A 53797-nucleotide genomic window follows, 5' to 3' on the forward strand; every position below is an offset into this window, starting at 1 on the left:
CAGCCCGGCCCCGCCGAGGTGGCCAGCGCCGCCATGCCGCAGCCCGAGGCGCCGGCCGCCGAGCTGGCGCCCCTCCTGGCGCAGGACCGCGGCCAGGTGCTGGAGATGGTCCGCTACCGCATCGACCCCGCCGACCGGGCCGCCTTCCTCGCCGCCATGGCCGATCTGCGCCGCGCCCGGCTGCGCAGCGGGGCGCTCTCCTGGCGGCTCTACGAGGATGTCGCGCACCCCGAGTTGTGGGTGGAGGTGTGGTCGGTGGGCAGCTGGACGGAACATCTGCGCGAGAATGACCGCCTGCAGCCGGCCGACCATGCCGCCATCGCTCGCGCCGCGGTTCTGCACCGGGGTGAAACCGGCCCCGAGAGCGCGCGCTATATCCACCAGTCCCTCTAGAATTGGCGGGAGGCGGGGCTGACAGCCGCCCCCGGCAACCCCACACAAGCTTCAGCGTTACCCGCGCCGAACAGGAGAACCAAACCATGAGCCTGCGCGCCACCCGCAATGATCTGGGCGAGAACGCCAAGAAGGTGTCCGTGAACGTGCTGAACGGCACGCTGGTCGACACCATCGACCTGACCAACTGCGTGCGCATGGCGCACTGGACCCTGCGCGGCTCCAACTTTATTGGCCTGCACACCATGCTGGAGGGCTTCTACAACGAGCTCTTCGCCACCGCCGACGAGGTGGCCGAGCGCCTGGTGCAGATCGGCGGCACGCCGGACGGCACCAGCCAGCTGGTGGGCGAGAAGACCCGCCTGCCGGCCTACCCGCAGCACACCACGGCCAGCATGGAGCATGTGAAGGAGCTGGCCGACCGCTTCGCCAACCTCGCCAAGTCCGTGCGCGAGGGGATCGACGCCACCGATGAGGCGGGCGATGCCGACACGGCCGACCTGCTGACCGGCCTGTCCCGCGACCTGGACAAGAAGCTGTGGATGCTGGAAGCGCATCTCGACAAGTAAGCACCTGAAACGCCAGGGGGCCGCCGCGCCCCCTGGCTGCCTCCCTGGCTGCCCCGCCCAGCCTGCCCGGCGCGGGGCCAGCCGGCCGCCCCGGCCCGGCAAAACGGAACAGAGGGTTGCGGCCGACCCCCTCCCTTGGCTAGTTTGCCGGCTGAGGGTGTGAACAAGACATGAACGATCTCTTCGGCGGCCGTGGCCCCAAGGCAGCGGCAGGGGCTTCCTATTCGGCCAAGGACATCGAGGTGCTGGAGGGGCTGGAGCCCGTCCGCCGGCGCCCCGGCATGTATATCGGCGGCACCGACGAGAACGCGCTGCACCATCTGGCAGCCGAGGTGCTCGACAACGCCATGGACGAGGCAGTGGCCGGCCATGCCGACCGCATCGAGGTGACGCTGGAGCGGGACAACTGGCTCACCATCCGTGACAACGGGCGCGGCATCCCGACCGACCCGCACCCGAAATTCCCCAAGCTCTCGGCGCTGGAGGTGATCCTCACCACCCTGCATTCGGGCGGCAAGTTCTCCGGCAAGGCCTATGACACCTCGGGCGGCCTGCACGGCGTCGGCTCCTCGGTGGTCAATGCCCTGGCGGAGCGGCTGGAGGTGGAGGTGGCGCGCGACCGCACGCTGTTCACCCAGGCCTATGCGCGTGGCAAGCCGCTCACCAAGCTGAAGAACGCCGGCGCCGTGCACAACCGGCGCGGCACCACCATCCGCTTCAAGCCGGACCCGGAGATCTTCGGACAGCAGCTCTTCCAGGCGTCGCGGCTGTTCCGGCTCTGCCGCTCCAAGGCCTACCTGTTCCGCGGTGTCGAGATCCGCTGGGCCTGCGACCCGTCCCTGGTGAAGGACGACACGCCGTCCCAGGCCACGCTGCACTTCCCCGGCGGCCTGTCGGACTTCCTGGCCGCGGCGCTGGAGGGGCGCAGCCCGGTCATCCCCGCCCCCTGGGCCGGCGAGGCCACCTTCCCCCAGGGCGCCGGCCGCGCCGAATGGGCGGTGAGCTGGCTGGAGCAGGGCGAAGGCTTCCTGCACACCTATGCCAACACCATCCCGACGCCGCTGGGCGGCACGCACGAGGCCGGGCTGCGCAACGCGCTGGTGAAGGGCCTGCGCGCCTATGGCGAGCTGAAGAAGGAGAAGCGCGCCGCCAGCATCACCGCCGAGGATCTGTTCGGCGGGCTGGCGGGCATGCTCTCGGTCTTCGTGCGCGAGCCGCAGTTCCAGGGCCAGACCAAGGACAGGCTGACCAGCCCCGAGGCCGCCCGCCTCGTCGAGCAGGGGCTGCGGGACCATTTCGACCACTGGCTGGCGGGCGACCCCGCCACCGCCGGCAACCTCCTCACCTGGGCGATCGAGCGCGCCGAGGACCGCATCCGCCGGCGCGAGCAGAAGGACACGCCGCGCAAGAGCGCCACGCGCCGCCTGCGCCTGCCCGGCAAGCTGGCCGACTGCGCGCGCGAGGCCGCCGAGGGCACCGAGCTGTTCCTGGTGGAGGGCGATTCCGCCGGCGGCTCCGCCAAGCAGGCGCGCGACCGCGAGACCCAGGCCGTGCTGCCGCTGCGCGGCAAGATCCTGAACGTGGCCTCCGCCAGCGCCGACAAGCTGCGGCAGAACCAGGAGCTGAAGGACCTCATCGAGGCACTCGGCTGCGGCGCAGGCGAGAAGTTCGACATCGCCCGGCTGCGCTACGGCCGCGTCGTCATCATGACCGATGCCGATGTGGACGGCGCGCACATCGCGGCCCTGCTGATGACCTTCTTCTACAAGGAGCTGCCGGAGCTGGTGCGGCAGGGCCGCGTCTACCTGGCGCAGCCGCCGCTCTACCGCCTCGCCACCGCCGGCAAGACCGTCTACGCGATGGACGATGCCGAGCGCGAGAAGCTGCTGAAGAAGGCCTTCAAGCCCAACCAGAAGGTGGAGGTCAGCCGCTTCAAGGGCCTGGGCGAGATGCCGCCCGCCTCGCTGAAGGAGACCACCATGGACCCGCGCAAGCGCACCCTGCTGCGCGTGGTGCTGCCGCCCGAGGAACGCGCCGCCACCTCCGAGCTGATCGAGGCGCTGATGGGCCGCAAGCCGGAATTGCGCTTCCGCTTCATCCAGGAGAACGCGGCCCGGCTGGAACTGGAGGCGGTGGACGCCTGATATAAGCGCGCACCAAACGGGAGACTCCGGCGCCATTCAGTAGACTGGCGCTCTCCTAACCCGTTGCTTTCATTGACAAAGGGCGCGGAATCCTCGCGCCCTTTTTGCTTGCCGAAACGCGGCGAGACCCTGCGCAAGCAGAGTCACCCGGCGCTGGCCTTCCGCCCAAGGAAAACGACAGGTTTCACCCTGCGCGTGCTGCAACCGGCGCCAGAGTCTCCCGTTTACCTTGCGTTATGGGAAGCAGCTCTGAACCCGGCGCCGTGATCGCCAATGAACTCGACGCCCTGCTCGCCAGCGTCCCCCCGCTGTTCGCCGAGGGCATCTCGACGTTTGCTTATGAAGTGGTCGAGCTCGAGATGGAGCAACTGGCTGCAGCGCGGGCGAAGGCGACGGCGTGGCTTGAGAAGGCACGTATCCGCAACGACGGTAACGATGTGGCATGCATTGCGGCGATTGCGGTCCTGGATGCCCGACAGGCACGAGTTATGGAGGGGCTCCGCACCCTATTGCGGCTGCAAGCGTACCTCGAGCGCAGGCGCGACCACATTGTGCCGCCATCGTCGGTGTCGCCCAAGAGCAAGCCTGACAGCAAGAACAGCCGCGTGCGAGATCGGGTCGCCGCCATCCTTGCAGAAGGCGGCCCGACACACCGGACGGAGCTCCTCAAGGTCGTACTGGCGGACGGTCTCCTGGGTGCGGAGCAACGCCCCATGAATCGACTGGCATCAATTCTGGCCAGCAATGGCCACCTATTCGGCTCCGACTCCAGGGGGACATACTTCCTGTTGAGCCCCGAGCCCGAGGAACAGACCCGGTCGCCTAGTCGTACCGGTCTGTCAGCGGGACGCCGCCCGGCGTTTCCCACGTCGCAACCGGAGCAAGGAGATGATGGCCATGCGAGCGCGTGCGCCGTTTATAATACCTAAGGCGGGCCTTCCCGCCTGAAATCCAGACTGTAGCCGCAGACTGAACGCAAGAAGGCACCCCTACCTGGATCTGACCATCCAGGTAGGGGCACCTCTTGTCTTAGCGCCTAGTCGCACCGTCATCAGAACGTGGCCAGGATCCCTTGGGTTGCACAGATGGCACCGGCAACCCGGTTCCTGAGGTTCTCCGGACAACCTGACGCGCCACCTCAATCATGTGGTGACTGCACCTCGTCCCATCTTCGCTGCCGCAGCCCGGCCCGCTACTCGCGCCAGTACGCCCAGGCGAGCCACAACAGCCCGGCTATTCCGCCCGCCGTCGCCGCCGACCCGGCCACCGTGAACACCACCACGGTCGCGGCCTGCCCCACGGTGGCGCCCGGATCCACGATGCCGTCCAGCCAGCCAGCAGGCATTGGCTCACCGCCGAAGACCAGAATCGCAGCGGCTAGCGCTGACACAGCCGCCATCTTCAGTGTGTAGGTTGCCAGCCCCATCGGTCGCTCCCTTGCCCCTGGCATCGAAACGTCCGGGCAGCATAGGAGGTTCATTGCCGCTTGCCAGGGCTCATGGCACCGGGGCTAGGCTCGGTCCGCAGGAGGACCGCCCATGCCGCCCTACCCAAGTGACCCAGCCATCCAAGCCGAGGCCCGGCGCCTCGCCTCCGAAGACCTGGACCGTGACCTTGGCGCCGTCGCCGAGATGCTGGCCGAGCGTGGCCATCATGGTCCCGATGGCAGGCCATACGCCGCACGCACCGTGGCCAACTTGCTCGACGAGGAACTCGTCCATAGGCGCGAGGACCGACAGCGGGCGCTCAGGGCCGAGGCAGGTGCCGACTTCAACCGCTGGCTTGCCCAGCATGGCCAGGGGTTCGTCGCGGGTGGTGCGGATGCCTTCCTTCAGAAGGCAGCCTCGCCCGAGCGCTGATTTCCTGACCTCCGACGAGGCCCTTGTCTGGCGGCGTGACCATCCCGTCCTGCACGATCTCGTCGCCGGTCGACTGGTCCGCCTGCCAGGTACGAAGCAGGCCGAGCTCCGGGAGGTCCCGGCCACCCTCGCCGCCGCGGTGTGGATGGTGGCGAGCCACCTCACGGCGAGCCGTCGGTGGGTGGCGAGGCCAAAGGACGAGTTTGGCGCCGTGCCACTCGGCGTGGCGGCGAAGGACTGTAGCGGTCTCACGCAGTTGCTGCGGTTGCCGGAGGCGATCTGGCCCGGCTGCACCGCTCCAACCCCGTTATGGCGCCGTTCGAGGTAGGCTTCCCGGGCGCCAGCTTGCTACGGGACAGCGGACGCTTTGCCGCTGTGGAAGTTCACCGCCGCTAACGAGTCGAGACGCTTGCGCCTTCGGCTCCGATGACGAGGGTCACACCCTCAATCAAGCGAGTACATCGTCATCGTATCCCTAGCGGACGCCTTCACCTCCAAGCTTAACCTCGAGCTCGCCACGAAGGAACGAATGACCCGCTTGGCAAACTCCTCATCCTCGAAGCCGTCCCGATAGAGCGCGCCAATCGCGGTCACGGCCATGATGGACTTCGCAGAGGGGCGGGAGACGCCGACGTCTGACATGCGCCATTCAAAGCTTGTCTGCGAGCCGTCTATCGCCGCCTGCAAAGTGGCGTCGTCACCATCCCGCTGCACCACGAAGATCTCGCTCCAAAACTCGTTCGCAGCGGCGAAGGCCCGAGGATACTTGTCCTCGCCCTTCATGAGGGACCCAATCACGTCCAGCATCTACACCTTCCAACGGCTCAGCCCAAGCAATGGAGATGGGGGGCAGCTTTGGCGCTTTCAATGAACACGTGCGCGACGGGCAAGTCTTCACATGGTCCAGTCTGGGCCACCTTCTGCTTCCGGAGGGTACGACCTCGTACTCGGCTCGTGCTCCTCGCTCGCGCCTCTTCAACAGCGTGGGGCAGTGAACCCAGGCATCGGTGACCGATGCGTGCGGTGCGGCCTATCCGGGCGCCGGATCCGCCCGGTTCCCCCTCGACACAATGAGCATGTCGGCATCCGGCAGTGGCCTCTGGAGTTGCTGGGCGACATCCCAGGGCGCCATCCACCTCAAGGCGATGCCGGTGATGCTGACGACACCGGACGAGATAGACACTTGGCTGCAGGCGCCGTGGGGGATCGCCCGCGAGCTGCAGCGACCATTGCCGGACAACGACATGCTCATCGTGAGCAAGGGTAACCGCAAGGATCCGGCCTAGCCTGGCGCGACCTGATTGGCGGGTCGTCTGGCTGGCAAGCGGCGACTGCACCTCCACACCACCCCTCGGTCATCCACGGATTCCGATTCGGCCCGGCTCTCAGGCGAACGCACCTTGAAGGTAGCAGTCAACGCGGCAGGAACAGGCCCTTGATGCAGGCGGAATTGCAGACGGCAATCTGGGTATGGGTCTTCAAGTAAAAGCCTCCGTCCGGGTAGACGGGCTCGCCTTCGGTGAGGAGACCGCGGACGGTGTCGAACGGGCCCGGCTTCTCGCTTCCGGCAGGCAGATCGTAATCCTCCTCCAAGATGGCATGGAGGCGGCGGATCACGGCGCAGTCCAGGTTGCGGAGCAGCTTGTCGTTGGTCGTGCTGCCCCTGACATCCCTATTACGAGGCAGCGCCTGCCCGCTCTTCTCCCGCGTGGCCACCAGACTGTCATAGGCGTTTCTCAGGAGATTGAGGTTCTCGCGGACCAGAAGGTCCAAGCAGTTGCCCAGGTCGATGACGGCACCCAGAACAAAGGGCTTCTTGTAATCGCCACGGGCGACCTTGTCCTCGGCCCACTCCAGTGCGCGTCCGGGATCGCCCTCCCAGAAGTAAACACCGGGGCCGAGCCAATCATAATCTTTCTCACTCCGCAGCAGGTTCACCTCACCTGCAAGGGCCTTCCTGCCCACCTTCTCATCGCAGTCGTGGTAGCCCAATACGAAGGAAGTGGCGTAGCGACTCAACTACGAGCTGCGGTTGGCTTCTTCGACGGCTTCTTCGGCGCCGGGCCACCGTATTCGGGGGCAAGACGACCATCGGCCGTCCGGATGCCCTCGCGGACCAGCGCTTCACGGGCAACGGCACGGGTGGTCGTGTTCACCTCGGTGTACCGCCTCGCCATGATCTCGAAGGTCTTGCGCTGGGCTTCCGTCATCTACCGCTCCTGTTGCCGGATAACCTAGTGCGCCCCAAGGCTTGAAACGACATCCGCGAGGCTTCCCCCGCAGCCCCACTCCGGGCGCAGGCGGTAACGGGCGTGCAAGGTATAGGACTGATTCAGCGGTGTCTCGCGCCATCCCAGGCGCCAGAGTCGCCCATCACTGTCCAATGTAGCCTTGATACCTCGCCCTCCAAGGCATAGGGTTCCGACATGTCGAAGGAACCCACCCTCCGCGCCGTCGCCCGACCTTCCCCGGACTTCACGGACCGGGCCTACTGGGCCGGGACCATCAAGATGGCGCTCAGCCGTTTCTTCGTCCTCCAGGTGCTGCACGACGGCCCGGCGCACGGCTACGACATCGCCCGTGCCGTCGAGCGGACCACCAACGGCTGCTGCTCGCCCTCCGAGGGTGCCCTCTACCCGACGCTGCGCGAGTTCGAGCAGGGCGGCTACCTGACATCCGCTTCGGAAATCGTCTCCGGTCGCGAGCGCAAGGTCTACACGCTGACCGACAGGGGCCGCGACGCCTTCAAGGTCGGCCTGGAGGCATGGATGGACGCCACGGCGGCCCTGACCGAGACCGACCGCGCCGCTGCTGCCCGCGACCAGGCCAAGGGTGCCTGCCGATGCTGACCGTTGGCTTGCCCACATACATCGCCCACCGAGGCATACCCAAGGGGAACGTCAAATGACGTCTTGCTGCTCCGCCACGCCGCGCCCTCAGAACAGGGCCTCTGAGGGCCACGCCGCCCTCGGATCGCTACCTGTCGCCATCATCGGCGGCGGTCCGGTCGGCCTCGCCGCCGCAGCGCATCTGCTGGAGCGTGGCCTCGAGCCGGTCATCCTGGAAGCCGGTCCCTCGGTCGGCACGGCGCCGCTTGCCTGGGGCCACGTCCCCATGTTCTCCCCCTGGCGCTACAACATCGACCGGGCGGCCCAAGCCCTGCTGGAGCGGCACTGCTGGATGGCGCCTGACGCCGATGGCTTCCCGACCGGACGCGAACTCGCCGACGACTACCTGGCGCCGCTCGCCGCGCTGCCGGAGATCGCTGGCCGCCTGCGCCTGAACACGCGGGTGACCGGCGTCGTCCGGCAACGCGTGGGCAAGGTCCGCGACGCCGGGCGCGAGGACCAGCCCTTCGAGGTCAGGTTCCAGGCCGACGGACGCGAGGGCCGCCTCCTCGCTCGCGCCGTCATAGTGGCCACCGGCACCTGGGGCAGTCCCAGCCCGGCCGGTGCCTCCGGTATGCCCGCCGTGGGCGAACGCGAGGCCGCCGAGCGAATCCGCCACGGCATGCCGGACGTGCTGGGCGCCGACCACGGCCGCTACGCGGGCAAGCGCGTCCTCGTCGTCGGGTCGGGCCACTCGGCCGTTGGCACCCTCATCGACCTCGCCCGCCTGGCCGAACAGGCGCCGGGCACGGCTGTCCTGTGGGCGGCCCGCGGCGCCGACCTGACGCGGGCCTACGGCGGTGGCGCCGCCGACCAGCTGCCGGAGCGCGGCGCCCTCGGCCAACGGCTGCGGCGCCTCGTGGAGGCCGGTGCCGTCGAGCTGCTCGCGCCCTTCGCGGTGGATGAGGTTCGCCGGGGCACCGGTGGTTCCCTGCAGGTCAAGGGTCTCGAAGGCAGGACGGTGGCGGCGGACGAGATGGTGGTCGCCACCGGCCTACGGCCCGACCTCGGAATCCTTGGCGAGGTCCGCCTGGACCTGGACCCGGCGCTGGAGTGCCCGCGCGTGCTGGCGCCGCTGATCGATCCCAACCTGCACTCCTGCGGCACCGTCCGGCCGCACGGCGCCTTCGAGCTCCAGCAGCCGGACAGCGGGCTTTTCCTTGCCGGGATGGCCAGCTACGGGCGGGCGCCCACCTTCCTGCTGGCCACCGGCCACGAGCAGGTGCGCTCCATCGCCGCCTTCCTCGCGGGCGACCTCGAGGCCGCGCGCCGTGTCGAGCTCGATCTGCCGGAGACCGGCGTCTGCAGCTCGAGCCGCGTGCTGCCCGGCGCCGCCGACGTGGTGTCCTCTTGCTGCGCTCCCGCGGCACCCCCGGTCGCCTGCTGCTCCTCGCGGCCGGAGCAGGAGCTGGTCAAGGAAACGACGTGCTGCGGGACCAACACCGCGCGGGCGACCGTACCGTCCGAGCCCGCCGAATGAGCCAGGCCACGACACCGGGAAGCGCCCTTGCCGGTGCGGCAGCAGGCCGCAACCGGCTGACGGTCGTCTCGGCCATCGGCGTCGGCCAAATCCTTGCCTGGGGTTCCTCCTACTACCTGCTAGCCGTCCTGGCCGGACCGATTGCCGCGGACACCGGCTGGCCGCTCACCTGGATCATGGGCGCCCTGTCTATTGGCATGCTGGTGTCCGGCTTGGCTTCGCCGCGCATCGGCCACCTGATTCACCGGCACGGCGGCCGCCCCGTGCTCGCCGCCAGCGCCGTCCTGCTCTCCGCGGGCCTGCTGCTGCTCGGGCTGGCGCCGAGCCTGCCGGTGTTCGTAGTCGCCTGGGTGGTGCTCGGGCTGGCCATGGGGGCCGGGCTCTACGACCCGGCATTCTCGACGCTGGGGCGTCTCTGTGGCGAGCAGGCGCGCTCGGCCATCACCCACGTCACCCTGTTCGGCGGCTTCGCCAGCACGGTCTGCTGGCCGCTCAGTGCCTTCCTGGTTGACCACCTGGGCTGGCGCGGCGCCTGCCTGACCTACGCCGCCATCCACCTCGCCGTGGTGCTGCCGCTCTACCTGTTCGGCGTGCCGCGCGAGTTGGCCAAGCCCGCTGCGGCACCCACGGCCGCCAAGGCTGCCGTGGCGCCAGGCCATGTGCAGGCGGGCCAGCGCTACGCCTTCGTCGTGCTGGCAGCGGGGTTCACCCTGGCGGCGGTCATCATGACCGTCATCTCCGTCCACCTGCTGACACTGCTGCAGTCGCAAGGGCTGGCGCTGGCGGCGGCCGTCGCCTTGGGCACGCTGATCGGCCCGGCGCAGGTCGGCGCCCGCGTGCTGGAGATGCTGTTCGGCAAGAAGGCGCATCCCATCTGGAGCCTGGTCGCGTCCGCGGTGCTGGTGGCGGTCGGCCTGGGCATGCTGGTGGGCGCCCCGGGTGTCATGGCGGTGGGCATCGTCATGTACGGCATGGGCAGCGGCATCCGCTCCATCGCCCGCGACACGGTGCCCTTGGCCCTGTTCGGCAAGGAGGGCTACGCCGTGCTGATGGGCCGCATCGCCATGCCGACCCTCATCGCGCAGGCAGCCTCGCCCTTTCTCGGCGCCTGGCTGCTGGACAGCTTCGGCACGCAGGCGACGCTGGCTATCCTGTGCGGGGCAGCGATGCTGAACATCCTGATGGTGCTGGCACTCGTGCCCAATGCGCTCCGGCGTTCCTGACAGTCATCCTCCATCCAAGAAAACGAGGTTCCCGTGCCTGAACTGATCACAACCGCCCTCACCAATCAGCCCGCCGAGGTGACCATCCGGCCTGCCAGAGAGGCCGACATGGACGCTGTTGCCACCATCTATCGGCACCACGTGCTCCATGGCACCGCCACCTTCGAGACAGAGGCACCGACGGCCGAAGATATGCGGCAGCGACGCATCGCCATCACCGAACGCGGGCTGCCCTACCTGGTGGCCGAGGACACCGATTGTCGCGTGCTCGGCTACGCCTACGCGGGCGCTTATCGGCCCAGGCCTGCCTACCGGAATACACTCGAGAACTCGGTCTACATCAGCGAGGAGGCCCGAGGGCGCGGCATCGGCCGCCGCCTGCTCGAGGCCCTCATCCAGGAGTGCGCCGCACTCGGCTACCGGCAGATGGTGGCCGTCATCGGCGACAGCGCGAACGAGGCGTCCATCCGCCTGCACAAGGCGTTCGGATTTCAGCCGATCGGCACCTTGCGCTCGGTTGGCCGCAAGCACGGGCGATGGCTGGATACTGTGCTGATGCAGTTGGCTTTGGGGGACGGTGACGAGACGGCACCCGAGGTGGAGTAAGGGCCTTCCCCCTGACATCCTTCGCCAGCAAACTGGCGAAGGCGGTACTCGGCATGGTGGGAACCAGCCTCCGCATCAGCAAATGCAGATCAGCTTGGCGACGCTGCCGATTTGGCCGCTATGCCCGACGCAATGGCCGCCACGACCACTCACAGCAATCGACTGCTAGCCCATGGCCCTCCTTGCGCTGCGCCTAGGTAGTGGCCGCTGTTCCCGACAAGGTCTCAATCAGTGGGCATGTGGCCTGCTCCCCGGATTGACATTGCTGCACGGCACCATCCAGTACACGCTCCATCGCCTGGAGGTCGGCAATTCGGGAGCGGACATCCGCGAGGTGTGCTGCGGCGATGCCATGGACCTCGGTGCAGGCGCCTGCACCAAGTTCGAGGAGCGCGCCCACCTCGTTCAGGGTGAAGCCAAGCTCCCGCGCGCGCCGCACGAACCTCAGCCGCCTGATGTCCTCCTCACCGAAGAGGCGGTAGCGCCCCCGGCGGGCCGGTATTGGAAGCAAGCCAATCCGCTCGTAATAGCGGATCGTCTCGATGTTGCAGCCCGTCCGCCGCGAGAGTTCACCGATGGCAACGCCGCTCTGCCCCATCCCATGCGCCTCCTCAGAAAGGACTTGAGTCTGTAGTCGCTACAGACGGTAGGTAGGCTGCATAGCTGAGACAAGGAGGCCGACCGTGTCCGACACCCAAGTGAATGCTACCCCGGCACATGGGGCGGTCCAGGAAGCCGGTGCGATGGTGCTGACGACGACGGGCATCGCCGCAGCCTTCGGTGCGGCCTCCTGCTGTGCGCTGCCGATGCTTCTTGGCTCCCTCGGGCTGGGAAGCGCTTGGCTCTTCGGGCTGGCGGTCCTTCTGGGGCCGTACCGCACGATCCTGCTCGCCGCCGCAGCCGCGTGCCTGGCTGGCGGAGCGGTCCTGCTCTGGCGCCAGCGGGCAGCGGTTGCCTGCGAGCCGGGCTCCGCCTGCTCCCCCAACCCAGCCCTCCGGCTTGTCGTTCCGGCAGGTTTGGCGGTCGGGATCATCCTGTTGGTGCTCGGTTATGCGTACGTGTGAGGACCCGATGATCCTGGAGTCGACAATCACCTGCCCGCACTGCGGCACGGCGAGAACCGAGACAATGCCGACCGATGCCTGCCAGTACTTCTATGACTGCACCGGCTGCGGAACGCTGCTCCGGCCCAAGCAGGGCGACTGCTGTGTGTTCTGCTCCTACGGCACGGTGCCGTGCCCGCCTGTCCAGGTGGACGGGAAGGGTTGTTGCCACGCGGAAGATCCGCCGCCAGCGGCTGGCTGACCCTTTCCCCGCGTGGTCGGCAACGGCGGGATGACCGTCACTCCGCAGCAAGGCCGGGGTTGGCGGGCACCAGCCTCGGCACCCAGCGGATGTAGACCAGCATGGCGACGAGTTCGACGAGCGTCTGCGTCACCACCGCGGCAGGCAGCAGCGCACCGGCTTCCGGGATAGCGAAGGCCAGCGGCAGGACGACCAGGGAGTTCCGGGTGCCGCCGCTGAAGGTGACCGCCCTCGCCGCGCCCGCCTCCAGGCCCGCATACCTGGAGATGACGCTACCTACGACCGGCATCAGCGCGGCGAAAGCGACGTAGACCGGCACCAGCATGGCGACGGAGCCTGCCTGGGCCGCCACGTTCGGGGCAACGGCCGCGATGACCACCAACAGCACCACGGCCATCAGGGGAACGGGCAGCCATCCCATGGCGTCCGCGACCGCCTTCCCGGCGCCGAAGCGCGCCGCCCACGCCTGAGTGGCCGCGGCGAGAGCCAGGGGCACGGCGATCAGCCAGACGAAGGCTTCGATGAAGGGACCGGGCTGCATCATCGCCATGGCCCGCTCGCCGATGAACAGGCCGAGGTAGACGGGGAGCAGCAGCATCTGCGCCACCAGCAGCACCGGCGTCGCCGCCAGGATGAGGCGGGCGTCCCCGCGGCCGAGGTGGGTGAACACGACCACGTAGTCGATGCAGGGCGCCAGCAGCACCATCAGGACACCCAGGCGCAGCACCCATTGCTCGCCGGGCAGCATGGAAGCCAGGGCGAACGCCACCAGGGGCGCGGCAACGAAGTTCACCGCCAGCAGCGTCAGCAGGAAGCGCCCGTTGGCCAGGCTCCTTCGCAGGTCCGCCAGCGGCACCTGGAGGAAGGTCACGTACAGCAGGGCCGCGAGGGCGGGGTTGATGACCGCCCCCCACGCCGCGCCGGGCGCGGCGACGGCCGCGATCGCGCCCGCCACGACGGCGGCGAAGTAGATGGCGACTTGGTTCTCTTCCAGGCCGGTGCGGGTGATGGCCAAGTTGTCGGCTCCTCCGTGGTGAGCGGGCAACCGATGTCACGCCGCGGGTGTGGTGACGTGGTTAGGCTCGCCAGCCGCAGCAGGCAGCCCGCTTTGCAAGGACCGGAACGGAAAGGTCTTCCAGGAAGGTGCACCGGCTGGCCGGGCCCCGGCGCAAGCCGCCGTGCCATACCCCAGGAAGCCGCGCCCTCGCTGTGGCGCCTGCCCACCTGCTGCTCCTGCCAAGGGCAGCAACGATGGGCAGCGCCGTTATCATCATGCCTGTTGCATGCACCACCAAGCAGGCAAGCTGATAAGTTGATGGCGGCTATCGGTCGGACTGCTGTTCTCCCTGGCCTGCCTTATCAAGGTCGCTACGAGCATCACGGATGATTGCCCAGGCGGATTGCAGGAACAGCCCGGCGATGACGAACGCCACGGCGAGGTCTGGCCACGCAGTTTCGGTCCACCAGACCAGGCCCGCCGCGACCACCACGGCCAGGTTGCCGATGGCATCGTTGCGACTGAACAGCCAGACGGCCCGGACGTTGGCGTCGCCCTCGCGGTGCGGCATGAGGACCGCTGCGGAGGCCACGTTCACCACCAGCGCGACGGCGCCGAAGAGGCCCATGAGCTCGGCCTCGGGCTGGTTCAGCACCAGCACCCGATAGCCGGTGGTGGCGAGCACGCCCACGCCAAGCACGGCAAGAAACAGGCCCTGAATGAGGGCGGAGCGGGCACGCCAGGCGAGGCTCCAGCCGATCGCCAGCAGGCCAAGGAAGCTGATTAGGCCATCGCCGAGGAAGTCGAGGGCGTCCGCCTTGAGCGCCTGGCTGCCGGAGATGAAGCCGCCGACCATCTCCACCAGGCCATAACCGACATTGAGGCCGACCACGATCCAGAGCGCCCGGCGGTAGGCGGGCGTGATGTGGGCGAGGTCCTTGGGCAGGTCGTCGTCGTCGCTCATCCGATGCTCCCGAGCCAAGACCGTACCGATACGTTCAGGGGGTGCCGGATCTGAAATAGCGGACCGGCGCGGCGCCCATGGCCATCAAGATGTCGCGTGCTACGAGGTGACGGGCGCCTTTCGTACATTGGAAAGACCTCAGCACCGCCACCCAGATGCACGGCCCAAGATGACCGTGAGCTCAATGCTGGGATCGCTGGCCGCTTCGGAGAGGCCGTCCAAAACCGGCCGATCATTCTGCGTCCATCGCCCTGGCAGCGCTCGTTCGAAAGCGGTCAATCGGCAGCTTCAGGTATGAGGTGCCATTCGCTTCCGGCTTCGGCAGACGTCCGCCGCGGAGGTTCACTTGCAATGCAAAGAGCATCATCGCTGGCAGAGGAAGCGTTCGATCACGTTCCTCCCGCAGCCGAACGAACCCGTCCTCTCCGCCGCTGTCCCGTAGGTGAATGTTGGTTGCCCGCTGCTCCGCTACGGTGGACTCCCAACGCGGTTCGCGCCCGCCCGGACGGTAATCGTGGCCGGTGAAGAGGCGTGTCGTCGGTGGCAACGCGAGGATGCTCTGGATGCTGCGGTACAAGGCCCGCGCGTTACCACCAGGGAAGTCGGCTCGTGCCGTGCCCGCATCCGGCATGAAGAGGGTGTCATGCACGAACGCGGCGTCGCCAACGACGTAGGTGACCGAGGCCGCGGTGTGGCCTGGGGAAAAAATCACCCTCACTTCCGAGGCGCCAAGATTGAAGCAGTGACCATCTGCAAACATGTGGTCCCAATAGTCGCGGCCACCGACCTCGAGATCGGGGATGTTATAGATGTCCGACCAGATCGCCTGAACTGCGAGGGTCTGTTCGCCAATGCCTGTTGGCACGCCAAGGCGCTCGCCCAGGTAGGCGACGGCAGAAAGGTGGTCAGCATGCGGGTGGGTGTCGAGCACCCATTCCGGGATCAGTCCGCGCTCCCGGATATGGGTGGCAATCTCGTCGGCTGGCTGGGTCGCAAGGCTGCATGAATTGCGGTCGAAGCTTAACAAGGGATCGATAACCGCGCATTTCTTTGTTTGCGGATCCGCCACGACGTAGGAGACGCTTCCGGTCTGATCATCGTAAAAGCCCCGTACGATCGGCTGAGACGGCATTCTGTTCTCCCTGTTTTTGCGCGGTGTCGCGGAAGCCGCGATGGTGGCCACCTTGGGACACCGAGCACGATGTCTTTCGGCAAGGGCGCACCCGGCGAGGGCCGAGGAGCGCTAAACCCAGCCGGGCGGAGTTGCATGCTTCGCGGTGTGGCTGACGGCGTATTAGGCGCGCTTCTTAGAATCCGCGGCGCCGCTCATCCGATGCTCCCGAGCCAGGGGAAGAGTTGGAGCATCAGGATGGCGAAGTCAGTCAGGTGGCCGGTAATCATTGCCACCCCCATCGCCACCATGATGCCACCCGCCACGATCTGAAGAACGCGCCCGACGCGTCGCAGGCTGCGGAACGGGCCGCGTAGAAAGGCGTCGGCGAAGGCGGCCACCAGCAGGAAGGGCACGCCCAGCCCGGCCGCATAGGCGGCCAGGAGCATGATGCCGAGGTGGCTGATTTCGCTGGTGGCGGTCAGCGCCAGGATGGCGCCCAGCACCGGACCGATGCAGGGCGTCCAGCCGAAGGCAAAGGCCAGCCCGAGCACGTAGGCGGAGAGCGGCGTGCCGCCGCTGAGAGTCGGCATGAAGCGGAGGTCGCGTTGTAACGGCATCAATCGCAGAACACCCGCAGTCATCAGGCCGAACAGGATAACGACCACCCCGCCCACGATCCCAGCCTCGTAGCGGTAGCGCAGCAGGGCTTGGCTCAGCGCCGAGGCGCCCGCGCCCATCGCCACGAAGACGGTCGCGAAGCCCAGGACGAAGCAGAGGCCGAGGCCGACCGTGGCGAGGCGATCCGGCGCGGTGCGCTCGGCGGCGACCGAGCGCCCGGCGACATAAGAGACGTAGCCGGGCACCAGCGGCAGCACGCAGGGCGAGAGGAAGGAAACCATCCCCGCCAGGAAAGCGGTCAGGAGGCCGGACATCTGGAGGAGCGGGTTCACGCCGGTCCCGCCCTCAGGGTCGCGCCACGGAGGTCGGCGCGCCCGCCGGTTCGCGCCGCCCGCTGACGAGGAGCAGGAGCGCAACGCCGACGAAGATCGCGCTGTCGGCGAGGTTGAAGGCGGGCCAGTGGTAGCCAGCCACGTGGAAGTCCAGGAAGTCCGTCACGGCGCCGTGCCGCAGCCGGTCGACGACGTTTCCCAGGGCGCCACCGACGATGAACCCGATCGAAGCCGCCATCCCGGGGCGCCGGTCGCGCGTCGTCCAGACGACGAGGCCTGCGATGACGGCGAGCGCGAGGAAGGACAGGAGCCAGGGCGTCGCGGGGTGGTCCGCCGACAGCAGGCCGAAGCTGACGCCCCGGTTCCATGCCAGCACCAGGTTGAAGAACGGGGTGACGGGGATGACGCGGGGCGGATCCATGAGATGGGCCAGCACCCACCACTTCGTCGCCTGGTCCAGCGCGAAGGCCAGCGCGGCCGTCCCCGCGCCCCAGGTCCAGGCGAGCCGCGCCCTAAGCAGGCCCTCAGCCATGCGCCATGCCCTTGAAGCGGTACCCGAGCAGGCGCATGGCGTTGAGGGTCACCAGCACCGTGGCGCCGGTGTCGGCCAGCACGGCGGGCCAGAGGCCGGTGATGCCGACCACCGTCGTCACCAGGAAGACCGCCTTGAGGCCGAGGGCGATGGCCACGTTCTGGTGGATGTTGGCCAGAGTCGCGCGCGACAGCCCGACCAGGGCGGCCACGTCCACGACACGGCTGTTCAGCAGCGCCGCGTCGGCGGTCTCCAAGGCCACGTCGGTCCCGCCACCCATGGCGATGCCGACCGAGGCGGCGGCGAGCGCGGGCGCGTCGTTGATGCCGTCGCCGACCATGGCCACGGGCGCCTTTGCCTTGAGGGCGCCGATCTCGCGCAGCTTGTCCTCCGGCAGCAGCCCCGCCTTCACCTTGAGGCCGAGCGCTCCGGCGATGGCCTGACCCGTGCGGACGTTGTCGCCGGTCAGCATGACGGCCTCGACGCCGAGGGCGTCGAGCGCCCGGATGCCCGCGGCCGCGTCCGGCCGGGGCTCGTCGCGCACCGCGACCAGGCCAGTGGGCGCGCCGTCCACAGAGACGACGACCACGGTCTTTCCTTGATTCTCCCACTCGGCGACCGTCCGCGTTGCGTCAGCCGTGAGCGGCGCCTGAGCGGCAGCGTAGGTGGGTGAGCCGACCGTCACGCGCTTGCCGGTCACGACGGCTTCGACGGCCTTGCCGGGGATGGCGCGGGACTCCTTGGCCGGGCGGAGCGGGATGCCGTCCGCGTCCGCCCGCTCCAGGATGGCGCGGCCGAGCGGATGGCTGGAGCCGTTCTCCACCGCGGCGGCGAGGCCAAGCATCGTGCGTTCCGAGCCAGACAGGGCGAGGAGGTCGGTCACGCGCGGGCGTCCCTCGGTCAGGGTGCCGGTCTTGTCGAAGGCGACGGCGCGGATCCGGCCGATGGTCTCCAGGGCGCCGCCGCCTTTCACCAGCAGGCCCCGCCGGGTGCCGACGGCGAGGCCGGAGGCGATGGCCGCGGGCGTCGAGAGGACGAGGGCGCAGGGGCAGGCGACCAGCAGCAGCGCCAGGCCGCGGTAGATCCAGGTGTCCCAGTCCGCGCCGACGATAAGCGGCGGCGCGACGACAACCAGGGCCGCCACGGCAACTGCGATCGGCGTGTAGATGGCCGAGAACCGCTCGATGAAGCGGGCGGTCGGCGCCTTGGCGTCCTGCGCCTCCTCCACCAGGCGGATGATGCGGGCGATTGTGTTGTCGGAGGCAGGCTTCGTCACCCGGACCTGGAGCGCACCGGAGGCATTGATGCTGCCCGCGAAGACAGGGGCGCCCTCCGCCTTGGGAACGGGGATAGACTCACCGGTCACCGGGCTCTCGTCGACCTCGGATTCGCCCTCGGCCACATCGCCGTCGGCGGAGACGCGGTCACCCGGGCGGACCAGGACGAGGTCGCCGACCTTGAGGCTGGCGGCGGGCACCTCCCGTGCCGTGCCGTCTTCGATGCGCAGCGCGGTCCTCGGCACCAGGGCGCCGAGCGCCTCGATCCCCGCGCGGGCGCGCCCGGCCGCGATGCCCTCCAGGAGTTCGCCGACAGTGAACAGGAACACCACCACGGCCGCCTCGGAGGTTGCTCCGATGGCGATGGCGCCGACAGTGGCGATCGACATCAGCATCTCGATGCTGAAGGGCGAACCGGCGCGCGCCGCGGCGATGGCCTTCCTGCCGAAAAAGACGAGCCCGATCAGGGCGGCGGGTACGTAGGCCCAGTGGTCCAGCGACGGGACGGCGAGCGAAGCGGCGAACCCGGCCACCATGAGGGCGCCGATCGCCGCGGCAAGCCGCGCCTTCTTCCCCTTCCACCAGGGCTGGCGTGGGCGAACGAGCGGTACGTCGGCGGCGACCGCGCCAGGCTCGCCCGCGACCACCCGCGGCGCCTCGACCGGGGCGACGCCGTAGCCGAGCTTGCGGATCCCCTCCTCGACGGACGAACGCGGGGTCGCCGCCTCGTCCAGCCGGAAGGCCAGGACCTGGCTGTGGTAGTTGACCCGGATGTCCTCGGCCCCGCCGAAGCGGCCAACGGCAGTTTCGATCTTCGAGGCGCAGGACGGGCAGTCCATGCCCTCCACGTGGTATCGCAGGGCCGCCCTGGACTTGGGGGCTAGTTGAGCCGTTCCGCCGTCAGCCATGGCTGTCATCCTGTTCCTGTTGGTTACGCCAGGGCCGCGACACCGTAGCCCAGACCGCGGATCTTCTCCTCGACGGCCGAGCGTGGCGTGGTCGCCTCATTCAGGCGGAACTCCAGGGTCTGCGTCTTGTAGTTGACCTGGATGTCCTCGGCGCCGCCGATCTGCTCGACCGCACCCTCGATCTTCAGGGCGCAGCCGGAGCAATCCATGCCCTCCACCCGGTAACGCAGGTCGACCGATGTTCCTGCTGCCGTGTCACCATTCGCCATCGCTTGCCTCCTTCGCAGGTGGGTCCCCGCTGGTTGCGGGGAACTGATGACGTCTTATATAGACCCTGTAGTCGCTACAGGGTCAAGGTGATGTCTTTGGAGAACTTGCTGAACATCGGCGCTCTCGCCAGGGCGACCGGGACGAAGGTGGAAACCATTCGCTGGTATGAGCGTGTGGGGCTGCTCCCGGCCCCGGCCCGCAGCGCCGGGAACTACCGGACCTACGGCGAGGCCCACCTTGGCCGCCTGAGCTTCATCCGGCGTGCGCGGGACCTCGGCTTCTCGCTGGATCAGATCCGCACACTGCTCGACTTGGCCGAGGACCGCGAGCGCTCCTGCGACGCGGTGGACGTCATCGCCAGCGAGCACCTGGAGGATGTGGACCGGAAGATTGCCGACCTCCAGGCACTGCGCCGCGAACTGGATTCCCTCATCGGACAGTGCCGCCACGGCAAGGTGGCGGAGTGCCGCATCATCGAAGCCCTCGGTCCCAGCACTGGCGCCTGACCGTTCACACGGCTCTTCCCAGCCGTGTCCACTCCGGGCCGTTTCAGCGGTTGCCCGCCGGAACGGCCATGATCTTAGGCGCGGATCAGGCTCACCGTGTCACCGTTCGGGTCCTCGGGCGCCGGGGCCGGAGGCTGGCCCTGGGCAGGACGCGGCGCCGAGCGGGCTTTGTTGCTGACATAGGCGAGCCCCGTGCGCCGATCCACGGCCACGGTGTTCGGGTGCGTGCCGGTCTGCAGGCTCGCCAGCACGGTCAGCGCGCGCGTGTCCACCAGGCTGACCGTGCCAGCCCCACGGTTGGTGACATAGGCCAGCGCACCGTCGGTCGAGAAGGTGACGGCCAGCGCGCCCGCACCTGTCTCCAGCACCTTGACCGGCTGGCCGGACGCGGCATCCAGCACGGCCAGTTGGCCGCTCTTCTGGTTGGTGCAGAACAGGCGCCCGCTGGCGGCGTGGAAGGCCAAGTTGATTGGCCCGTCCCCGCCGGAGGCGAAGCGGCGCACCCCGGCGCGGCGGGCAAGGCTCACTTCCACCACCTCGTTCGTCTGCAAGGCGGCCACGAAGACCCGGTCTCCCGCAGGGTCATGGGTAAGGCCCGAGATACCCCCTTCCAGCCCTTCCGTGATGACGCTGGCGAGGGTGTTGGCAGCCGTGTCCACCACCCACACGGCGCTCGGCTTCTCCCGGAAGCCGAAGTTGGAGACGAAGGCGCGGTTGCGCGCCTCGTCCACGACGACCTGCCGCGGATGGTTGTTCTCGCCCTCGCCGATCTCCGTCTTGACCTTGCCGGTGCGGAGGTCAATGGCGAGCACCCTGCCTTTGCGCGTGCCGGTGCCGAACAGCATGCCGGTGCTGTCGTTCACGCCGAGGCCGAAAGCTGTGTTCGCGCCGAGCTCGATGGTGGAGCGGACCTCCAGGGTACGCGGATCCAGGCCAAGGATCTTGGCGTCGTCGGCGCCGCGCGGGCCGGTGCTCGCCACATGCACAAGGCCTGTGGTGGTGCTGACAACCAGTTCGCAGAGGCCGGGCGCCAGCTTCACGCTCTTCTCCACCGCGGCGGCACGCGCCGGTGCAGTCCGCAGGGCAAAGCCAGCCGCGCCGAGCAGCGCGAGCGCGTGGCGGCGGCGAAGCGTGGGCATGGCGGGATAGGTGACGGAGTTCGTGTTTGTCATGGCGGGCCTTTCCCGGTGGACGGGTAGCTGAGATTAACTCTCGTTAACAATAACGCGCCGCACCAACAATCCTGTCAGCTACCTGAGCCCGGCCTTCTCGTGGGCTTGGTGTCAGTGGAAACGTCTTTATCCGTTCACGAGCAGAGGTTGTCCTCTCTTGCCTACTGTCCGCACGAGAGCTCCAGCGCCTATCCGACGGCGCCCGAGAGCTTAGCCAAGTCCGCCTTGGCCTGCTTCTCCGCCCGCTCCTTGCGCTCGCTGTAGCGGTCGGTCAGGTGGCTCGAAATGTCACGAGTCAGCAGGGTGAACTTCACCAGTTCCTCCATGACGTCGACGACGCGGTCATAGAGCGGCCCCGGCAGCATGCGTCCCGCCTCGTCGAACTGCTCATGCGCTTTGGGCACGGAGGATTGGTTGGGGATGGTGATCATCCGCATCCAGCGCCCGAGCAGGCGCAGGGTGTTGACGCTGTTGAAGCTCTGGCTGCCGCCGGAGACCTGCATCACCGCCAGCATGCGCCCCTGGGTCGGACGGACGCCGCGGCTCTCCAGCGGCAGCCAGTCGATCTGGTTCTTCAGGATGCCGGTGACGGCGCCGTGCCGCTCCGGGCTGCACCAAACCTGGCCCTCGGACCACAGGGACAACTCTCGGAGTTCCGCCACCTTGGGGTGGTCGGCGGGTACGCTGTCGACCACCGGCAGGTCGCGGGGGTCGAAGACCCGCGTCTCGGCGCCGAGGCGGCGGAGGATGCGCACGGCCTCCAGCGTCAGGAACCGGCTGTAGGACCGCTCCCGCAGCGAGCCGTAGAGCAGCAGGATGCGCGGTGGGTGCGTGCTGGCGCCGGGAATGCCGAGCCGGGTGAGATTCGGCATCTGCAGATGGTCGTCGGCAACGTTGGGCAGCGTGAGGTCGAGGTCGGATGGCATTAGGGTCTCCCCGTCGTCAGGAACGGACGGATGGCGCGCTTGGTCGTGTTGCTCACGGCGTACCCACCACGGGCAGCCAAAGCGCCAGGGCGGCCAGCACGGCCAGAAGCACCGGAGGCGTGATGACGAGGCCGACCTTCATGTATTGCCCCCAGGTGATGGTAGTGCCCTTGCGCGACAGCACATGCAGCCAGAGCAACGTCGCCAGGCTGCCGATGGGGGTGAATTTGGGCCCCAGGTCGCAGCCGATGACGTTGGCGTAGACCATCGCCTCGCGGATGGCGAGCGGGATGCCCCGCGCCTGCTCGATAGCCAGGGCGCCCACCAGCACGCTCGGCATGTTGTTCATCACGGAGGAGATCAGCGCGGCGCCGACGCCCGTGCCGATGGTGGCGGCCCAGAGGCCATGCCCGGCCAGCCATTCCAGTGCGCCAGCCAGATGGTCCGTCAGCCCGGCGTTCCGCAGGCCATAGACCACCAGGTACATGCCGAGCGAAAACACGACGATCTGCCAGGGAGCCTCGCCTAGTACCTTGCGGATGGAGACAAGGGCGCCCTGCCCTCCCCGGTGCCAGCGCCCGGCCAGCACCAGCAGGAGGAGCGCTGCGGCGCCGGTCACGGCCGCCACCGGCACGCCGAGCGGTGCCAGGACGAAATAGGCCAGCAGCAGCACCGCAAGCAGCGGAAAGGCCGCCCGGAAGACGAGGTGGTCGCGGATGGCGGCGCCGGGCCGCTCCAGTCGGTCCAACGCATAGCTCGCGGGCACCTGGCGGCCATAGTAGGCCCAGAGCACGCCGAGTGTTGCCACCAGCGCCACCAGGTTCACCGGCACCATCACCGCCGCATAGCGGTCGAAGCCGATGCCGAAATAGTTGGCCGAGACGATGTTGACGAGGTTGGAGATCACCAGCGGCAGGCTGGTGGTGTCGGCCACGAAGCCGCAGGCGACGATAAAGGCGAGCGTGGCGCCTGCGGAGAAGTTCAGCCGCAGCAGGATGGCCATGACGATGGGCGTCAGCAGCAGGGCGGCGCCGTCATTGGCGAAGAAGGCAGCGATGAGCGCGCCCAGCACCACGACAAGCGGAAACAGCCGCCGCCCGTTTCCGCCGCCCCAGCGCGCCACGTGCAGCGCGGCCCACTGGAAGAACCCGGCCTCGTCCAGCAGAAGCGAGATGATGATCAGCGCCACGAAGGTGAAGGTGGCGTCCCAGACGATGTCCCAGACCACAGGGACATCGGCCCAGCCGATGACGCCCGTCAGGAGCGCCAGCACGGCGCCGCCCATGGCGCTCCAGCCGATGCCGATACCGCGTGGCTGCCAGATGACCAGGACGAGAGTGAGGACGAAGATGGCCAGGGCCAGCATGAAGGGCGTGTTCTCTCGGGCGTCAGGGCGCGCCGGACCATCCGCTGTCAGCGATGGTCAGCGGCTTGGCTCGTCGGTCCCCGGAATGGGAGGGCGCGGGCGCCCGACTCAGATCAGGCGGTGGCCCGGTTCACCGACGACCTTCTCGCCGTCCTCCTTGGTGAAGGCGCCCTGCTGCGGGTTCGGCAGGATGTCGAGCACCGCCTCGGACGGCCTGCACAGCTTCGCGCCGAGCGGTGTCACCACGATGGGACGGTTGATGAGGATGGGGTGCGCCACCATGGCGTCGAGCAACTGGTCATCGGTCAGGGACGGATCACCGAGGCCAAGCTCTTCGTAGGGTGTGCCCTTCTGGCGCAGGACGTCGCGCACCGGGACGCCCATGCGCCGGATGAGGTCGGCCAGCACCTCCCGCGTCGGCGGCGTCTTCAGGTACTCGATAACCTTCGGCTCCTCGCCGCTGTTGCGGATGAGGGCCAGCGTATTGCGGGACGTCCCGCAAGCCGGGTTGTGGTAGATGGTGACGTCGCTCATGGGGTGGCCTTCTCGGGCGGGCAGCAGGGAAGCAGGTCGGCGACCAGGGGCTGGCACAGGTCGGCGCGTCCGCCGCAGCAGTCCTTGACGAGGAACAGCATCATCTCCCGCAGGCGCTCGGCATCGGCCCGGTAGACGATGGACCGGCTGTGGCGCTCGGAACGAAGCAGGCCAGCGCGCGTCAGCACCGCCAGGTGCGTGGACATCGTGTTTTGGGGAACCTCGAGCTGTCGGGCGACCTCGCCCGCAGGCAGGCCCTCGGGCTCATGGCGCACCAGCAACCGGAAGGTCTCCAGCCGGGTCGACTGTGACAGGGCGCCAAGGCACGCGAGGGCGTCTTCCGATTCCATATATCGAGTATCGCCGATATGTTGGCGCAGTCAAGCTCATGCGGAGTGCTTCGCCGCATGAAGCAGGTGTCTGCTTCCCAGGCGAGCCTACCCCGGAAGCGGCCTGTCCGTGCCCGGCCAGACCCGGCCATGACGGCTGTGCGCCCACAGCAGCCGGACCTTCAGTGCAAGCCACTTCCCAGAAACCGACATGGCTCACCCTGACCGGCACGAACGCCTTCGGGGCGGAGGGACGGCGCTCCAGGACGATGAGCGGGAAGTGCCGCCACTCAAGCATGTCGCCACGCCGGAGCCACCGAGCGCCACGCCCCAGGCCCAACGGAGCCATGGTGCTCGCGTGGTTCTCCTGGGGAGGCAGACGCAGTTCAAGCAAGGACCACAGGTACCCGCGTTCATACGGGTTTAAGGGGGATTACTTGCGCTTGGGGGCCTCACCTCTTGACGCTGAGGCTAACTGAACATACCTTCAGACTGCACTTGGAACGCTGGTTTGAGCCACTTGGTTCAATCCTAACGGGTGCCCCAGCCTGTGGAAGCAGGTATCTGCGGCACTATCGCGGATCAAATTGGGTATCTATTTACACGGAAGTGTTGCGGAGGGGTCAGGCCGACGGGTCTGGCCCCAAAGCTTTTTCGGGCTATCTGACGCCGTAGAGCTGTCCCGTCTGACGCGTCCTATGAGCAATGTACGCGAAGTTCTCCTCTCTCCCGCCCTTTATCGGGTCGCCGGTGAGGTAAGACGTTTCCACGCTAGCGATAGCGCAGCCGTTGGGCGGGCCAGGCATGAACTTCAGGAAAACGATCCAAGTGTGCGAAATGCCAGGCAGCTTTGTGTGGAGTACCCACTGATAGTTGTTGATGGGCGCCAAGCGCCCGCTCATGGCGCTTCTCAACGTTTCCTTCAGGTTCCGGCTGGCAAACCAGCGAACTGGACACAGGCGCCGCCTCTCTTCCGGCCGCTCGCTTTCAACCACAAGGTCTCCCAAGCCAAGCCTTGTCGAATCCTTGTCCGTGCAGCAGTGATAGCTGAACTTGAAGCAAATGGGCATCCGAACCTTCTCACTGCCCGCCGAACCTTCAGGGCCGGGTGAGCCGGGCGCCAAGATGGTGGTGTTCCATGGCTGGAGATGGGTCAGGTCGTAGACCCCTCCATCGTATCTCGGCTGGCTCTGCCAATAAGGCATAGGCTGCGACAAGGTGCGCTCCGTCGACGACGTTTCCCTAAACCCTCGGGCAAACGGCGCCTGACAGCAGGGACTCAGCCGTTATCAGCAAAGCCAGCGGCCTTGCACCTTGGTCGGAAGACGAACTTGGCCGCGGAAAATACACGACGGAATCGTCACTACAAGTTGATATCTGAGCCTCCTCCACTTTCAGGGGGGGTGCCTGAACAGAGCCTACCGCCAGGCTGGCTGCACCCAGATTGTCGAGGTTCAGGGATTGGGTGGGCAGGTCGCTTCCTGGATCAACCCCGCCTTAGCCCGGTCACCTGTAGCGCGATCTGTCCCCCTCACGGTGAAGGTTTGAGTGGCAGGCTGGACACCGTGCCGCTGTGGGCAGGCCCATGTCACGAACCGCGCTGCGCTCCCTCACCTGAAATATCTTGTCACACTTGGGCAATCTCGGGCTCGCACTCGGAGGCCATCTTGGCCGCATCGAGTTCACGCGGCAGGCCACCGACCTGCCCCTGCTTGCACAGACCGGGGAAGCTCACCGATGCGCCTTGCCACCTCCATCGCGGCCGCCATCCTGGCCGCCATCGCTGCGGCCCAGATTCAGCCTGCCTCTGCGGACTCGGCCTACCAGGCATTCGGCACCCGTGGCCGTGCCCAGGACGTCAGGCGGACGATCGACATCGTCATGCGGGACAACAGCTACCAGCCGCAGCGCATCCAGGTCCGGGCCGGGGAGACCGTCCGCTTCCGGGTGCGCAACGCTGGCGAGCTCCTGCACGAGTTCAACATCGGCACCGCCGTCATGCACCAGCAGCACCAGCGCGAGATGCGGGCCATGTTCGACAGCGGCATGATGTCGGCGACCAGCAAGGATGCCATGGCTGGCATGGACCACTCCAGGATGCCGGGCATGAACCATGGCGCCATGGGACACGGCGGCATGGATCACGGCGCGATGCGCCACGATGACCCGAACGCCGTTCTGGTCGACCCCGGCAAGACGGGGGAGATGGTCTTCAAGTTCACCAGGGCCACCAGCCTGGAGTTCGCCTGCAACATCCCGGGCCACTACGAGTCCGGAATGGTGGGCAACGTCACCTTCTCGCGCTGACCGGCAAGACCAGCCCGCAGTGGACGTGGCCAAGGGGACCGAACGATGACCAATGACAAGCTGAGCAGGCGGCGGGCCCTGGGCCTCGGGGTCGCCGCCCTGGCGTTCCCGGCCGCGTCCGGCGCCTCGGCGCAGCCCGCCGTCGGCCGGGCGATGCCGCGCGAGTTCAACCTGACCCTGTCGCACGTGACGGCCAACATCACCGGGCGCCGCCGCCCGGCCATGGCCATCAACGGGCAGATCCCGGGTCCCGTCCTGCGCTTCCGCGAGGGCGAGGAGGTGGTGATCAACGTCACCAACCGGCTGCGCGAGCACACCTCGATCCACTGGCACGGCCTGATCCTGCCGAGCAGCCAGGACGGCGTACCGGGCATCAGCGACGGCTTCCAGGGCATCGACGCGGGCGGGACGCACCAATACCGCTTCCCGCTCGTCCAGGCTGGCACCTACTGGTACCACAGCCATTCGGGCGTGCAGGAGCAGTCCGGCATCTACGGCTCCATCGTCATCGACCCCGCGACGCCGGAACCCTTCGGCTACGACCGCGACTACATCGTCCAGTTGTCGGACTGGACGGACGAGACGCCGAGCCACGTCATCGCCAACCTCAAGCGCGATCCCGGCTACTACAACTACAACAAGCGCACCCTGGCCAGCCTGGTCGGCGAACTCCGCCGGGCGCCGGACGGCGCCGCGCGGTCAGCCATCGTCTCCGACCGCGTCATGTGGGGCGACATGCGGATGGACCCGACCGACATCGAGGATGTCGGCGGCTACACCTACCTGGTCAACGGCCACACTCCGGCACAGAACTTCACGGCGCTCTTCCGGCCCGGCGAGACGGTGCGCCTGCGCTTCATCAACAGCGGCGCCATGACCCACTTCGACGTGCGCGTCCCCGGCCTCGAGATGACCGTGGTGCAGGCGCATGGCAACAACGTCCGCCCCGTCACCGTGGATGAGTTCCGCATCGCACCGGCAGAGACCTTCGACGTCCTGGTCCGCCCGCGCGACGGGCGCCAGTACCAGGTGCTGGCGGAATCCATGGGCCGCCAGGGCTTCGCGCAGTTCAGCCTGGCCACGCGGGAAGGCCTGCCCGCCCTGCCTCTGCCGCCGCACCGTCCGCGCCCGGTTCTGACCATGGCCGACATGGGCATGAACTACGGGCCCAGCGGACTGGACCGCGGCACACCGATGCCGGAGGTTGACGCCCCGGGCCACGTCGCGCCGATGGACATGGGGGGCATGGATCACTCCGCCATGCAGATGCCCGCCGGGGGTTCCCAGGGCATGCAGGGCCAGTCCATGGGCGGCATGAACCATGGAAACATGGCTGGCATGGGCCACTCCTCCATGTCGGGGATGAACCAACCGGCGATGCCCGGGATGGATCACTCCAGCATGCGGGGCATGGCCCCCTCGTCCATGGCCGGGATGAACCACGGCAACATGCCCGGCATGAATCATGGCTCGACGGGCGCCGGTGCCATGGGCGGCATGGACCACGGCGCCATGGCGATGCCAGACCCCCTGGTGAACGATGTCGGCGCGCCGCCGGGTGCTCGCGTTCTGTCCTACCGCAACCTCCGGGCCGCCAAGCCGCTCTACCCGGTCCGGGAGCCAACCCGCATCATCGAGATCCGGCTGACCGGCAACATGGAGCGGTACTTCTGGTCCATCAACGGCAACAGCTTCAGCCAAGCGCAGCCCATCCAGCTCCACCTCGGCGAGCGTGCGCGCTTCCGCTTCGTCAACGAGACGATGATGAGCCACCCGATGCACCTGCACGGCATGTGGATGATTCCGCAGGTCGGCAACGGGGCCGAGAATCCGCTGCTGCACACCGTCAACATCAAGCCGGGCTCGACGCTCGACGTCGACATCGAGGCGGACGCGCCCGGCGGCTGGGCCTTCCACTGCCACATGCTCTACCACATGGAGACTGGGATGATGCGCAAGGTATCTGTGGTCTCGGCACGCCAGGCGGCTTCGGCGCGGTGACGGTCATGAAGACCAAGAGCATCCTGACCGCCGCCGCCTCGGCCGTCCTGGCCATCGGCGCGCTCCAGGCCGCACCGGCGCACGCGCAGGCGATGCCGCACAGCACCGAGCCCCCGTTCAGCCACGAGGTGTTCACCGGCGCCGTGCTGTTCGAGAAGCTGGAGTACGGCTGGGGGTTGGACGGCCCCAACATCGGCCGCTGGGACGGGCAGGCCTGGTATGGCGGCGACGTCAACCGGGTTTGGCTGAAGACCGAGGGCGAGACGGCGCGGAACGGCCGGGTCGAGAGCGCCGAGATCCAACTGCTCTACTCGCGCCTGATCGGCTATTACTGGGACCTCCAGGCCGGTGTCCGCTACGACATCCGCCCCAGGCCGGACCGCTTCTACGGCGTCATCGGCCTGCAAGGGCTGGCGCCCGGCATGTTCGAGGTCGACCTCCAGGGTTTTGTCAGCGAGCGCGGCGACCTGTCGGCGCGCGCGGAGGTGTCCTACGACGCCTACATCACGCAGCGCCTGGTGCTCCAGCCCAACATCGAGGCCAATTTCGCGCTCCAGAAGGTGCCCGAACTTCACGTCGGCAGCGGCATCAACGACATCGAGGCCGGGCTGCGCCTGCGCTACGAGTTCACGCGCGAGGTCTCACCCTACATCGGCGTCAGCTACGAGCGGAAGCTTGGTGACACGGCCCGCTACGCCCGCAACGACGGTGAGGATGTGGGCGGATGGACCTTCATGACCGGCATCCGGCTGTTCTTCTAAGACGAGACAAAACCATGATGATCCGCACGACCCTTGTCGCGTTGCTGATGATGACGGGGCTGGCCAGCGCCGCTGAGCCAGCCGCCACGGTCCGCCAGTTGAACCGCGGTCCCGTGGCAGGCGACACCTTCGCCTACGATCCCGCTCTGGTGCGGGTCCCGGTGGGCGGCTCCGTCCGCTTCGAGCCCACCGACAAGGGTCACAACGTCGCCCCCATTCAGTCGCTTTGGCCTGCGGGCGCGCCGCCGCTCACCGTGCCGTTCAACAGCGAGGCAACGGTGACCTTCGACCGGCCCGGCGTTTACCCCGTGCAGTGCACGCCCCACACTGGTCTGGGCATGGTGGCCCTGATTGTGGTGGGAGACGCTGACATGACCGAATTCGCAGCGAAGGCTGCATCCGCCCCCGGCCTGGCTCCGAAGGCACGGGCGAAGCTGGGTGTCCTCGCCGGTGCCGCCGGTCAGTCCTGACACGGAGCGGGAGGGGCGGGGCAGCCCGCTCCCCCTCGAGGCTCACATTCTCGTCGTCGAGGACGACGGGGAGATGCGCACGCTCATCGCCAAGTTCCTGCGCCAGAACGGCTTCCGGGTCACGGGGGCGCGGAACGGCGCGGAGATGTGGGACACTATCTCGCTGTCCCCGGTGGACCTGGTGCTGCTGGACGTGATGCTGCCAGGCCAGTCGGGGCTCGACCTGTGTCGGATGCTCCGAGCGAGGTCCGAGGTCCCGATCATCATGGTGACGGCCCGCGGCGAGGAGGCCGACCGGGTGGTGGGCCTCGAACTCGGCGCCGACGACTACCTCCCCAAGCCGTTCAGCCGTCCAGAACTCCTGGCCCGGATCCGGGCCGTCCTGCGGCGCGCCCAGGCCGGGGCAGCCCGGACGGGGCTCGTCACCGGCGACAGGATGGTCTTCGCCGACTGGCTCCTCGACACCCGGCGCCGCGAACTGGCGGCACCCGACGGCTCGGCGGTTGATCTGTCCAGCGGCGAGTATGACCTGCTCCTGGCTTTCTGCGAGCACCCACAACGCGTCCTGTCGCGCGACCAGTTGCTGGACCTCGCCCGCAACCGGATCTCGGGCAGCATCGACCGCTCGGTGGACGTCATGGTCAGCCGCCTCCGGAGAAAGCTGGAGCCGCTGTCGGACAGCCCCGCCATCATCAAGACTGTTCGGGGCGCAGGCTACATGTTCGTCCCTTCGGTCGCGCGTCGATGAGGCGGCTGCTCCCCAGCACCCTGGCTGGCCGCATCATCCTGGTGCTGCTGGTCGGCTTGATGGCGTTCCATGTCGGCAGCCTGTGGCTGCACCAAACAGGCAGCGATATCCTGCTGGGAAGCACGCAGCAGAAGGTCACTGGCGAGCGGGTCGCCGCGGCCGCCCGCGCCATCGGCATGGTGCCGCCGGATGCCCGCGAGGCAGTGGCCCAGGCACTGTCCTCCCCGGGCTTCCAGGTGCGCTGGCGACCCGGTGTCGCAGTGGGGGCCGTGACGGCCCAGAATCTTACCGCCAGCGGCCATCTGGAGGCCGAAGGTGCGGTCAGTCTGCCGGACGGCGGCCATCTCTGGTACCACGCCGACCCGCTGCAAGCGCAGCCGGAGCACGCCACACTCCTCTCCACCACCGCCATGGCCATCGGCATTTTGGTGCTGGGCCTACTGGTCGTGCGCCTCATCGCGCGGCCGTTGCGGGAGCTTTCCAGCGCGGCCGACCGCATCGGCAGGCCCGGGCAGACGGTCACCGTGCCCGAGGAGGGACCCCGCGAGGTTCGGCAGGCGGCACAGGCGTTCAACCGCATGCAGGCGCGCATCGACCGCCTCATTGCCGACCGGACACAGGCGCTCGCGGCCGTCAGTCATGACCTCCGGACCCCATTGGCACGGCTGCGCCTGCGCGCGGGCTTCCTGGACGACGCCGAGGCGCAACGGCAGATCGACGCCGACCTCGACGAGATGGATGCCATGATTGCCTCCACGCTGGCCTACCTGCGGGGCGACGAGGAGCAGGAGGAGGTCCGGTCCGCCGACATCGCAGCGATGCTCCAGACCCTCTGCGGCGACGCTGAGGACATGGGCAAGTCGGTGACCTATGAGGGGCCTTCGCAGGCGCGGCTTCCCTGCCGGGCCATCGCCCTGAAGCGCGCCTTCGCCAACGTCATCGACAACGCGCTGAAGTACGGCCTCTCGGCCCGGGTGACCCTGTCCGACCTGGGGCAGGAACTCGTGGTTCATGTGGACGACATTGGGCCGGGGGTTCCCGAGGCGCAGCTGGAGAGCGTCTTCCAGCCCTTCTACCGCCTCGAGGAGTCCCGCAACCGCAGCACTGGCGGCTCCGGCCTCGGCTTGGCCATCGCACGGCAGGCGGTCGGCCGCCATGGCGGGTCGGTCGCGCTTCAGAACATCACAGGCGGGGGGCTGCGCGCCAGCATCATCCTGCCTAGACCAGCCTAGGAGCGCGAATATGCGTATCGTCACCACCCGTCGAGGTCTCACAAGCGGCCTACTTGGCTTGGCACTGCTGCCCACGGCCTGTGGCGGGCCGCCCAAGGTCGAAGCTTGGCGGGATCGCACCTGCGGCTGCTGCGGTGGCTGGGTCGCGCACTTGCGGGCCGAGGGCTTCGAGGTCGACGACAAGGTCGTGGATGCGGTCGGGCCATACCGGCAGGCGCTTGGCACACCCTCGGACCTGCTCTCCTGCCATGCCGGGAAGACTGGTCGTTACGCCATGGAAGGGCATGTCCCCGCCGCGGCAATCCGGCGCCTGCTCAAGGAAAGGCCCGACGGCGTTGCTGGGCTTTCCGTGCCCGCCATGCCGATCGGCGTGCCGGGCATGGAGGTGCCGGGCGCGGAGCCCTCGACCTACGACGTCGTCGCCTTTGGCCGCGACGGCGCCTGGCGGCCGTGGATGCGGTTCCGCGGACTGGAAGCCCTATGAGCGAGTCCCCCGCCGTCTCAACCTGCAACATGCTGCCTCGAAGCATGCTGCCGTTCCACGTCATGCAAGGCGCGTCGGTCACCCCCTGTGACCGCCTGCTCGCCGTGCAACGTCGTCGCCCCAGCCCGCCGAGGCGGGCCGGGGCGCCTGCCGAACCCCTGCCATCTCAAGGAGGACACATGGTCCACATGACTTCGAAGGCGATCGGGAAGGTCGCATTGGCTGCAACGCTGCTGCTCGGCGTGGCCGCCTGCGCGCAGCCCGGCGGCCCGCCTGCGGCGACCCCGACCTCGTCGCAGATGTCCTTGCCTCCGACATCCACGACGCCGCCGGGTTCGTCCGCCGCCCAGGGCAGCATGGGCTCCATGCAGGGTCACAACATGGGAGGCATGAACATGCAGCAGATGATGCAGCACTGTCAGCAGATGCGGGCGCAGGCCCAGCAGGGCACGATGTCGCCGCAGATGCAGCAGATGATGCAGCACTGTCAGATGATGAACCACTGACGAGATGGGGCGGGACGCCCCAGGGCGTCCCGCCTCGCACCGCGTGGAAGCCGGGGTGCAGTTCCGCTGACATCAATTGATAAGATGGCGCAAGCGGGCTGACACAGTGGCGGCCCATCCTCTCCAGGTGCCGGACGAGAAACGGCAAACCTGATTGAGGATCTCGCTATGACACCCCGCTTCCAATCCGCGCTTTTCGCCCTCTCCCTGTTTGCGGCGATCGGCACTTCCGCCGCGGTAGCGCACGCCAACGGGCCCATCGAGGTTGTTGGGCAGGGCGAGAACTTTGCCGTGGTCTACCCGCCCGGCCATGACGAGAACGTCGTGGGTGGCGGGCGTGTCGCCGTTGCCGGGGGCGGGGAAAACCTGAGGATTCGCTACCTCGATCCCGGCGCCGCGCACCCGGTCCCCGGCGTTCCGGTTCCGACTGGCGGAGAATCGAGCGGCGTCGCCTACATCCAGCCCGACCACCACTACGGTGCGAAGACGGCCGAGGTGATGAGCAACCCGCACGTCCGGCATCACATGTAGCACCGGCCGACGCTGGCGCAGGACGGCATCACAGTCGCCGGAGCAGCCTGCTCCGGCTACGGTGTCCGGCGCAGCTCGTTGCCGGGAAGCTCAGGCGGGCACGGGCTGGTTGGCGTAGCCCGCTTCCTGGATGGCCGCGGCGAGCTCCGTCTGGGATACCGAGGAGATCACGGTCACCCGCCTGTTCTCCACGTCAGCGCTGAACTCGGCAGCGGTGTCCTTGGCCTTGATGGCGCCCTCTACCTTCTTGGCGCAGCCACTGCACTTCATGCCGGGAACGTCGAAGCGGTACATCGTGCTCTCCTCCTCAATGACCGTCCAACAGGTGGGGCTTTCCACTATGGGAAGGTCAAGGCCAGCAGGGTGTCCGATCGGCGCCCTTGACCTTCCCACAATGGGAAACCCCACCTCCTAGAGCACCGAACGTCGAGCACAGCAGTCTTGGAGGAGTCCCGCAGATGGGAGAGCATCACCACCATCACCATGGTCACGGCGCTCATACGCCAGCTAACGACGACCAGACTCTGGTGCGCGACCCGGTCTGCGGGATGACGGTTGACCCTGCCAAGACGCCGCACCACGCCCACCACGGCGGCGCCGCGTTCCATTTCTGCTCGGCTGGATGCAAGGGAAAGTTCGAGGCTCACCCGGACAGGTACCTGAAGCCGGAGAAGGCTGTCGCGCCGACGGCTGCGCAGAAGGCCGCCATCTACACCTGCCCCATGCACCCGGAGATCCGGCAGCAAGGCCCGGGCAACTGCCCCATCTGCGGCATGGCCCTGGAGCCGCTGGAGATTACTGCCGAGGCCGCGCCCAACGAGGAACTCGCCGACATGACGCGGCGGTTCTGGATCGGCCTGGTGCTGACCCTTCCTGTCCTCGTCCTGGAGATGGGCGCCCACATCCCGGGCCTCGGCATCCATCACCTGGTGCCGCCCAGGGTCTCCGTTTGGGTCCAGTTCCTGCTCGGGACGCCGGTCGTGCTCTGGGCGGGCTGGCCCTTCTTCGTGCGCGGCTGGCAGTCGTTCAGGAACCGCAGGCTGAACATGTTCAGCCTGATCGCCCTCGGGACCGGCGCCGCCTACCTCTATAGCCTGGTCGCGACCTTCGCGCCTGGCGTCTTCCCCGAGGGCTTCCGCGGCATGGACGGCACCGTCGCCGTCTACTTCGAGGCGGCCGCCGTCATCACGGTGCTCGTCCTGCTCGGCCAGGTGCTGGAGTTGCGCGCCCGCGAGCAGACTGGCGGCGCCATCCGCGCCCTGCTGAACATGGCGCCCAAGACGGCGCGGCGCCTCAAGGAAAGCGGCGAGGACGAGGAGATCCCGCTGGCCGAGGTGAGCGTCGGTGACCGGCTGCGGGTGCGTCCGGGCGAGAGCGTGCCGGTGGACGGCGCGGTGCTGGAAGGGAGCGGCGCCGTGGACGAGTCCATGGTCACCGGTGAATCCCTGCCGGTCGAGAAGGCGCCGGGGTCCAAGGTCATCGGCGGCACCGTGAACGGCACCGGCGCGCTGGTCATGCGGGCGGGCAAGGTCGGCTCCGACACCATGCTGTCCCGCATCGTCGCCATGGTCGCCGAGGCGCAGCGCAGTCGGGCGCCCATCCAGCGCATGGCCGACACGGTCTCCGGTTACTTCGTCCCGGCGGTCATCGCCGTGGCGGCGCTGGCCTTCGTCGCCTGGGCAGCCTGGGGCCCGAGTCCCGCGCTCTCCTACGGGCTGATCGCGGCCGTCTCGGTGCTCATCATCGCCTGCCCCTGTGCGCTCGGCCTGGCAACGCCCATGAGCATAATGGTCGGCGTCGGCAAGGGCGCGTCCGCGGGCGTGCTCATCAAGAGCGCCGAGGCGCTCGAGCACATGGAGAAGGTCGACACCCTGGTCGTGGACAAGACCGGCACGCTGACGGAGGGCAAGCCCAAGGTCGTGGCCGTGGTCCCGGCACCCGGCCTGACCGAGGCCGAGGTGCTGCCGCTGGCCGCCAGCCTGGAGCGGTCCAGCGAGCACCCGCTGGCGGCCGCGGTCGTGGCCGCCGCCAAGGAACGCGGCATGGCCTTCCGCGAGCCTGCCGACTTCGCGTCCGTCACGGGCAAGGGCGTGACCGGCACGGTGGGGGGGCGCCAAGTCGCGCTGGGCAACGCGCGGCTGATGCAGGAGCTTGGTGTCGACCTGGGTGGTCTCGCCACCCGGGCCGACGAGCTCCGGCGTGAGGGCGGCACGGCGCTCTTCCTGGCCGTGGACGGCAGGCCGGGCGGCGTCATCGCGGTGGCCGACCCTGTCAAGCAGAGCACGCCCGCCGCGCTGGAGAGCCTGCGCGCCAGCGGCATCCACATCGTCATGCTGACGGGCGACAACCGCACGACGGCGGAGGCGGTGGCCCGCAGGCTCGGCATCGAGGACTTCCAGGGCGACGTCCTGCCCGAGGACAAGCACCGCATCGTCCGGGAGCTCCGCGCCAAGGGGAAGGTCGTCGCCATGGCGGGCGACGGCGTGAACGACGCCCCGGCGCTGGCGGAGGCCGACGTCGGCATCGCCATGGGCACCGGGACGGACGTCGCCATGCAGAGCGCGGGCGTGACCCTGGTGAAGGGCGACCTCGCGGGCATCGCGCGGGCGCGGCTCCTGTCGCGCGCGGTGATGCGCAACATCCGGCAGAACCTGTTCTTCGCCTTCGTCTACAACGCGGCCGGGGTGCCCCTGGCGGCGGGCGTGCTGTACCCGGTCCTGGGCCTGCTGCTCAGCCCGATCGTGGCGGCCCTGGCCATGGCGCTGAGCTCTGTCTCGGTCATCGGCAACGCGCTGCGCCTGCGGGCCGTCCGCTTGCAGGATTAGGCCCGCCTGGTCCTGTGAAGGCATCGGCGTGCTCGCCCCCGGCCGCCAGGGCGAGCACGCCGGTGCTGCAAGGCGACAGCAATGACATCCGGCCTGCGATGCCCCGCAGCTCCAGGCGTCGTGGTCGCATTCGAAGCGAGGTTAAGCGAGGCAGCGCAGGTGCGGAAATCTCCGATGTGCCGCGTTCTTCGCAAGCCGAATAGGAAACCATCCGGCAGACGGACGCTTACTGGCGAAGGCTCGTAGGGCGGATGAACCGATGCGCTGGACGGAAAGCGCGATCCAGGCTGTGACTGCTTTGGTGCTCGCCATATGCGTGTCCATCCTTGCTGTGCCTGCGGTGGCACATAACGCCATGTCCCCGACGTCCCCCCCTGCGGCCCTCACCCAGGCGTCCGCGTACGCTGGTCACGCCACGCCCGCTCCCCACCATGCCCGGATGTCTGGTCCGGCTGCGAAGGCAAGGACGGCAGGCAAGAAGTGCTGCCCGAACTGCGACGGCGATGCCGTCCGGCCAGGCTGCTGCGTCATCGGGCACTGCGGGAGCGGCGCTGCCCTCCTGCCGCCGGTCAGCCCGCAGGTCACGCTCCTGGTCAGCGGCAGCGATTTCTTTGCCATGCCGCCACCTTCGATCGCGGGCATCTTCTCCGACCTTCCTTCTCCACCACCCCGATAAGGCGTCCTGAGCGTCTCCGCAGAGCCCCAGGGCCTGCGGAAGGCGGAGCATGGCCGAGCCCTCCGTCCAACGGGCGCCCGCACCCACGCTCGTCACCTCAATTGGGCAGCCGACCTGCCGAGCAGGCTGGCGAACCCCGCCTCACGGACATCCTAACGGAGAAGAAAGATGCATCAGATGACCCCCGCCATGCAGGCTTGCATCGAGGAATGCCTGCGCTGCCACTCCACCTGCCTGGGCACGGCCATGAACCACTGCCTGGAAGCGGGCGGCAAGCACGTGGAGCCGCATCACTTCAGGCTGATGATGGCCTGCGCCACCATCTGCCAGACCTCTGCCGACATGATGCTGATCGGCACGCCCCACCATAAGCACACCTGTGCCGAGTGCGCCGAGATCTGCGAGGAGTGCGCCAAAAGCTGCGAGGCCGTGGGTGGCATGGAGGACTGCGTCGCGCAGTGCCGCAAGTGCGCCGCGTCCTGCCGCGAGATGAGCGCCTGACGCCGGGACAAGGACCGGACAGCGGGTCCGGTCCTTGTCACCTCCACCGGAAGCAAACGCTTCCCGTGCAGATCAAAACGTTCTGACGGAGCGTCGGCATGAGCCAGAATCAACATCTCAGCAGCCTGCTCACGAACCTCACGGACCGGCTGGCTGACACCCTGCACGGCACGCTGGGCGGGCTTCACTTCGATTTCGAGGCCGGTGGCCACGTCCACAACGTCACCTTCGGCGATGAGAGCGCCGACACCTTGGGCGGCACCGACGGCGCCGAGTTCACCTGGGGCCTCGAAGGCGACGACCGCATTGGCGGGGGCGGCATGGACGATGTCCTCCACGGCGGTGCGGGCGCCGACGTGGTCTCCGGCAACATGGGCGACGACGAGGTCGAAGGTGGCGAGGGCAATGACACCCTCTACGGCGGCCCTGGCGCCGACACGCTGCGCGGCGGCCCCGGGAACGACCACCTGGACGAGGGTGAGGGGCACAGCACCGTCGACGGCGGCATGGGCGACGACACCCTGGTTGGCGGAGGCGGCCCGGACGCCTTCATGATCGGCCGGATGAGCGGCCACGACGTCATCAAGGACTTCACCGCCGGTCCCGGCATGTTCGACCACCTGGCGGTCATGGACGGCCTCCAGTGGACAGACCTTGCCTTTGCGGACACCGCAGATGGGGTCCAGGTCAGTTGGGACGGGGGTTCAGTCCTGCTGGAAGGCGTCTTCAAGGCGGACCTGGCGCAGGACGACTTCATGTTCGGCGACGCGGCCGACCTGCCTCCCGGCCTGCGGGTGCCTGACGGCCCAGCCGACGAGGCACCGACGCCCAGCGTTGCGGGCCCCGAGGTATCCGGTGAGCCACAGGCCGGTGCCATCTTCGACCTTTTGGCCGACCACGTCTTCGATAACCGCACCTTGAGTTTCGACATCGAGGGGAACGCCGTCCTCCGCGGCACCGCTGGTGCCGATACCCTGACGGGGTCGTCGGAATCGGACACCATCTTCGGACTGGCGGGAGACGACACCATCTCAGGCCTGGCCGGGGACGACCATCTCCAGGGTGGCGACGACCGTGACACCATGGCGGGCGGCGACGGCATGGACCGCCTGACGGGGGAGGCTGGCGACGACAGGCTCTTCGGCGGGGCGGAGTCCGACGAGCTCATGGGCGGCGACGGGAACGACTACCTCGACGAGGGCGCCGCGCACGGGATGCTGAACGGCGGCATGGGCGACGACACCCTGGTCGGCGGCACCGGCGCCGACGCCTTCATGGTGTCGATGGACAGCGGCCACGACGTGGTCCTGGACTTCGAGGCGACCGGCGAGGCCCAAGGCGCCTTCGACCACATCGCCTTCATGGAGGGCATCCAGCCTGCGGATGTCGTCATTCAGGACACAGCCGGGGGCGCCCTGGTCGGCTGGGGCATGGGCGAGGACGACACCTTCGCGGGGTCCATCCTCCTCGAGGGCATCGCCAAGGACGACCTGCGGCAGAGCGACTTCATGTTCGCCGAGGCGCCGGGCTTCGTGGAGGGCATTGGCGACTTCGGCTCCTGGTACGTCTTCCCGGAGAGCGGCGGCCCGATCGCCTGAGTTCAAGCGGGGGCTGTCTAGCCAGGCTCACCGCCTCCAATGCGACCGGTGCCTGCGGGCACCGGTCGCGCTCCTGCCAATCGAGACCTGTCGCTGAAGCCGGGCCATCCCGGCCAGCGGCCAGAAAGGGCTTCGCCATGAGCTACGCACGTTTCGGTTTGATGATCCTGGTGTCGACCGTGGTCATGTTCGGCCTGATGTACCTGAACACCTATGCCCTGGAGCACGTCTTCTACAGCCAGACCCGGACCTGGATGGCCCTCGTGATGGGGGCGACCATGGCCGTCATCATGCTGCTGTTTATGCTCGGCATGTACCGGAACCGGACCGCCAACATGGCCATCCTCGGCGCCAGCGTCCTGGTGTTCGCAGGGTCGCTGTGGCTGGTCAGGAGCCAGCAGACGGTGGGCGACGTGGCCTACATGAAGGCGATGATCCCGCACCACTCCATCGCCATCATGACCAGCGAGAGGGCGCGGATCCGGGACCCGCACGTCCGGCAACTGGCCGACAGCATCATCGCGGCCCAGGTGCGGGAGATCGGCGAGATGAAGCAGTTGATTGCCGAACTGGAGGCCAACCCTCCGGCACCCTCTGCGCCGGTGCTGCAGCCCGCGCGCTGATGGTGTTTGTGCGGCGCCCGCGGACTTACTGGGGGCGCATGCCATCGGCAGGGCATCCATCGCGAGACCTTCAGCAGGGAGGGTCCGCTTTGCCCTGCCTCACCTTCCGAAGCGGATAGGCGGCTATCGACCAGAGGCTGCCAAACACCCGAACGCAACACCGGAGTCCCTGCCCTCCGAAACCTGGCGAAACCGCCGCGGCAACGAAGGAGCACGGGCGCCATCCTACCCGTTTAGGATTCCCGCTAGGGATAGAAACGCGACCGCGTCCCCGGCCCGCAGCATCCCGACGTCTCGACCTACCCTGACCTAGCCATCGGCCGCTACCAGCGGCATGAGTCGCGCCGACCCTGGCTTGCTGATGTGCTCGACCACGAGGTCCGGCCCGACCATCGCGGGGGCGAACTCTTCCCTCCCCGGCTTCCGGTCCCAGCCGGACGCCAGGCGCGCTGGCAAGGATTTCAGGCCGCCGTCCACAGCCCCGGTAAGCCGAGCTACCAGCGGGCGCCCGAACAGGATGCCGCTAACCAGCGCGGCCACCAGGTTGCCGGGCAGGAACAGGCAGCGCGCCGTGCCGATGCCGCCGAACACCAGTGGCTTGCCCGGCTTCAGCGCCACGGCGCACCAGGAGCCGTGGCCACCGGCGTCATGCAGGGCGCCCAGCAAGTGGTCGGCCTCGCTGCCGGACACGCCGCCCGAGGCGACGATGGCGTCGCACCCGGACGCCCGCTCCAGGGCGGCCGCGATGTCGGATCGCCGGTCAGGCAGCAGGCCCAGGCCAAGGATTTCGACGCCCATGCCCCGCAGCAAGGCGGCCAGCATGGGGCGGTTGCTGTCGTGGATGGCGCCCGGCGCGTGCGGCATGCCCGGCTCGAGCAGCTTGTCACCGGCGGAGGGCACGGCGACCCGCGGCCTGCGCCGGACCGCGACGTCGCCCACCCCAACCGCAGCCAGCAACGCGAGGTGGCGCGGGTCGAGCCGGGTGCCCGCCTCCAGCACCGCCTCGCCCGCTTGGAAATCCTCACCCCGGCGGCGGATGTTGGCATCCTGCAGGAGCGTCGGCGACGCGACACCGGAGTGCGGGTCCACCCGGCAGCCCTCCTGCATCGCGACCGCCCAGACGCCCTCGGGGACGGCGGCGCCGGTCAGCAGGCGCACCGCCTCACCGGCGCCCACACGCGGCAGGCCACCCGCGCCCGCCGGAAGGTAGCCGACGACCTGGAAGGGGCCGGGCCCCGGCCCGCCGACGCCATAGCCGTCCACGGCGGCGCGGTCGAACGGCGGCATGTCCGATGTCGCCAGTACAGGATTCGCCAGCACCCGCCGGGCCGCCGCCGACAATGAAACGAGCTCGACGCCCCGCACCGGATGGACGTCGGCGAGAAGCCGTGCGCGCGCGATCTCGACGTCCACAAGGCCCGCTTGCAGGTCGCAATCGGAGCATGCGGGGCGGGGCGCGAGGCTGGTGGTCACGACCCCGCATTCTCCTTGAGATAGGCCAGCAAAGCGTTCAGGCGTGCCTCGTCCTTCATGCCAACATAGGACATGCTGCCTCCGGGCACGACCTGCTTGGGGGCCTGCAAGTAGGCGTGCAGCGTCGCCTCGTCCCAGGTCAGTCCTTCCGCCGCCCTTGTGCGCATGGCGTTCGAGTAGCGGAAGCTCTCGACGGCTGCCGCGCGGCGGCCCAGCACTCCGGCGAGGCCGGGGCCGACGCGGTTGCGGCTGTCCACGCCGTGGCAGGCGCCGCACTGGCTGCGGAACAGTTGCTCGCCCGACGGGACGGTCTGGGCGAGAGCCGGGAAGGCGAGGAGCGGCACGCAGAGCAGGGCCGAGGCAAGGACTCGCATGGGGTCTCCAATGGCAGGGGGAGCGTGACGACGCAGCCGGGCGGCCGCGTCGCAGGGTGCCCGATCTCAAGTCTGGGCCCGGTACTCCTGGGTCTTCCAAGACAGGTGGCGGACGGCTTCGGGGGCGTCGCTGAGCTTCCGGATGTTCGCCCAGGTCTGCTTGTAGTTTGGTATGACCAACTCGTTGGTCGCCTTGCTGACCACGTTGCCCTGCACGCCCGTCGGGTAGCCGAACAGCATGAAGGTCTGGTTGCGGCCGAGGCCCCCCTCCGGCCATGCGACCGCCTGGGTGGCGCCGTTGCCGTTGAAGACCTCGACGAGGTCGCCCGGCTTTAGCGCCAGCTCGCCCATGTCATCCGGGTTCATGCCGATGTAGGGGTACGGGAAGCGGTCGCGAACAAAGTCGTTGTGCTGGTCGAGGTAGGCCGACTGCCAGACGTGGTTCGCGCGGCCGTTGTTCACCAGGAAGCGTTGCGAGTCCTTCTCTGCCTGCTTGCCCTGGGCCTGCAGCCCCCGCCATGGGGTGGCGGCGAATACCGCCTTGCCGTCCGGGCGGTTGAACTTGCCGTCGGCGTAGAGGCGCTTGGTCCCAAGGATTCGCTCGCTGCCGCCGGTGGTCGCCGCCGGTGTGCCGGTCGCACCGGCGCCCGGCGCCGCCTGCTGGACGGGTTCGCGGCCGCGGGCGCCCTCTATGCCGGGCCCCTGCACCACCATGCCGGGCGAGGCGCCGGTGGTCGTGCCACCAGCCACCGCGCCGGTGGTCTCCAGCCCGACTGCGGGCTCTTGGAACCCGTTGGTGCCCATGGCGCGAAGCCGGGCGTAGGTGACGAACTCGCCGCCCTTCTCGTGCTGGTGGTAGCCATCCATGAACGCGTCCTCCTCCGTCTTCCAGTCGTAACCCCGGAAGCGGTCGGCCACGGCGGCGTTCCCGGCCGTGCGGAAGGAGCGCTCCAGGGCCTGCGCCAGGCGCGCGACGATGAGGCAGTCCGGCATCGCGTTGCCCGGCGGGTCCATGTAGCGCTCGGTCAGGCGCATGCGGCGCTCGCCGTTCATGGAGGTCAGGTTCATCTCCCCCGAGGTCGCCGCCGGGAGGACCACGTGCGCGCAGGAGCCGATCTGGGTCGGCACGATGTCCACGTCCACGCTGAACAGGCCGCCCGCGCGGATGGCCTTCATGATGGCCTCCACCTGGGCGGCGCGGTCACCGGCGGGGACGGAGTCCATCGCCTCCTTCACCATGTTGGTCCGGCGCTGGTAGGCGCGCTTGAACTCGGAGGCGTTCAGGGTCGTCTTGAAGTGGTCGCAGCCCCAGACGTGGTGGATGCCGCCCTTGCCGCCGATGAGGAGCTCGTCGACGTTCTGGGCGGGCTTGCCGACATGGGCGTCGGAGGGGCGGGCATAGCCTTCCTGGTGACCGCCGAGGCGGACGCAGCCGCCGCCGGGGCGACCGATGTTGCCCGTCGCCAGGGCGATGTTCACCAGAGACTGGTTGGTGCGGTAGTTGTCGTTGCCCCAGATGATGCCCTTCTCGTATGCGAGCATCGTGCGGCGCCGGGCGCCACCCTGCTTGGGCTCCGCGATCCAGGCCGCCGCCTTGCGGATGTCCTCCGCCGACACACCGGTGAGCCGGGCCGCCTCCTCCACCGTGGTGCGGTTGGCGCCGATCGCGGCGTCGTAGTTGCTGGTGCTGGTGGCGATGAACGCCTTATCGGCCCAGCCCTTGGTCGCGATCTCGGTGAACAGCGCGTTGAACAGCACGAGGTCGGTGCCGCTGTTGATGCGCAGGTGGAGCACGTTCTCCTTTCCCGCCTCGGCCTCGCAGGCCGCGATGGTCACCGTCCGGCGGGGGTCCACCACGATGATGCGGGCGGCGGCGTGCGGCTCGTTCGGCAGCTGGCTCTGCTTCTTGTCCAGCGTCGAGCCGCGCAGGTTCGGCACCCAGTGGTTCAGGAAGTAGTTGGTCTGGGTCTCGAGGGAATTGGCGCCCGCGATGAACAGGGTGTCCGCGAGCTCGGCGTCCTCGTAGCAGTTGTTCAGCTCACCCACGCCCATGTCGCGGGAGCCGTGCACCTCGGAGTTGTAGGCCGGACGGTTGTGGATCCGGATGTTCTTCACCTTCATGCTCTGGAAGTAGAGCTTTCCGGTCGCCCAGGTGTTCTCGTAGCCGCCGCCCGCTCCGCCGTGGTCGTAGGCGGAGACCAGCAGGCCGTCCTCGCCCTGCTCCTCGATGACCCGGCGCGTGACCTCGGCGACCAGCGCGACGCTGTCGTCCCAGGAGGCGGGCGACATGGTGCCGTAGCGCCAGACCAGCGGGTCGGTCAGGCGCGCCTGCTGCGTCCCGGTGACGGTGGAGTAGGACATCTCGGCCATGCGGGCGCCGCGGATGGAACCGAGGCCGGAGTTCACCACGCAGTCGTGGTCGGGCTTGATGACGATGTGGACGTCCTGCCCGTTGTGCCGGACGACGTTGTACATGGACGGCGCCGCCCAGGCGGCGCTGTCGGCGCCGAGCTGGCCCCGCATGTCCTCGCCGTAGGCGTTGTCGTCCGGCGCCGGGCCGCCCTGGCGGTTCACGGGCCAGGAGTAGGCTTTGTAGCCGCAGCCCACGATGCAGTAGTGGCAGACGACGTTGTTGACCTTGGCGTCCCGCGGCGGGATCGGCAGGCGGTCGATGTTGCGCTTGTAAGCCATGTTCCCGCCCTCCTCAGGCCAGCACGTTGGAGTGGCGGCCGTACAGCAGCTCGTCCACGCCCTCGGCGTGGATGTCGCCACCCGCGTCCACGCGCAGGCGGAACTGGGCCAGGTTCTGGGTCGCGTGGCCCCAGACCTGCAGGCCGCCCTTCTCGCAGTCGAAGCGGCTGTAGTGGCCGAGGCAGTTCAGGGTGCGGTCGTCGGCCTGGTAGAACATGGGGTAGCCCTTGTGTGGGCAGAGGTTCGAGAAGGCGACGACGTCGCCGTCCGGGCCGACGCCACCTTCGACCCGCGTGCCGAGCTTGATGAGCACGCCCGTGCTGTCGGCGTCCGGGTAGCTGATGTCCATGGGCTCGTTGACCTTCAGGTCGCGCATGTTGCCCAGCCTGCTGACCGGGTACGCCACGCGCGCCAGGGCCGGTGTCGCCTTGGCGGGCGCCTGCGGCACCGTGGAGGCCGCCGCCGCGCCAGCCACCGCCAGCGCCCCCCGTCCCAGGAAGAAGCGGCGGCCGCTCTCCGTAAGCTTGTTGCAACCCGACATTTCCGTCTCCCCGCTCTCAGGCGACGACAGCATTGCAGCGGGCGTGCCAACGGCGCCCGTGACGGCGGTGGCTTACGGTGCCTTGGAAATCAGGATGTTGACGGAGGATTGCTGTCACCGGACCGTCACCGGAGTCCAGGAAGCTGGACTTGGCGCCGTCCGGGTCCAGAAGGCTGGACTTTGCGCCCCCGCTCGCAAGGCAAGAACGAAAGGCATCCTGGACCGTTGCGGCGCCTACGTGACATCGTGGTCGGGGCCTCGCCCGACGCCGCACGTCGTGTGTAGTATTGCGCCCCTTCTGCTATCAGTGATGCATCCCATGGCCAGAACATCAACGGCACTGACAGAGCGCGTCGGCGTTCAGGAAGTGAACCTCATCTTCACCAAGCGCCTGAAGTGGTTCTTCCGCGAGCAGACGATCAGCGACTTTGGTGTCGATGCGGAAGTCGAGATTGTTGACGAAGAGGGAGAGCCAACGGGACAGCTGATTGCGCTTCAGGTTAAGTCGGGCACCTCTTTCTTCCAGCACAAGGATGCAGAGGGGTACACGTTCTACGGTGAGCCTCGCCACCTCGAGTACTGGCTGCGGCACTCCCTCCCAGTGTTTCTGATCCTCCACAATCCAGAAACCGGCCTCACCCTCTGGCAACGTGTTGAACGCCATCTGACAAGGCAGACAAAGAAGGGCTGGGCCATCCACATCCCTTCTCGGAACGTGCTGGATGAGAAGGCGAAGCCCGCCCTCGCCAGCGGGATCGGCACGGACCGTGCGTCGATCAAGCGTTATCGCTTCGCGGCCGACAAAGCAGACATGGAGGAATACCGAGACAAGGAAGTCTTCTTCAGTTTCGACTTCTGGGTCAACAAGACCCTGGGTCTTCGCAAGATAGACGTTTACTACGGGAGTTATGAAAAGAGCCAACCGGATTCCCAAATTGGTGTCTGGGGTACAACTCACACACCTCACGGAGTCATGAACCACTTCTTCCCGTGGCTCACCTACCAGTACGCCAAGCTCATCCCTGCGGAAGAACAGTCCAACGAGATCGAGACCCACATCGTGCAGGTGGAACTGAACGAGGCGGCGAAGCAGTTCCTCGCCGTGGAAGCCTTCTTCGAGGATCCAGATGATCCTGAGCCGCCAGAGGAACCGGAGAGGGATGACGAAGACGAGTGCGACGAAGAAGACTACAATGAATGGGCGTTCAGACGAGCCATGGAACGTGATTAGCCCTGAGCGCTTGTTTCGGAGCCTGGTGTAAGCGCTGCTGCCTGTCAGTTTGGGCGAACCACCGTCCGCTCAGGCTTCATCCGATCACCGCAAACCCAGCTTCCGGATCTTCTCGAACAGCGTCGAGCGGCCGACGCCGAGGATGCCCGCCGCGACCTCCACCTCGCCGGACGCGGCGGCGAGCGCGGCGGAGACCGCCCGCCGCTCGGCGTCCGTGACCGCCTCGGCCAGCGTCCCGACCGCCGCCACGGGGCTGGCGCCGTTGGACGCGGTGCCCCCCAGGAGGTCGTCGACACCGACCCAGGGCCCGTCCGCCAAGGCGGCGGCCCGCTCAACCCTGTTGCGGAGCTCGCGGGCGTTGCCGCGCCAGTCCGCTTCCTCCAAGGCGCGCTCCGCCCGGCTGTCCAAGCCCCGGATGCCGCGGGCCGAAGCCAGGGATGCGTTGGCAAGGAATTGGCGCGCCAGCGGCACGATGTCGTCGCGGCGCATGCGGAGCGGCGGGATCTCGATGCGGATCACGTCGAGCCGGTAGAGCAAATCCTCGCGGAAGCGGCCGTCGCGCACAAGCTGGTCCAGGTCGGCGTTGGTCGCCGCGACGACGCGCGCGTGGAACGCCAGCGTGCCGGAGCCGCCCACGCGGGTGTACTCGCGCCCTTCGAGCAACCGCAGGAGCTTGGCCTGCAGCCCGGGCGCCAGCTCGGCGACCTCGTCCAGGAACAGCGTGCCTGCCCCTGCCCTTTCGGCGCAGCCGATCCGTCGCATGGCGGCGCCGGTGAAGGCACCGCGCTCGTGGCCAAAGACTTCGCTCTCCGCCAGCTCGGCCGGGATGGCCGCGCAGTTCACCGCGACGAAGGGCGCCGCCGCACGTGGGGACAGGCGGTGCAGGAGCTTGGCCGCCACCTCCTTGCCGGTGCCGGTCTCGCCGAGCAGCAGGACCGGGCAGTCGCTGGGCGCCGCCCGGCGCACCGTCGCCTCGATCCGGCGGATGGCGGCCGAGACGCCCAGGGTAGCGTCTGCCGCGGGCACCACGCGCCGGGCCATCAGGGCACCAACGCGGCCGAGGAGGTCCTGGATCTCGACGGGCTTCACCAGGAAGTCGTCGGCGCCCGCCTTCATGAGCCGGATGGCCTGGTCGACGCCAGCGTAGGCCGTCATCACCAGCACGGGCGTCCCGGCGAGACGGCTGCGTTGGGACAGGAAGAGCTCCTCCCCGGAGCCGTCCGGCAGGTGCAGGTCGGACAGCAGCAGGTCGGGCACCCGCCGCTCCAGCGAGGCAGCGGCCTCGACGGCGCCGGTCGCGACCTCGACGCCGTACCCCTCGATGCGCAGGCGCTGGGCCATGGTGCCCGCCGTCGTCGGGTCGTCCTCGACGAGGAGGATCTGGCCTCGTTCAGCTGGCATGGGCGACCTCCTTGGCGTGGGAGGGGACCGGCAGCTCGGCGACCAGCCGCGTTCCCCGCGGTGTCGGCTCGCGCGTGATCCGTCCCCCCTGGCTGCGCGCCAGCCGGGCGGCGGTCCAGAGGCCGAGCCCGCCACCAGAAGGTGGTGGGCCGTCCGGGTCCGCGAGGAGGCTTTCGGCTTCGGCGGGTAGGCCGGTGCCGACATCGCCCACCTCGATGACCGCGCCGCCCTGGCTGAGTCCCTGCGCGCGGAAGCCGAGGACGCCTTGCGGCGGCGAGGCGGCGGCCGCGTTGAGGAGCAGGTTCAGCGCGATCTGCCGGGCCAGCGTCCGGTCGACGCGCACGCCGTCCGGCAGGTCGTTGCGCCAGTCGAGGGTCAGGCCACGGCGTGACACCTCGTGGCGGATGAGCAGCCGCAGGTCCTCGAAGTCCTGAGCCGCGAGTGGTGCCTCGCCCGGCCCCGTCTTCCAGGATGACAGCCCTGCGCGGACCACCTTGCGTATGTCGTCCAGGCCCCGCCTGAGCAGGCCGACGGCCTCCTCGCGGATGTCGCGCCTGTCGCCGTACTCGGAGAGGGTGTCCACCGCCGTCATCAGGCCGCCGAGCGGGTTGTTCACCTCGTGGGCCATGGCCGCCGTCAGGCGCCCAAGCTGGGCGCGGCCCTCCTCCCGGGCCAGCCGCCCGGCCATGAGGTCCCGCTCCGCGATGGCGGCCACGGCGCCGTTCCACGCGTTCACCAGGGCCAGATGCTCAGGGCCGGAGCCCGCCTGCGCATCCAGGGGCTCGGGGCGCCTCCCCTGGGCGGCCTCGAGGAGCCGATGGCGGAGCCGCTCGGTCGGCAGGAGGATGCGCCGGACCAGTAGCGCGCCTGCGGCGGCGAACAGCGCCGCGATGCCGATGTTCGCCAGGACCAGCGCCCTGACCACCGCGTCCCGCTCCGCCAGCAGCGCACCGATGTCGGCCTTGGCCACCAGCCGACCGACCGGCACGCCACCTTCCAGCAGGACCCGCGCCACGACAGCCCGCCCGGCCCGCTCGTCGATGGCGGGCGACCCCGAGGCGATGGCCTGGTCAGCCGGGCCAGACAGAGACCGCGGCAGCGCGGCGCCGGTACGCAGCACCCGCGGGCTCGAGGATGCCAGGACCGAGCCGTCTGGCAGGACCACAACCGACAGGGTGGGCCGGAGGGCTTCGTACTGCCCGCTGGCACGGTCCAGGGCGTCGAACGCCTCCCAGACGTCGGCCCGCACGGCGGCTGGCTGGACAGCTGTCGCCAGCCCGTCGAGGAAGGCCGCCCCCAGGGCCGCCAGGTGGCGCCCCTGGTCCGCCTCCATACGCGCCAGCACCGCCTGCCCGGTGACGGTGGCCACGCCAGCCACCAATGCCGCCACCGTCAAGGGAACGGTGAGCAGCAGCGGCCAACGTCGTGGGTCCAGCTGAGCCCGGAGCCGCCGCGGTCCCGCACGCCTCATGCCCGGCTCTCCAGGTCTTGGGACATCGCGCGGATGCCGTCGTAGAGGCCGGGGCTCCCGGGCATGAAGCCGTCCAGGCGGAGCGCGCGGAGGATCTCGGTGCCCGCCGGGGAACCCGCCATCGCCAGCAGGGCCGCCTCGATGCCGCGAGCCGCGGCGCCCTGCCGCGACACGGTGAGGCAGCAGACCGGCGGGAAGCCCTGCCATGCGGAGCGGGCGACAACGTCAGTCGTCGAGGTGAGCCCAGGCTCCGTCTCGGCCATGGTCTCCCAGACGTAGCCGTCGACGGACCCGCTTTCCGCCAGGCCGCTGCTCACGGCCCGGACCACGTTCCGGTGGCCGTAGGCGAAGAAGGTGGCGCCAAAAAACGTCGCCGGGGACTGGTGCTCGCCCGCGAGGAGCCAACGGGTTGTCAGGCACCCGGAGTTGCTGTCCGGGTCGGAGAAGGCGTGGCTGCGGCCCCGGAGGTCCGCGAGCGACCTCGCCCGCAGGCTGGGGTCCGCGATGAGGTAGGACTGGTAGAGTGGGCGCCCGCGGTGCACCGGCACGGCGAGAACCGACAGCCTGTCGGCGTGCCGCACGTAGGGGAAGCCGCAGATCCAGGCGGCGTCGAGCTGCCCCGTGAGAAGGAGCGCGACAACCTCCTGGTAGGTCCGGCGCTTCACGAGCTCAACAGGGGTACCGAGCGCCGCCGCCATCTGGCTGGACAGCGCCCGCAGCAGGGCAAGGTCGGATTCGAGGAAGACTGGGGTGAGGCCGAAGCGGACCGGGGCCAGAGAGGTCGCACGGGCCCTGCGCGGCCCGGCCAGGGCCACGGCGGCCAGGACGGCCCTTCGGCCTGCGGGGCACGCTGGAGCCATTCGTTCCACCCCCAGGCGACCCACTTACGGGTTCTACCTGCAGCCCTGCATTCGGCGCTCCTTTCGCCGGATTGTCACGTGCTTTGCGAGCGGGGCGTCAGACGGGGGCGTGACGTGCCACGAGGCTCTTGGGGAGCAGGAAGGTCAGGAGGGCGCAGGCGGCGAGCATCGCGGCCGACCCCCAGAGGCATCCTTCCAGACCGGCGTACTGCGTCAGCACGCCCGACAGCAGGATCCCGCCCAGCCGTCCGGCCGCGTTGGCAGCGTAGTAGAAGCCGACGTCCTCGGCGGCCTTCTCGGACCCGGCGTAAGCCAGGATCAGGTAGGAGTGCAGTGAGGAATTCACAGCGAAGGCGAAGCCGAAGATGGCCAATCCGGCGACCACCACGAGGTCGGGGCGCCCGACCGCGCCCGTCGCCAGCACGATGCCGAGCACGACGGGGATGGCCGCGAGCGCCGTCCCCCAGAGCCGCGCCTCCGGCACCTCGCGGGATAGCCCGTCCGGGCTGCGGCGGACCACCTGCGGCGCCAGGCCCTGCACGCCGCCGTAGCCGATCGTCCAGGCGGCCAGGAAGGTCGAGACGCCGACGTAGTTCCAGCCCTGGCCATACAGGAACACCGGCAGGCCCACGACGAACCAGACGTCGCGGGAGCCGAACATGAAGACGCGGGCAGCCGCGAGCAGGTTGACGCCGCGGTTCTTGGCGAAGAGTTCCCTGAAGCTCCTGGACGCCTTGGCCCTGCCCAGCTCCCGGGGGAGCGACAGCAGCACGCCCACCAGGGCCACCACCAGCAACGCCACCAGCGCCCAGAGCGCCGGACGGAAGCCCGCGGCCTGGAGCAGGAAGCCCCCAAGGAAGAAGCCGAAGCCCTTCATGGCGTTCTTGGAGCCGGTGAACCAGGCGACCCAGCGGAACAACTGACCGGCGCCCTGCTGCGAGGACGCCTTGATGGCCGACTTCGAGGCCGTCTTGGTCAGGTCCTTGGCCACGCCGGAGATGCCCTGGGCGCAAACGACCCAAGCCACAGATGCCGCGGCGCTCCAGGCCGGGTCGAGCGCCGACAGCATCAGCAGGCCGCCGATCTGCAGCGTCAGGCCAATGGCCAGCATCCGCGGGATGCCGAACTTCGCGGCCAGCCACCCGCCCCCGAGGTTGGCGAAGATGCCCGCCGCCTCGTAGAGCAGGAACAGGAAGGCCAGTGTGAAGGGGGTGTAGCCGAGCTGGTAGAAGTGCAGCAGCACCAGCATCCGCAACGCCCCATCGGTGAGCGTGAAGCCCCAGTAGGCGCCGGTCACGATGATGTAGTTGCGGACGGCCGACATCAGACGCCGCGCTCCCCGACGATGCAGGCGAGGTCGACCATCCGGCAGGCGTAGCCCATCTCGTTGTCGTACCAGGCGTAGACCTTGAGCATGGTGCCGTCGGTCACCAGCGTGCTGGGCGCGTCGACGATGGCGCTGCGGGTGTCGTTGGCGTAGTCGGCGGAGACCAGCGGGCGCTCCTCGTAGCCGAGGATGCCCGCCAGCGGCCCGGCGGCGGCGTCGCGGAACAGGGCGTTCACCTCCTCCGCCGTGGTCTCCCGCCGCAGCTCGAAGACGGCGTCCGTCAGCGAGGCGTTCAGCACCGGCGCCCGGACGGCGTGGCCGTTCAGGCGGCCCTGGAGTTCCGGGTAGATGAGCGCGATGGCGGTGGCGCTGCCGGTGGTCGTCGGCTGCAGGGACAGCATGGCCGACCGGGCGCGCCGCAGATCCTTGTGGGGGGCGTCCACCACGACGTTGGTGTTCGTCGGGTCGTGGATGGTGGTGATCTGGCCGTGGCGGATGCCGATGGCCTCGTGGACGACCTTCACCACCGGCGCCAGGCAGTTCGTCGTGCAGGACGCCGCCGTCAGAAGCCGGTGCCGGGCCGGGTCGTACTCGTGGTCGTTGACGCCCACCACGATGTTCAGGGCCGCCGCGGCCGGGTCCTTCACCGGCGCCGCCACGATGACGCGCTTCACGCCGCGGTCGAAGTACTGCTGGAGCTGCTCCTGCTTCAGGAACTTGCCAGTGCACTCCAGGACGACATCGCAGCCGAGGTCTCCCCAGGGGAGGTCGCCCGGCGCCGCCGCGGCGCTGAAGCCGACGCGCCGGTCGCCGAGGCGCAACGCCTCGCCGCCCTCCGCCGCGATCCGCTCGCGCCAGCGGCCGTGGATGGTGTCGAACTCCAGCAGGTGCGCCGTCGCCTCGACGCCGCCCTTCAGCTCGTTGACGTGGACGACGTCCAGCCGGTTGCCCGCGCGGGGGTCGTCCGTCTCGCGGTGGACGCCGCCCATGGCGGCACGGAAGGCCAGACGGCCGATGCGGCCCATGCCGTTGATGCCGACGCGCATGTCAGCGCTCCCTTGCGACGGTGAGAGGGGATTCGCCGAGGTCGTCCACGCGGTGGCGCAGGGACAGCCGGTCGAGCGCGTCCACCTTGAGATTGGTGAGGATGCCGAGGCGACGGTGCAGGCTGGCGTAGAGCTCGTTGACCATCAGCTGGCGGTCCGGAGACCCGGCCTCGTAGCGGCCGGGGCCGGGCAGCGGCCATGACGCCGTGATGGCCTGCCCGCCGAAGTCGGGGCAGTGCTGGCCCTGGAGCTCGTCGCAGAGGGTGATGACGAAATCCATCCTCGGCGCGTCCGGCCCCTGGAACTCGCGGTAGGACTTGCTGCGCACCGCGGAGACGTCGTGGCCGAGGCTCTCCAGCTTGCGCAGGACTTCCGCCATTGGCCGCGCCGCCGGATCGGAGCCCGCCGAGTAGGCGCGGAAGCGGCCGCCGCCGAGCTTGTTCAGGATGGCCTCGGCCATGACCGAGCGGGCCGAGTTCCGGGTGCACAGGAACAGCACGTTGAAGGCGGCGACCATGGGGCCGTCCCGCAGGGGTGCTGCCGCCGGTGCCGGAGTCAGGCTGCCGCACAGTTCCGGGCGGCCACCGCAGCAGGTCTCGGTCAGGAAGGTGACGACGTGCCGCAGCCGGTCGATCTGGGCGGCGTAGATGAGGCTGCGCCCCTGCCGCGTGGAGCGGATCAGCCCGACCTGCTCCAGGCCCCTGAGGTGGAAGGACAGCGTGGACGGGACGATGCCGAGCCGCTCCGCCAGGACGCCCGCTGGCAACCCGTCCGGCCCGGCGTCCAGCAGGGTGCGGAGCAGGTCGAGGCGGGAACCCTGGCCGAGGGCGGAGAACACGGACGCGGCTTCGGTGGCTTCCATGCTGTCGCCATAGTCGAACGGCGCGGCCGTGTCCCCCGCGGGCCGCGGCCCGGCGCAGCCACCGCCACCGGCGGCCGACGGGCGCCGACCAGCGGCAGGCGGGTCGAGGTCTCGGGGGTCACGGCCGCGCATCGCCCTTAGCCCGCCGGGCGCCGGTCCATGATGACGCGGTTGCGCACCGCGTCCTGGATGGCGCGGAGCCGCTCCGCCGGTAACGGCACGAGCCCGATGCGGGCCAGGTAGCCTTCCCGGCCCAGGGCGTGATCAGAGGCGTACTCGGCGAGGAATTCCTTGAGGCCGGGCACGCGGTCGATGTTCGGCCGCTTCACGTACAGGAACAGCGGGCGGGAGAGCGGGTACTGGCCAGAGGCGATGGTCTCCACCGTGTCGTCGACCCCGCCGACCATCGAACCCTCGATGCGGTCGCGGGCGGCCTCCAGGAAGCTGAACCCGAAGATGCCCAGGGTGCCGTCGGCGCCGTTCGCGATTTTGGCCACGATGGCATGATCGTCCTCACCGGCGTCGGTCCAGCGGCCGTCCTCGCGCACCGTGGAGCAGACCCGGGTCCGCTCGGCGGCTTCCTCGATGGCCTGGACCTCCGGTGCCGTGCGGCACGCGGGGATCATCGCCAGTTCGGTGAAGCTGTCGCGCGTGCCCGAGGTCGGCGGCGGGCCGATGACGCGGATCGGCCAGTCCGGCAGCTCCGGCGAGATCTGGCGCCACGAGGTGTAGGGGTTCGGCACGAGCCGCCCGTCCCGCGGCACCTGCTTGGCAACGCCGAGCCAGAGCTGAGCCAGCGTGAAGTTCGGCGAGGCGAGGCCCTTCCGGTGGGCGACGACGATGCCGTCGTAGCCGATGGGGATCTCCATGATCTCGTTGACGCCGTTCCGCACGCACAGGGCGAACTCGCCCGCGTTGATGCGGCGCGAGGCGTCCTGCACGTCC

The 53797-nt window shown here is 68.7% G+C and carries 58 protein-coding genes (1 of these 58 cut by a window edge); 27 read left to right on the top strand and 31 right to left on the bottom strand.

Going from position 1 to position 53797, the window contains the following annotated elements; genetic code table 11:
- From ACZJYS_RS01525 to ACZJYS_RS01540, 4 genes are all read left to right on the top strand, one after another.
- On the top strand, positions 1-393 hold a 393-nt coding region (locus tag ACZJYS_RS01525; protein WP_493175393.1), incomplete at its 5' end, for an MFS transporter.
- 86 nt (positions 394-479) lie between these two features.
- A complete protein-coding gene (dps, locus tag ACZJYS_RS01530) occupies positions 480-962 on the top strand; it encodes a DNA starvation/stationary phase protection protein Dps (protein WP_109518503.1) in 483 nt (160 codons plus the stop codon).
- A 170-nt stretch (positions 963-1132) separates the two neighbouring features.
- The gene (parE, locus tag ACZJYS_RS01535) at positions 1133-3106 is read left to right on the top strand and encodes a DNA topoisomerase IV subunit B (RefSeq protein WP_493175395.1); all 1974 of its coding nucleotides are present in this window, start codon (positions 1133-1135) and stop codon (positions 3104-3106) included.
- A gap of 263 nt (positions 3107-3369) precedes the next feature.
- Positions 3370-4035, top strand: coding sequence for a hypothetical protein (locus ACZJYS_RS01540; protein ID WP_099095918.1), 666 nt, complete (start codon positions 3370-3372; stop codon positions 4033-4035).
- Positions 4036-4298: 263 nt separating this feature from the next.
- On the opposite strand, the gene ACZJYS_RS01545 is transcribed toward ACZJYS_RS01540, so the two are convergent.
- Positions 4299-4532, bottom strand: a complete 234-nt coding sequence (locus ACZJYS_RS01545) for a hypothetical protein (protein ID WP_099095917.1) — start codon at positions 4530-4532, stop codon at positions 4299-4301.
- Between the two features lie 112 nt (positions 4533-4644).
- Here ACZJYS_RS01545 and ACZJYS_RS01550 point away from each other — a divergent pair, with 112 nt between their 5' ends.
- A complete protein-coding gene (locus ACZJYS_RS01550) occupies positions 4645-4965 on the top strand; it encodes a hypothetical protein (RefSeq protein WP_141563148.1) in 321 nt (106 codons plus the stop codon).
- Positions 4966-5409: 444 nt separating this feature from the next.
- Here the strand turns inward: ACZJYS_RS01550 and ACZJYS_RS01555 are convergent, their stop codons facing one another.
- A complete protein-coding gene (locus ACZJYS_RS01555) occupies positions 5410-5772 on the bottom strand; it encodes a hypothetical protein (protein WP_099095914.1) in 363 nt (120 codons plus the stop codon).
- A gap of 200 nt (positions 5773-5972) precedes the next feature.
- Between ACZJYS_RS01555 and ACZJYS_RS01560 the strand changes: the two genes are divergently transcribed.
- Positions 5973-6251 (top strand): SOS response-associated peptidase, encoded by a 279-nt coding sequence (locus ACZJYS_RS01560; protein WP_232477424.1) that lies wholly within the window; start codon positions 5973-5975, stop codon positions 6249-6251.
- Positions 6252-6378: 127 nt separating this feature from the next.
- Here the strand turns inward: ACZJYS_RS01560 and ACZJYS_RS01565 are convergent, their stop codons facing one another.
- Together ACZJYS_RS01565 and ACZJYS_RS01570 are read right to left on the bottom strand one after the other, a co-directional pair.
- On the bottom strand, positions 6379-6984 hold the full coding sequence (locus ACZJYS_RS01565) for a hypothetical protein (protein WP_099095913.1): 606 nt from the start codon (positions 6982-6984) through the stop codon (positions 6379-6381).
- Positions 6981-7175, bottom strand: a complete 195-nt coding sequence (locus ACZJYS_RS01570; RefSeq protein WP_141563147.1) for a hypothetical protein — start codon at positions 7173-7175, stop codon at positions 6981-6983. Before ACZJYS_RS01570 ends, ACZJYS_RS01565 begins: the two co-directional genes overlap by 4 nt.
- Before the next feature lie 216 nt (positions 7176-7391).
- On the opposite strand from ACZJYS_RS01570, the gene ACZJYS_RS01575 reads away from it, so the two are divergent.
- From ACZJYS_RS01575 to ACZJYS_RS01590, 4 genes are read left to right on the top strand one after another with little or no spacing between them, the layout of a single operon-like run.
- The gene (locus ACZJYS_RS01575; RefSeq protein WP_099095912.1) at positions 7392-7814 is read left to right on the top strand and encodes a PadR family transcriptional regulator; all 423 of its coding nucleotides are present in this window, start codon (positions 7392-7394) and stop codon (positions 7812-7814) included.
- Between the two features lie 55 nt (positions 7815-7869).
- A complete protein-coding gene (locus ACZJYS_RS01580) occupies positions 7870-9333 on the top strand; it encodes an FAD-dependent oxidoreductase (protein ID WP_404700455.1) in 1464 nt (487 codons plus the stop codon).
- A complete protein-coding gene (locus tag ACZJYS_RS01585) occupies positions 9330-10556 on the top strand; it encodes an MFS transporter (RefSeq protein ID WP_181378192.1) in 1227 nt (408 codons plus the stop codon). The genes ACZJYS_RS01580 and ACZJYS_RS01585 overlap by 4 nt, the downstream gene beginning before the upstream one ends.
- 33 nt (positions 10557-10589) lie before the next feature.
- A complete protein-coding gene (locus ACZJYS_RS01590) occupies positions 10590-11162 on the top strand; it encodes a GNAT family N-acetyltransferase (protein WP_007002444.1) in 573 nt (190 codons plus the stop codon).
- A gap of 193 nt (positions 11163-11355) precedes the next feature.
- On the opposite strand, the gene ACZJYS_RS01595 is transcribed toward ACZJYS_RS01590, so the two are convergent.
- The gene (locus ACZJYS_RS01595) at positions 11356-11760 is read right to left on the bottom strand and encodes a MerR family transcriptional regulator (RefSeq protein WP_007002445.1); all 405 of its coding nucleotides are present in this window, start codon (positions 11758-11760) and stop codon (positions 11356-11358) included.
- A 145-nt stretch (positions 11761-11905) separates the two neighbouring features.
- Here ACZJYS_RS01595 and ACZJYS_RS01600 point away from each other — a divergent pair, with 145 nt between their 5' ends.
- The gene (locus tag ACZJYS_RS01600; RefSeq protein ID WP_007002446.1) at positions 11906-12226 is read left to right on the top strand and encodes a mercuric transporter MerT family protein; all 321 of its coding nucleotides are present in this window, start codon (positions 11906-11908) and stop codon (positions 12224-12226) included.
- A 7-nt stretch (positions 12227-12233) separates the two neighbouring features.
- The gene (locus tag ACZJYS_RS01605; RefSeq protein WP_081798710.1) at positions 12234-12467 is read left to right on the top strand and encodes a GDCCVxC domain-containing (seleno)protein; all 234 of its coding nucleotides are present in this window, start codon (positions 12234-12236) and stop codon (positions 12465-12467) included.
- Positions 12468-12504: 37 nt separating this feature from the next.
- Here ACZJYS_RS01605 and ACZJYS_RS01610 read toward each other — a convergent pair whose 3' ends face one another.
- The 7 genes from ACZJYS_RS01610 to ACZJYS_RS01640 all read right to left on the bottom strand — a co-directional run bounded on the left by ACZJYS_RS01610 (position 12505) and on the right by ACZJYS_RS01640 (position 19478).
- Positions 12505-13482 (bottom strand): arsenic resistance protein, encoded by a 978-nt coding sequence (locus ACZJYS_RS01610; protein WP_007002448.1) that lies wholly within the window; start codon positions 13480-13482, stop codon positions 12505-12507.
- Between the two features lie 307 nt (positions 13483-13789).
- A complete protein-coding gene (locus ACZJYS_RS01615) occupies positions 13790-14428 on the bottom strand; it encodes a cation diffusion facilitator family transporter (RefSeq protein WP_007002449.1) in 639 nt (212 codons plus the stop codon).
- Between the two features lie 232 nt (positions 14429-14660).
- Positions 14661-15611: an MBL fold metallo-hydrolase gene (locus tag ACZJYS_RS01620; RefSeq protein WP_306302903.1), complete on the bottom strand. Its 951-nt coding sequence runs from the start codon at positions 15609-15611 to the stop codon at positions 14661-14663.
- A 143-nt stretch (positions 15612-15754) separates the two neighbouring features.
- A complete protein-coding gene (locus tag ACZJYS_RS01625; protein ID WP_007002451.1) occupies positions 15755-16492 on the bottom strand; it encodes a cytochrome c biogenesis CcdA family protein in 738 nt (245 codons plus the stop codon).
- Positions 16493-16505: 13 nt separating this feature from the next.
- Complete coding sequence (gene lspA / locus ACZJYS_RS01630) at positions 16506-17024, bottom strand: signal peptidase II (protein ID WP_493175402.1); 519 nt, start codon at positions 17022-17024, stop codon at positions 16506-16508.
- Positions 17017-19209: a heavy metal translocating P-type ATPase gene (locus ACZJYS_RS01635; protein ID WP_442970744.1), complete on the bottom strand. Its 2193-nt coding sequence runs from the start codon at positions 19207-19209 to the stop codon at positions 17017-17019. Before ACZJYS_RS01635 ends, lspA begins: the two co-directional genes overlap by 8 nt.
- Before the next feature lie 23 nt (positions 19210-19232).
- Entirely contained in the window at positions 19233-19478 is a 246-nt protein-coding gene (locus ACZJYS_RS01640; protein ID WP_007002454.1) for a heavy-metal-associated domain-containing protein, read from the bottom strand.
- 90 nt (positions 19479-19568) lie between these two features.
- Here ACZJYS_RS01640 and ACZJYS_RS01645 point away from each other — a divergent pair, with 90 nt between their 5' ends.
- Positions 19569-19985: a MerR family transcriptional regulator gene (locus tag ACZJYS_RS01645; protein WP_007002455.1), complete on the top strand. Its 417-nt coding sequence runs from the start codon at positions 19569-19571 to the stop codon at positions 19983-19985.
- Between the two features lie 74 nt (positions 19986-20059).
- On the opposite strand, the gene ACZJYS_RS01650 is transcribed toward ACZJYS_RS01645, so the two are convergent.
- The 6 genes from ACZJYS_RS01650 to ACZJYS_RS01675 all read right to left on the bottom strand — a co-directional run bounded on the left by ACZJYS_RS01650 (position 20060) and on the right by ACZJYS_RS01675 (position 25517).
- Positions 20060-21157, bottom strand: a complete 1098-nt coding sequence (locus ACZJYS_RS01650; RefSeq protein WP_007002456.1) for a YncE family protein — start codon at positions 21155-21157, stop codon at positions 20060-20062.
- Positions 21158-21345: 188 nt separating this feature from the next.
- Positions 21346-22083, bottom strand: coding sequence for an arsenical resistance protein ArsH (arsH, locus tag ACZJYS_RS01655; protein WP_099095909.1), 738 nt, complete (start codon positions 22081-22083; stop codon positions 21346-21348).
- A 52-nt stretch (positions 22084-22135) separates the two neighbouring features.
- Positions 22136-23449 carry an arsenic transporter gene (locus ACZJYS_RS01660; protein WP_099095908.1) on the bottom strand — a complete coding sequence of 438 codons (1314 nt, stop codon included), beginning with the start codon at positions 23447-23449 and terminating at the stop codon, positions 22136-22138.
- A 108-nt stretch (positions 23450-23557) separates the two neighbouring features.
- A complete protein-coding gene (gene arsC / locus ACZJYS_RS01665) occupies positions 23558-23983 on the bottom strand; it encodes an arsenate reductase (glutaredoxin) (protein ID WP_099095907.1) in 426 nt (141 codons plus the stop codon).
- Positions 23980-24333: an ArsR/SmtB family transcription factor gene (locus ACZJYS_RS01670; RefSeq protein WP_099095906.1), complete on the bottom strand. Its 354-nt coding sequence runs from the start codon at positions 24331-24333 to the stop codon at positions 23980-23982. The genes arsC and ACZJYS_RS01670 overlap by 4 nt, the downstream gene beginning before the upstream one ends.
- 638 nt (positions 24334-24971) lie before the next feature.
- Positions 24972-25517 (bottom strand): YjaZ family protein, encoded by a 546-nt coding sequence (locus tag ACZJYS_RS01675; protein WP_493175441.1) that lies wholly within the window; start codon positions 25515-25517, stop codon positions 24972-24974.
- 532 nt (positions 25518-26049) lie between these two features.
- Here ACZJYS_RS01675 and ACZJYS_RS01680 point away from each other — a divergent pair.
- The 9 genes from ACZJYS_RS01680 to ACZJYS_RS01720 all read left to right on the top strand — a co-directional run bounded on the left by ACZJYS_RS01680 (position 26050) and on the right by ACZJYS_RS01720 (position 33352).
- On the top strand, positions 26050-26619 hold the full coding sequence (locus ACZJYS_RS01680) for a cupredoxin domain-containing protein (protein ID WP_099095904.1): 570 nt from the start codon (positions 26050-26052) through the stop codon (positions 26617-26619).
- Between the two features lie 45 nt (positions 26620-26664).
- Positions 26665-28620, top strand: a complete 1956-nt coding sequence (locus ACZJYS_RS01685; RefSeq protein ID WP_109517868.1) for a copper resistance system multicopper oxidase — start codon at positions 26665-26667, stop codon at positions 28618-28620.
- Positions 28621-28625: 5 nt separating this feature from the next.
- On the top strand, positions 28626-29381 hold the full coding sequence (locus ACZJYS_RS01690; RefSeq protein ID WP_109517882.1) for a copper resistance protein B: 756 nt from the start codon (positions 28626-28628) through the stop codon (positions 29379-29381).
- Between the two features lie 14 nt (positions 29382-29395).
- Positions 29396-29851, top strand: a complete 456-nt coding sequence (locus tag ACZJYS_RS01695; protein ID WP_167522615.1) for a plastocyanin/azurin family copper-binding protein — start codon at positions 29396-29398, stop codon at positions 29849-29851.
- Positions 29832-30599 (top strand): response regulator, encoded by a 768-nt coding sequence (locus ACZJYS_RS01700; protein ID WP_109517881.1) that lies wholly within the window; start codon positions 29832-29834, stop codon positions 30597-30599. Before ACZJYS_RS01695 ends, ACZJYS_RS01700 begins: the two co-directional genes overlap by 20 nt.
- Positions 30596-31831, top strand: a complete 1236-nt coding sequence (locus ACZJYS_RS01705) for an ATP-binding protein (RefSeq protein WP_109517866.1) — start codon at positions 30596-30598, stop codon at positions 31829-31831. Before ACZJYS_RS01700 ends, ACZJYS_RS01705 begins: the two co-directional genes overlap by 4 nt.
- 10 nt (positions 31832-31841) lie before the next feature.
- Positions 31842-32315, top strand: a complete 474-nt coding sequence (locus ACZJYS_RS01710) for a DUF411 domain-containing protein (RefSeq protein ID WP_109517865.1) — start codon at positions 31842-31844, stop codon at positions 32313-32315.
- A 179-nt stretch (positions 32316-32494) separates the two neighbouring features.
- The gene (locus ACZJYS_RS01715) at positions 32495-32821 is read left to right on the top strand and encodes a hypothetical protein (RefSeq protein WP_109517864.1); all 327 of its coding nucleotides are present in this window, start codon (positions 32495-32497) and stop codon (positions 32819-32821) included.
- A 168-nt stretch (positions 32822-32989) separates the two neighbouring features.
- Positions 32990-33352 (top strand): hypothetical protein, encoded by a 363-nt coding sequence (locus tag ACZJYS_RS01720; RefSeq protein ID WP_099095897.1) that lies wholly within the window; start codon positions 32990-32992, stop codon positions 33350-33352.
- A 90-nt stretch (positions 33353-33442) separates the two neighbouring features.
- Here the strand turns inward: ACZJYS_RS01720 and ACZJYS_RS01725 are convergent, their stop codons facing one another.
- The gene (locus tag ACZJYS_RS01725; RefSeq protein WP_099095896.1) at positions 33443-33646 is read right to left on the bottom strand and encodes a heavy-metal-associated domain-containing protein; all 204 of its coding nucleotides are present in this window, start codon (positions 33644-33646) and stop codon (positions 33443-33445) included.
- Between the two features lie 164 nt (positions 33647-33810).
- Between ACZJYS_RS01725 and ACZJYS_RS01730 the strand changes: the two genes are divergently transcribed.
- Positions 33811-36177 (top strand): heavy metal translocating P-type ATPase, encoded by a 2367-nt coding sequence (locus ACZJYS_RS01730; protein WP_109517863.1) that lies wholly within the window; start codon positions 33811-33813, stop codon positions 36175-36177.
- A gap of 408 nt (positions 36178-36585) precedes the next feature.
- On the opposite strand, the gene ACZJYS_RS01735 is transcribed toward ACZJYS_RS01730, so the two are convergent.
- Positions 36586-36819: a hypothetical protein gene (locus ACZJYS_RS01735; RefSeq protein ID WP_099095894.1), complete on the bottom strand. Its 234-nt coding sequence runs from the start codon at positions 36817-36819 to the stop codon at positions 36586-36588.
- 202 nt (positions 36820-37021) lie between these two features.
- Between ACZJYS_RS01735 and ACZJYS_RS01740 the strand changes: the two genes are divergently transcribed.
- The 3 genes from ACZJYS_RS01740 to ACZJYS_RS01750 all read left to right on the top strand — a co-directional run bounded on the left by ACZJYS_RS01740 (position 37022) and on the right by ACZJYS_RS01750 (position 39575).
- A complete protein-coding gene (locus ACZJYS_RS01740) occupies positions 37022-37354 on the top strand; it encodes a four-helix bundle copper-binding protein (protein ID WP_099095893.1) in 333 nt (110 codons plus the stop codon).
- A gap of 98 nt (positions 37355-37452) precedes the next feature.
- On the top strand, positions 37453-38952 hold the full coding sequence (locus ACZJYS_RS01745) for a calcium-binding protein (protein WP_244311088.1): 1500 nt from the start codon (positions 37453-37455) through the stop codon (positions 38950-38952).
- 137 nt (positions 38953-39089) lie between these two features.
- Positions 39090-39575, top strand: coding sequence for a DUF305 domain-containing protein (locus ACZJYS_RS01750; protein ID WP_099095892.1), 486 nt, complete (start codon positions 39090-39092; stop codon positions 39573-39575).
- Between the two features lie 309 nt (positions 39576-39884).
- Here ACZJYS_RS01750 and ACZJYS_RS01755 read toward each other — a convergent pair whose 3' ends face one another.
- The 4 genes from ACZJYS_RS01755 to ACZJYS_RS01770 form a co-directional block, all read right to left on the bottom strand.
- Complete coding sequence (locus tag ACZJYS_RS01755) at positions 39885-41048, bottom strand: molybdopterin molybdotransferase MoeA (protein WP_099095888.1); 1164 nt, start codon at positions 41046-41048, stop codon at positions 39885-39887.
- Entirely contained in the window at positions 41045-41422 is a 378-nt protein-coding gene (locus tag ACZJYS_RS01760) for a c-type cytochrome (RefSeq protein ID WP_099095887.1), read from the bottom strand. Before ACZJYS_RS01760 ends, ACZJYS_RS01755 begins: the two co-directional genes overlap by 4 nt.
- A gap of 66 nt (positions 41423-41488) precedes the next feature.
- The gene (locus tag ACZJYS_RS01765) at positions 41489-44113 is read right to left on the bottom strand and encodes an arsenate reductase (azurin) large subunit (protein WP_099095886.1); all 2625 of its coding nucleotides are present in this window, start codon (positions 44111-44113) and stop codon (positions 41489-41491) included.
- Positions 44114-44126: 13 nt separating this feature from the next.
- Complete coding sequence (locus tag ACZJYS_RS01770) at positions 44127-44654, bottom strand: arsenate reductase (azurin) small subunit (protein ID WP_493175407.1); 528 nt, start codon at positions 44652-44654, stop codon at positions 44127-44129.
- 319 nt (positions 44655-44973) lie between these two features.
- Here ACZJYS_RS01770 and ACZJYS_RS01775 point away from each other — a divergent pair, with 319 nt between their 5' ends.
- Positions 44974-45885: a DUF4365 domain-containing protein gene (locus ACZJYS_RS01775; RefSeq protein WP_176559831.1), complete on the top strand. Its 912-nt coding sequence runs from the start codon at positions 44974-44976 to the stop codon at positions 45883-45885.
- Positions 45886-45969: 84 nt separating this feature from the next.
- On the opposite strand, the gene ACZJYS_RS01780 is transcribed toward ACZJYS_RS01775, so the two are convergent.
- From ACZJYS_RS01780 to ACZJYS_RS01810, 7 genes are all read right to left on the bottom strand, one after another.
- Complete coding sequence (locus ACZJYS_RS01780; RefSeq protein ID WP_099095883.1) at positions 45970-47286, bottom strand: sigma-54-dependent transcriptional regulator; 1317 nt, start codon at positions 47284-47286, stop codon at positions 45970-45972.
- Complete coding sequence (locus tag ACZJYS_RS01785; protein ID WP_146201918.1) at positions 47276-48655, bottom strand: ATP-binding protein; 1380 nt, start codon at positions 48653-48655, stop codon at positions 47276-47278. The genes ACZJYS_RS01780 and ACZJYS_RS01785 overlap by 11 nt, the downstream gene beginning before the upstream one ends.
- 98 nt (positions 48656-48753) lie before the next feature.
- Complete coding sequence (locus ACZJYS_RS01790; protein ID WP_245906461.1) at positions 48754-49572, bottom strand: substrate-binding domain-containing protein; 819 nt, start codon at positions 49570-49572, stop codon at positions 48754-48756.
- Positions 49573-49714: 142 nt separating this feature from the next.
- Positions 49715-50941 carry an organoarsenical effux MFS transporter ArsJ gene (gene arsJ, locus ACZJYS_RS01795; RefSeq protein ID WP_099095880.1) on the bottom strand — a complete coding sequence of 409 codons (1227 nt, stop codon included), beginning with the start codon at positions 50939-50941 and terminating at the stop codon, positions 49715-49717.
- Positions 50941-51990 carry an ArsJ-associated glyceraldehyde-3-phosphate dehydrogenase gene (locus ACZJYS_RS01800; RefSeq protein ID WP_109517860.1) on the bottom strand — a complete coding sequence of 350 codons (1050 nt, stop codon included), beginning with the start codon at positions 51988-51990 and terminating at the stop codon, positions 50941-50943. Before ACZJYS_RS01800 ends, arsJ begins: the two co-directional genes overlap by 1 nt.
- Position 51991: 1 nt before the next feature.
- On the bottom strand, positions 51992-52852 hold the full coding sequence (locus tag ACZJYS_RS01805; protein WP_099095878.1) for a metalloregulator ArsR/SmtB family transcription factor: 861 nt from the start codon (positions 52850-52852) through the stop codon (positions 51992-51994).
- Positions 52853-52989: 137 nt separating this feature from the next.
- Positions 52990-53797: the 3' portion of a substrate-binding domain-containing protein gene (locus tag ACZJYS_RS01810; RefSeq protein WP_493175411.1), read on the bottom strand. 473 nt of this gene lie beyond the right edge of the window; only the last 808 of its 1281 coding nucleotides appear in the window; the start codon falls outside the window, past its right edge; the stop codon is at positions 52990-52992.

Source organism: Roseomonas sp. TS2, assembly GCF_058833935.1.

Bases quoted from the DNA above. Each gene is read 5' to 3' on its own strand.
- dps (WP_109518503.1), top strand. From the start codon at position 480: ATGAGCCTGCGCGCCACCCGCAATGATCTGGGCGAGAACGCCAAGAAG.
- parE (WP_493175395.1), top strand. From the start codon at position 1,133: ATGAACGATCTCTTCGGCGGCCGTGGCCCCAAGGCAGCGGCAGGGGCT.
- ACZJYS_RS01545 (WP_099095917.1), bottom strand. From the start codon at position 4,532: ATGGGGCTGGCAACCTACACACTGAAGATGGCGGCTGTGTCAGCGCTA.
- ACZJYS_RS01550 (WP_141563148.1), top strand. From the start codon at position 4,645: ATGCCGCCCTACCCAAGTGACCCAGCCATCCAAGCCGAGGCCCGGCGC.
- ACZJYS_RS01555 (WP_099095914.1), bottom strand. From the start codon at position 5,772: ATGCTGGACGTGATTGGGTCCCTCATGAAGGGCGAGGACAAGTATCCT.
- ACZJYS_RS01570 (WP_141563147.1), bottom strand. From the start codon at position 7,175: ATGACGGAAGCCCAGCGCAAGACCTTCGAGATCATGGCGAGGCGGTAC.
- ACZJYS_RS01575 (WP_099095912.1), top strand. From the start codon at position 7,392: ATGTCGAAGGAACCCACCCTCCGCGCCGTCGCCCGACCTTCCCCGGAC.
- ACZJYS_RS01580 (WP_404700455.1), top strand. From the start codon at position 7,870: ATGACGTCTTGCTGCTCCGCCACGCCGCGCCCTCAGAACAGGGCCTCT.
- ACZJYS_RS01585 (WP_181378192.1), top strand. From the start codon at position 9,330: ATGAGCCAGGCCACGACACCGGGAAGCGCCCTTGCCGGTGCGGCAGCA.
- ACZJYS_RS01595 (WP_007002445.1), bottom strand. From the start codon at position 11,760: ATGGGGCAGAGCGGCGTTGCCATCGGTGAACTCTCGCGGCGGACGGGC.
- ACZJYS_RS01600 (WP_007002446.1), top strand. From the start codon at position 11,906: ATGGTGCTGACGACGACGGGCATCGCCGCAGCCTTCGGTGCGGCCTCC.
- ACZJYS_RS01605 (WP_081798710.1), top strand. From the start codon at position 12,234: ATGATCCTGGAGTCGACAATCACCTGCCCGCACTGCGGCACGGCGAGA.
- ACZJYS_RS01615 (WP_007002449.1), bottom strand. From the start codon at position 14,428: ATGAGCGACGACGACGACCTGCCCAAGGACCTCGCCCACATCACGCCC.
- lspA (WP_493175402.1), bottom strand. From the start codon at position 17,024: ATGGCTGAGGGCCTGCTTAGGGCGCGGCTCGCCTGGACCTGGGGCGCG.
- ACZJYS_RS01635 (WP_442970744.1), bottom strand. From the start codon at position 19,209: ATGGCTGACGGCGGAACGGCTCAACTAGCCCCCAAGTCCAGGGCGGCC.
- ACZJYS_RS01640 (WP_007002454.1), bottom strand. From the start codon at position 19,478: ATGGCGAATGGTGACACGGCAGCAGGAACATCGGTCGACCTGCGTTAC.
- ACZJYS_RS01645 (WP_007002455.1), top strand. From the start codon at position 19,569: ATGTCTTTGGAGAACTTGCTGAACATCGGCGCTCTCGCCAGGGCGACC.
- ACZJYS_RS01650 (WP_007002456.1), bottom strand. From the start codon at position 21,157: ATGACAAACACGAACTCCGTCACCTATCCCGCCATGCCCACGCTTCGC.
- arsH (WP_099095909.1), bottom strand. From the start codon at position 22,083: ATGCCATCCGACCTCGACCTCACGCTGCCCAACGTTGCCGACGACCAT.
- ACZJYS_RS01660 (WP_099095908.1), bottom strand. From the start codon at position 23,449: ATGCTGGCCCTGGCCATCTTCGTCCTCACTCTCGTCCTGGTCATCTGG.
- arsC (WP_099095907.1), bottom strand. From the start codon at position 23,983: ATGAGCGACGTCACCATCTACCACAACCCGGCTTGCGGGACGTCCCGC.
- ACZJYS_RS01670 (WP_099095906.1), bottom strand. From the start codon at position 24,333: ATGGAATCGGAAGACGCCCTCGCGTGCCTTGGCGCCCTGTCACAGTCG.
- ACZJYS_RS01675 (WP_493175441.1), bottom strand. From the start codon at position 25,517: ATGCCTTATTGGCAGAGCCAGCCGAGATACGATGGAGGGGTCTACGAC.
- ACZJYS_RS01680 (WP_099095904.1), top strand. From the start codon at position 26,050: ATGCGCCTTGCCACCTCCATCGCGGCCGCCATCCTGGCCGCCATCGCT.
- ACZJYS_RS01685 (WP_109517868.1), top strand. From the start codon at position 26,665: ATGACCAATGACAAGCTGAGCAGGCGGCGGGCCCTGGGCCTCGGGGTC.
- ACZJYS_RS01690 (WP_109517882.1), top strand. From the start codon at position 28,626: ATGAAGACCAAGAGCATCCTGACCGCCGCCGCCTCGGCCGTCCTGGCC.
- ACZJYS_RS01695 (WP_167522615.1), top strand. From the start codon at position 29,396: ATGATGATCCGCACGACCCTTGTCGCGTTGCTGATGATGACGGGGCTG.
- ACZJYS_RS01705 (WP_109517866.1), top strand. From the start codon at position 30,596: ATGAGGCGGCTGCTCCCCAGCACCCTGGCTGGCCGCATCATCCTGGTG.
- ACZJYS_RS01710 (WP_109517865.1), top strand. From the start codon at position 31,842: ATGCGTATCGTCACCACCCGTCGAGGTCTCACAAGCGGCCTACTTGGC.
- ACZJYS_RS01715 (WP_109517864.1), top strand. From the start codon at position 32,495: ATGGTCCACATGACTTCGAAGGCGATCGGGAAGGTCGCATTGGCTGCA.
- ACZJYS_RS01720 (WP_099095897.1), top strand. From the start codon at position 32,990: ATGACACCCCGCTTCCAATCCGCGCTTTTCGCCCTCTCCCTGTTTGCG.
- ACZJYS_RS01725 (WP_099095896.1), bottom strand. From the start codon at position 33,646: ATGTACCGCTTCGACGTTCCCGGCATGAAGTGCAGTGGCTGCGCCAAG.
- ACZJYS_RS01730 (WP_109517863.1), top strand. From the start codon at position 33,811: ATGGGAGAGCATCACCACCATCACCATGGTCACGGCGCTCATACGCCA.
- ACZJYS_RS01735 (WP_099095894.1), bottom strand. From the start codon at position 36,819: ATGCCCGCGATCGAAGGTGGCGGCATGGCAAAGAAATCGCTGCCGCTG.
- ACZJYS_RS01740 (WP_099095893.1), top strand. From the start codon at position 37,022: ATGCATCAGATGACCCCCGCCATGCAGGCTTGCATCGAGGAATGCCTG.
- ACZJYS_RS01745 (WP_244311088.1), top strand. From the start codon at position 37,453: ATGAGCCAGAATCAACATCTCAGCAGCCTGCTCACGAACCTCACGGAC.
- ACZJYS_RS01750 (WP_099095892.1), top strand. From the start codon at position 39,090: ATGAGCTACGCACGTTTCGGTTTGATGATCCTGGTGTCGACCGTGGTC.
- ACZJYS_RS01760 (WP_099095887.1), bottom strand. From the start codon at position 41,422: ATGCGAGTCCTTGCCTCGGCCCTGCTCTGCGTGCCGCTCCTCGCCTTC.
- ACZJYS_RS01765 (WP_099095886.1), bottom strand. From the start codon at position 44,113: ATGGCTTACAAGCGCAACATCGACCGCCTGCCGATCCCGCCGCGGGAC.
- ACZJYS_RS01770 (WP_493175407.1), bottom strand. From the start codon at position 44,654: ATGTCGGGTTGCAACAAGCTTACGGAGAGCGGCCGCCGCTTCTTCCTG.
- ACZJYS_RS01775 (WP_176559831.1), top strand. From the start codon at position 44,974: ATGGCCAGAACATCAACGGCACTGACAGAGCGCGTCGGCGTTCAGGAA.
- ACZJYS_RS01780 (WP_099095883.1), bottom strand. From the start codon at position 47,286: ATGCCAGCTGAACGAGGCCAGATCCTCCTCGTCGAGGACGACCCGACG.
- arsJ (WP_099095880.1), bottom strand. From the start codon at position 50,941: ATGTCGGCCGTCCGCAACTACATCATCGTGACCGGCGCCTACTGGGGC.
- ACZJYS_RS01800 (WP_109517860.1), bottom strand. From the start codon at position 51,990: ATGCGCGTCGGCATCAACGGCATGGGCCGCATCGGCCGTCTGGCCTTC.
- ACZJYS_RS01805 (WP_099095878.1), bottom strand. From the start codon at position 52,852: ATGGAAGCCACCGAAGCCGCGTCCGTGTTCTCCGCCCTCGGCCAGGGT.